This is a genomic window from Massilia timonae CCUG 45783, from assembly GCF_000315425.1.
In the GTDB taxonomy this organism is placed as follows: domain Bacteria; phylum Pseudomonadota; class Gammaproteobacteria; order Burkholderiales; family Burkholderiaceae_D; genus Telluria; species Telluria timonae.
This window is the reverse complement of the sequence record NZ_JH992924.1, coordinates 509423-551739: the sequence shown is the minus strand read 5'-3', so window position 1 is coordinate 551739 and position 42317 is coordinate 509423. Positions and strand designations below refer to the sequence as shown.

At 63.8% G+C, this 42317-nt stretch carries 25 protein-coding genes and 1 pseudogene (1 of these 26 cut by a window edge); 9 read left to right on the top strand and 17 right to left on the bottom strand.

Features of this window, described 5'->3' with window-relative positions:
* Window positions 1-138: 138 nt before the first annotated feature.
* Window positions 139-507, bottom strand: a pseudogene (locus tag HMPREF9710_RS17575) (Hcp family type VI secretion system effector); the annotation flags it as partial.
* 136 nt (window positions 508-643) lie between these two features.
* Here HMPREF9710_RS17575 and HMPREF9710_RS17570 point away from each other — a divergent pair.
* Window positions 644-1171, top strand: a complete 528-nt coding sequence (locus tag HMPREF9710_RS17570) for a lysozyme (protein WP_229409853.1) — start codon at window positions 644-646, stop codon at window positions 1169-1171.
* Window positions 1172-1222: 51 nt separating this feature from the next.
* Here HMPREF9710_RS17570 and HMPREF9710_RS17565 read toward each other — a convergent pair whose 3' ends face one another.
* Complete coding sequence (locus tag HMPREF9710_RS17565; protein ID WP_157225494.1) at window positions 1223-2473, bottom strand: IS256 family transposase; 1251 nt, start codon at window positions 2471-2473, stop codon at window positions 1223-1225.
* A gap of 77 nt (window positions 2474-2550) precedes the next feature.
* Between HMPREF9710_RS17565 and HMPREF9710_RS17560 the strand changes: the two genes are divergently transcribed.
* On the top strand, window positions 2551-3030 hold the full coding sequence (locus HMPREF9710_RS17560) for a hypothetical protein (protein WP_157225636.1): 480 nt from the start codon (window positions 2551-2553) through the stop codon (window positions 3028-3030).
* Between the two features lie 72 nt (window positions 3031-3102).
* On the opposite strand, the gene tldD is transcribed toward HMPREF9710_RS17560, so the two are convergent.
* The 6 genes from tldD to HMPREF9710_RS17530 all read right to left on the bottom strand — a co-directional run bounded on the left by tldD (window position 3103) and on the right by HMPREF9710_RS17530 (window position 12191).
* Window positions 3103-4563, bottom strand: coding sequence for a metalloprotease TldD (gene tldD / locus HMPREF9710_RS17555; protein ID WP_005668528.1), 1461 nt, complete (start codon window positions 4561-4563; stop codon window positions 3103-3105).
* 131 nt (window positions 4564-4694) lie between these two features.
* Entirely contained in the window at window positions 4695-5255 is a 561-nt protein-coding gene (locus HMPREF9710_RS17550) for a GNAT family N-acetyltransferase (RefSeq protein WP_005668527.1), read from the bottom strand.
* Window positions 5252-6253 carry a hypothetical protein gene (locus HMPREF9710_RS17545; RefSeq protein ID WP_005668525.1) on the bottom strand — a complete coding sequence of 334 codons (1002 nt, stop codon included), beginning with the start codon at window positions 6251-6253 and terminating at the stop codon, window positions 5252-5254. The genes HMPREF9710_RS17550 and HMPREF9710_RS17545 overlap by 4 nt, the downstream gene beginning before the upstream one ends.
* Window positions 6250-6933, bottom strand: a complete 684-nt coding sequence (locus HMPREF9710_RS17540) for a WbqC family protein (RefSeq protein WP_005668524.1) — start codon at window positions 6931-6933, stop codon at window positions 6250-6252. Before HMPREF9710_RS17540 ends, HMPREF9710_RS17545 begins: the two co-directional genes overlap by 4 nt.
* A gap of 259 nt (window positions 6934-7192) precedes the next feature.
* A complete protein-coding gene (locus HMPREF9710_RS17535) occupies window positions 7193-7990 on the bottom strand; it encodes a carbon-nitrogen hydrolase family protein (RefSeq protein WP_005668522.1) in 798 nt (265 codons plus the stop codon).
* 1 nt (window position 7991) lies between these two features.
* Complete coding sequence (locus HMPREF9710_RS17530) at window positions 7992-12191, bottom strand: YhdP family protein (protein WP_005668520.1); 4200 nt, start codon at window positions 12189-12191, stop codon at window positions 7992-7994.
* 212 nt (window positions 12192-12403) lie between these two features.
* On the opposite strand from HMPREF9710_RS17530, the gene glnE reads away from it, so the two are divergent.
* The 4 genes from glnE to map all read left to right on the top strand — a co-directional run bounded on the left by glnE (window position 12404) and on the right by map (window position 22493).
* Complete coding sequence (glnE, locus tag HMPREF9710_RS17525) at window positions 12404-15121, top strand: bifunctional [glutamate--ammonia ligase]-adenylyl-L-tyrosine phosphorylase/[glutamate--ammonia-ligase] adenylyltransferase (RefSeq protein WP_005668518.1); 2718 nt, start codon at window positions 12404-12406, stop codon at window positions 15119-15121.
* 346 nt (window positions 15122-15467) lie between these two features.
* Entirely contained in the window at window positions 15468-18341 is a 2874-nt protein-coding gene (locus HMPREF9710_RS17520; RefSeq protein ID WP_005668516.1) for a TonB-dependent receptor plug domain-containing protein, read from the top strand.
* Between the two features lie 330 nt (window positions 18342-18671).
* Window positions 18672-21569 carry a TonB-dependent receptor domain-containing protein gene (locus HMPREF9710_RS17515; RefSeq protein ID WP_005668515.1) on the top strand — a complete coding sequence of 966 codons (2898 nt, stop codon included), beginning with the start codon at window positions 18672-18674 and terminating at the stop codon, window positions 21567-21569.
* 156 nt (window positions 21570-21725) lie between these two features.
* Window positions 21726-22493, top strand: a complete 768-nt coding sequence (map, locus tag HMPREF9710_RS17510; protein ID WP_005668513.1) for a type I methionyl aminopeptidase — start codon at window positions 21726-21728, stop codon at window positions 22491-22493.
* A gap of 66 nt (window positions 22494-22559) precedes the next feature.
* Here map and HMPREF9710_RS17505 read toward each other — a convergent pair whose 3' ends face one another.
* From HMPREF9710_RS17505 to tkt, 4 genes are all read right to left on the bottom strand, one after another.
* Window positions 22560-22754: a hypothetical protein gene (locus HMPREF9710_RS17505; RefSeq protein ID WP_005668510.1), complete on the bottom strand. Its 195-nt coding sequence runs from the start codon at window positions 22752-22754 to the stop codon at window positions 22560-22562.
* Window positions 22755-22852: 98 nt separating this feature from the next.
* Window positions 22853-23251, bottom strand: a complete 399-nt coding sequence (locus HMPREF9710_RS17500) for a glutaredoxin family protein (protein WP_005668508.1) — start codon at window positions 23249-23251, stop codon at window positions 22853-22855.
* Between the two features lie 173 nt (window positions 23252-23424).
* The gene (gap, locus tag HMPREF9710_RS17495) at window positions 23425-24438 is read right to left on the bottom strand and encodes a type I glyceraldehyde-3-phosphate dehydrogenase (RefSeq protein WP_005668506.1); all 1014 of its coding nucleotides are present in this window, start codon (window positions 24436-24438) and stop codon (window positions 23425-23427) included.
* Window positions 24439-24526: 88 nt separating this feature from the next.
* Window positions 24527-26524, bottom strand: coding sequence for a transketolase (tkt, locus tag HMPREF9710_RS17490; protein WP_005668504.1), 1998 nt, complete (start codon window positions 26522-26524; stop codon window positions 24527-24529).
* A 133-nt stretch (window positions 26525-26657) separates the two neighbouring features.
* Between tkt and HMPREF9710_RS17485 the strand changes: the two genes are divergently transcribed.
* On the top strand, window positions 26658-27383 hold the full coding sequence (locus HMPREF9710_RS17485) for a 16S rRNA (uracil(1498)-N(3))-methyltransferase (protein ID WP_005668503.1): 726 nt from the start codon (window positions 26658-26660) through the stop codon (window positions 27381-27383).
* A gap of 148 nt (window positions 27384-27531) precedes the next feature.
* Here the strand turns inward: HMPREF9710_RS17485 and HMPREF9710_RS17480 are convergent, their stop codons facing one another.
* From HMPREF9710_RS17480 to HMPREF9710_RS17470, 3 genes are all read right to left on the bottom strand, one after another.
* Entirely contained in the window at window positions 27532-30426 is a 2895-nt protein-coding gene (locus HMPREF9710_RS17480) for a TonB-dependent receptor (protein ID WP_005668502.1), read from the bottom strand.
* Between the two features lie 671 nt (window positions 30427-31097).
* Window positions 31098-34136 (bottom strand): TonB-dependent receptor, encoded by a 3039-nt coding sequence (locus tag HMPREF9710_RS17475; protein ID WP_005668501.1) that lies wholly within the window; start codon window positions 34134-34136, stop codon window positions 31098-31100.
* Between the two features lie 737 nt (window positions 34137-34873).
* Window positions 34874-37936, bottom strand: coding sequence for a TonB-dependent receptor (locus HMPREF9710_RS17470; RefSeq protein WP_005668500.1), 3063 nt, complete (start codon window positions 37934-37936; stop codon window positions 34874-34876).
* A gap of 670 nt (window positions 37937-38606) precedes the next feature.
* On the opposite strand from HMPREF9710_RS17470, the gene HMPREF9710_RS17465 reads away from it, so the two are divergent.
* A complete protein-coding gene (locus HMPREF9710_RS17465) occupies window positions 38607-40226 on the top strand; it encodes an NAD(P)/FAD-dependent oxidoreductase (protein ID WP_005668499.1) in 1620 nt (539 codons plus the stop codon).
* Window positions 40223-41101 carry an EamA family transporter gene (locus HMPREF9710_RS17460; protein ID WP_005668498.1) on the top strand — a complete coding sequence of 293 codons (879 nt, stop codon included), beginning with the start codon at window positions 40223-40225 and terminating at the stop codon, window positions 41099-41101. The genes HMPREF9710_RS17465 and HMPREF9710_RS17460 overlap by 4 nt, the downstream gene beginning before the upstream one ends.
* On the opposite strand, the gene corA is transcribed toward HMPREF9710_RS17460, so the two are convergent.
* Complete coding sequence (gene corA / locus HMPREF9710_RS17455; protein ID WP_005668497.1) at window positions 41102-42070, bottom strand: magnesium/cobalt transporter CorA; 969 nt, start codon at window positions 42068-42070, stop codon at window positions 41102-41104.
* A gap of 102 nt (window positions 42071-42172) precedes the next feature.
* On the bottom strand, window positions 42173-42317 hold the 3' portion of the coding sequence (gene ntrC, locus HMPREF9710_RS17450; RefSeq protein WP_005668495.1) for a nitrogen regulation protein NR(I). It continues 1358 nt past the right edge of the window; only the last 145 of its 1503 coding nucleotides appear in the window; the start codon falls outside the window, past its right edge — the gene reads right to left on this strand; it ends in the stop codon at window positions 42173-42175.

Sequence of the window (42317 nt, the reverse complement as noted above, 5' to 3'; positions counted from 1 at the left end):
GACAGCAAAACACCAATTCTGGCGCTCAAAGAATGGCAGAAAAAGCGCCCCGAATTATTTGTCAAACGGGTTTATGAACAGGCGGGACTTGACACTTAGCCTCTACTTTTAGCGTGCTCTAAAAATGGGGGGATTACCCAGCAAAGTACCAGCGGCGATGCCAGGACTGATACTTCCGATCAGAACATTCTCCAATTCGATCTCGAAATATTTGATCGGGTTGCCCTGGCCGTCTGCACGCATGAATTCGAGCTTGGCCTTCGGAATCGTCTTACCCATCGCGCAGTGCTGCATAAGTATCGGGCTGGCCAGGTCGGCCGTTTTACTGAATAAAAGTTCCTCCAACTCCGCACGCTCCGCAGTGTGTCCACCGCCAGTCGAACTGGTGGCGCTCTTGGGCTGATGTATGCCCCAATGCACGGTCTCGCACTCGATCCAGTCCTTGTGCCTCTCGTCCTGCGACTCTCCTTTGATACCGTCCATTTGCAGATATACGTCGATTGCCATGTGGTTCCCCTGATTACGACCTGATGGTCGGCCTGTGGATTATGTGCATTCGTCGGTGGACTGGCTTAGCCGAGCGCAAAGTCGCGCCGTGTCATCGCGACTAGAGTGCGTATTCAAAGCAAGCAAGAGGACATTTATGCCAGCAACAGTTGAGAAAACACTGCCTCAGCGACCGACTGTCAATATGCGGATAAGCCCCGAGGCGCGCAAGCGGCTGCGCGATACGGAAACCGTTCAATACCGGTATTACAACGACATGGGCAAGAACCGTGGGCACTGCACATGGGGGATTAGCGTGCTCGCTCACCGTGGCGTTTGTACCGAAGAAGAGCTTGGGAGGGCTGTCAGCCCTGCTCAGGTCGAGGCTGAGTTCTCTCGTAAAGTCGCAGAGGCCGAAGGAGGGGTGCATCGCAACGTCCATGCAGAGTTAAACCAGGCCCAATTCGATGCCCTGGTTTCGTTCACGTATAACACGGGGATCGGTGGTGCCGGGAATACCTATAAGCTCATCAACGCCGGTGATTTCAGCGGAGCTGCTGCCAATATGCAGCAGTTTGTACGGGTGCGAATAAGAACTAAAAACGGCGTGAAAAAAGTCGTTGCAGGTGGTCTGGTAAAGCGCCGCGCAGAGGAAGCCGCACCGTTTCTGGAAACAGAAAGATAGGAGAACCATGGGACCTGTCAGAAATTCTGTGTGCGGGGCCAGAATTCGTAGTTAGATAATCGCGTTCGTGAAGCGCTCGCCGAACATGATGGCGAACTGGTTGGCAGCCTGCTTCCAGGTACGCTGTGGCATCTTCCAATCTTTCTCGATATTGCGCAAGGCCAGGAACAATAACTTGGTCGCGGCTTCGTCGCTGGGGAAGTGACCACGGTTCTTGACGATCTTCCGCAGACGCATATGCAGGCTTTCAATAGCGTTGGTCGTGTAGATGATCGTGCGCACTTCAGGTGGGTAGGCAAAGAACGGAATCACCTGCTGCCACTGGCGCCGCCACATCGCGGCCACGGTCGGAAACTTGGTGCCCCATGGGCCTTCTGCAAAGGCATCCAGCGCCGCTTCGGCCAGCTCGGCGTTGGCAGCGTGGTAGATCGGCTTGAGCGCCGCTGCCAGTTCCTTCCGGTCCTTCCAGGCCGCAAGCGTCGTCGAATTGCGGATCAGGTGCACGATGCACGTCTGGATCTGCGCTTGCGGATAAACGGCCTCGATGGCCTCCGGGAAGCCGCGCAGGCCATCGACGACGGCGATCAGGATATCGTCCAGTCCGCGGTTCTTGAGTTCGTTGAAAACCTTCAGCCAGAATTTGGCGCCTTCGGTCTGTTCGATCCACAGACCCAGCACTTCCTTGCGGCCGTCGGCACGAATGCCCAAGGCCAGATATACGGCCTTGTTCTTGACCGTGCCTTCGTCCCGGATCTTCAGGCGCAACGCGTCGAAATACACGATCGGATACATCGCCTCGAGCGGCCGCTGCTGCCACTGCGCGACCTCCTCGAGCACTTCGTCGGTGATGGTCGAAATCAGGTCTGGCGACACCTCGGTGCCGTACAACTCCAGCAAATGCGCCTGAATCTCGCGCACGCTCATACCACGAGCGTACATGCTGATAACGTGATCGTCGAAGCCCGACATCCGGCGCTGATGTTTGGCCACCAGTTTGGGCTCGAAGCTCGACAGACGATCGCGCGGAATGTCCAGGTGGAGCTCCCCGCCTGGCGTCAAGACCTTCTTCGGGCTGCTACCGTTGCGGTGGTTTCTGCTGCCGTCTTCCTCGTTGGCCAGGTGGTGGTTCAACTCGGCCGACAACATACGCTCGGCCAGCATTTTTTTGAGCTGCCCGGCGAGGCCCGATTCGCCAAGGATCGACTCGGCGTCCTTGTTCTCAACCTGGGCCAGCAACTGGTCGATCAGCTCAACGGGAAACGGGTACGCTGCTTTCTGTTTTTTGGGCTTCTTGGTGGTCATCACTTCGGTCATGGAACAGTCCTTTCGGGATTATTTCATGACCCCGTTCCACACAGAAATTCTGACAGGCTCGAACCATGTCACATCCATTCGCCAGAACCGTCACTCAGCGATGGGACATTCAAGCCTATATCGCAGTCGCGGTAGTCGCACTAGCGATGTGGGCATCAACACCTGCGAATGCCCAGAGCCAGGACAAATCGGTGATCGGACAATGGAGATTGACCGCTGTGCTGGACTCATCGCAGATCAGCGCGCTTGACGACGCCCAGGCCAATGGAATGATCGGTCAAGTACTCAGTATTGGAGCGAACCGCGTGCGACTGGGCAAACGCATCTGCGATGCACCCACGTTCGAGGCGACGCGCGCAGAGACCGAGGAATATCTGTATCGGCACGCAAATGCCAGCGCAGAGAACCTGGGGCTACCGAATCCGGTGACGGTGGTGAATCTGGATTGCATGGATGTATACCAGAAACCGCCAGACAAGCTGATTGTGCACTGGCAAGGTGTATTTTTTGACGCTGTGCGTGAAAGACCCCGACGCCAGAAATGACGCGGCCACAAACGCACCAAAAGCTACAATGCCCGGCAAAACCGGGCATTGAGAGTGAGGACAAGTGACGGATCAGGCCGTCCCGCCCACCGTCACCCCATCGATGCGCAGGGTCGGCTGGCCGACGCCCACCGGCACGCTCTGGCCTTCCTTGCCGCACACGCCGACGCCCGAATCCAGGCGCATGTCGTTGCCGATCATCGAGATGCGGTTCATCACGTCCGGGCCGTTGCCGATCAGGGTCGCGCCTTTCACCGGATAGGTGATCTTGCCGTCCTCGATCATATACGCCTCGCTGGCCGAGAACACGAACTTGCCGTTGGTGATGTCGACCTGGCCGCCGCCGAAATTCACTGCGTACAGGCCGTTCTTGACCGAGGCCAGGATCTCTTGCGGGTCCTTGTCGCCGGCGCGCATATAGGTGTTGGTCATGCGCGGCATCGGCAGGTGGGCGAACGATTCGCGGCGCGCATTGCCGGTGACCGGCATCTTCATCAGGCGCGCATTCATCGTGTCCTGGATATAGCCCTTCAGGATGCCGTCCTCGATCAGCGTGGTGCACTGGGTCGGGTTGCCTTCGTCGTCGATGTTCAGCGAACCGCGGCGGTCTTGCAGGGTGCCGTCGTCGACCACGGTCACGCCCTTGGCCGCCACCCGCTGTCCGATCATGCCGGCATACGAGGACGAGCCCTTGCGGTTGAAGTCGCCCTCCAGGCCGTGGCCGACCGCCTCATGCAAGAGCACGCCGGGCCAGCCCGGTCCCAGCACGATGGTCATCGGACCGGCCGGGGCCGGACGCGCCTCCAGGTTGACGCAGGCCGACTTGACGGCCTCGGTCGCATAGCGGTCGAGCACCTCGTCGTCGAAGTAGCCGTAGTCGAAACGGCCGCCGCCGCCGGAGGAGCCGACTTCACGCCGGCCGTTCTGCTCGGCGATCACGGTCACCGACACGCGCACCAGCGGACGGATGTCGGCCGCCAGCACGCCGTCGCTGCGCACCACCAGCACCACGTCGTATTCGCCGGCCAGGCCCGCCATCACCTGCACCACGCGCGGATCCTTGGCGCGCGCCATCTTTTCCACGCGCTCGAGCAGCTTCACTTTCGCGGTCGCATCGAGCGAAGCCAACGGATCGTTGGGCAAATACAGCGAACGGCCGCCGGTCGGCAGCGCGCTGCCGGCCACCTTGATGCGGCCGGCGCCGGCGCGCGCGATGGTGCGCGTGGCGGTGGCGGCGTCCAGCAGCGCGCGCTCGGAAATCTCGTCGGAATACGAAAACGCGGTCTTGTCGCCCGAGATGGCGCGCACGCCGACGCCCTGGTCGATCGAGAAGCTGCCGGTCTTGACGATGCCCTCTTCCAGGCTCCAGCCTTCGCTCTTGGTGAACTGGAAGTACAGGTCGGCGTAATCGACCTTGTGCGTGAACATCGTCCCCAGCGCGCGCAGCAGCTTGCCCTCGTCGAGGCCGAATGGCGTCAACAGCACGTCGCGCGCGACGGCGATGGAGGAAAGATTCGGTTCAAATGGAGTCATGTTGGCATCAAGCATTCGGTTGGAAAGGGCATTGTGCCATATCCATGCCGTTCGCACCGGAAGGTAGCCCAGGCAATGTGCTGTCGGTCATCGGGCATGCGTTTCGTGGCGCCAGGCGCCGCCTGACCCACTCAATCCCAGTAGCGGTTGGCGCGCACCAGTTCCAGGTAGTCGTCCCGCGTGACGCCGACAACGATTTTGTCGTGGTGTTGGCCGTCGCGAAAAAACCAGTTGCGGCGCACCCCTTCCTGCTTCCACCCACACTTGTCAAGATAAAAGCGGATCGAACGTTGATTGTAGGCAATCATGTCGCCGTCCAGGCGCTGTAAGCCCAGTTCCATGAAGGCATAGCGCATGATCGCCATCACCGTGTCGAGGGCGTAGCCGCGGCCGCGCAGGTTTTTTTCCCCGATCATCATGCCGTGGAAAGCGTTGCCGTTTTTCCAGTCGATGTCCACCAGGTTGGCGGTGCCGATCATGCCGTCGTCCGGCGTGTCGATGCAAAAGACATGGCTGGTCGGATTGCCGTCCTTGCGCGAACGGACCCAGTCTTCGGTCGAGCGGCTCGAGAACGGAAAATGCCAGCCGCCAAGCATATTCCATACTTCCGGATCGTTGCTCCAGCGATGCAGGCGCGGCACGTCATCGAGTTCCGGAGCCCTGAGGGTGACGGTCTTCCCTTGGATATTCATGGTGTATCTCCAGTATGGTGTATGTGTGCCGACAAGTAGGCCGCGCAGGCATCCGCCACCCTCGCCATATCGTCTTCGTCATAGCGCTGGTCGCAAGGCAAGGGCACGAGCTCGCGGACCAGGGCGGCTGCAGCGCTGGCGCCCGGCGCTCGCTGCAGGACGTCGGACCAGTAGGTTGCGACGTAGATTCGCTGTGCGATAAGCGCCTCGCGCAGGCCTTGCGCGCCCGTCAGCAAGGGATAGCACAGGGGACCATCGATGCTTCCGGGATCGAGGTCGCAGCCGTTGAAGCGCGCCAGCCGCCGGTGCAGATAGTCGAAGTTGCGCTTGCGCCGTTCCCGAGCCGCCTCGAGGTCGACGCTGCCCAGGATGCGCTCGGATAGCGCCGACATGTGGCGCGGCGCCAGTGCCGCCAGCGCCTGTTCGCTGCGCTGGTAGGCGGCGTACCCGATCTCCGGCGCGCCCGCCAACCGCATCAGGAGGTGGCCGGCATGTTCCAGCACCGGCGTATCGTCCTGTTGCGGGGCAGGCACCGGCAAGTCCGTGACCAGGAAGCCGCCATCGGCAACACCAAAGAACTTGCGCGGCGAATAGATGGACGCCAGGCAGGCCGGAGCCGGCACGTAGAACGCCTGGCAATGGTCGAGCACGACACGCGCGGGATCCACCCGCGCCAGCAAGGCATCGATTTCACGGGTACGGACACCGAAATAGTTGACGGCATAGAACCAGTCATCCGCCTGCAGATCGACCTGCCCCGACACCTCGAAACGGGCATCGACCTCGTATGGCATGACGGTCACGCCAGCCGCGTGCAGAGGCGCCAGCATGGAATCGCACAGGTAGTCGGGCATCCACACCCGGCCCGGCCGACCGGCTTGCAACAACGCGAAAAACGCCGCGCGCGCCGACTGGAAACGCAATGCGCCGGGAAACGCTGACGGCCGCTGCGGCGGCAGCTCGAGTTCGAAATAGCCACCGATCGCTGGCGCGCTCATGCCACCTCCCCCGCCGCGATCAGCTCACGCGTGGCGCGGGCGTCGTTGAACATCAGCACGTCCAGGATCGACAGTCCGGGCTGGAACGGCTGCGCCAGCTGGGGATAGGGTTCCAGGCGCGGTGCGATGAACTCCAGGGCGATGCCATGCCAGGCGAAGGTCGACTTGTCGTACAGGTCGGTGCCACCGGGCGCGTTGAGGTAGCGGCTGGCGCGCTCGCGCAGGCAAATGTCGATGATGCGCGTCTCCCCCGCCAGGTGCCCATTGTCGTAGGTGCGGGATGAATCGACGAGCCCCGTGTCCAGCCCGACGTGTTCGCACACCATGCGTACACTGGCGCGCGACAAGGCGCCGATCGACGCATGATTTCCGTGAATGACACTGGCGAGCATCTCGTACGCCAGCGCGAAGTATGGCGCCCTGGCGTAGGCGTGGCGGACACTCTCCAGCAGCTTCTTTTTCCAGTGCTCGCCCGGCTCCGGCCTCACCGTATCAATCTTCATGAAGGAACTCGCGCCGGCCAGCGGCACCGTCATGTAGCGTACCGCCCCCGCCAGGAACAGGCGGTTGCGGTTGACCCATCCATTCTTGATGTAATTGACGTCGTCATAGAACACGAATCGATCGACCGACGCAAGCAGCTGGAAGTACCCGATGTACGGAAACAGATAAGGCTGCATGATGGCAAGCTTCACCGTTGCGCCCCCGGCGCGACGACCGCGCAAGCCACGCTCGCCGACGACGCCTCGCGCAGCGCGCGTGCCTGTCGAGAGACCTGGATCGAGTGGTGTTTGCTCATGATTGCAGTGCCATTCACTATGCGCGGTATGGGCCGCCCTGCTGCCGGCTGAGGGAAAACCGCATGATGACAAAAATCTTTCCCCAAAACAAGCTTCGTGATACGCATGCACGGCGGGCCCCGAAACCCTCGAGGAACGCCTACATTTTGCGATGGCGCAATACCGGCAGGCTTTCGCGCACCCCGGCCAGGTAGGCCGCATCCAGTTCGCCCGCGACCACGCCCTCGCCTTCCGGCAGCACCGCCTTGACCTCGCCCCAGGGATCGACCAGCATGCTGTGTCCGTAGGTGCGGCGGCCGTTGACGTGCATCCCGCCCTGGGCCGCGGCCAGCACATAGCACTGGTTCTCGATGGCGCGGGCGCGCAGCAGCACTTCCCAGTGCGCGCGGCCGGTGGTGTGGGTGAAGGCGGCCGGCACGATGATGAGAGCGCATTCGCCCATCGCGCGGTACAGCTCGGGGAAACGCAGGTCGTAGCACACCGACAGGCCGACCCGGCCGAACGACGCGTCGAACACGCCCACCGTCTCGCCCGGCACGATGGTGCGCGCCTCGTCATACGATTCGGCGCCCTTGTTGAAGCCGAACAGGTGGATCTTGTCGTAGCGGCTCATCATTTGCCCCTGCGGGTCGTACACCAGGGTGGTGTTGAGCACCTTGCCCGCCTCGGGCGAGACCATCGGCAAGGTGCCGCCGACCAGCCAGATCCCGTGCTCGCGCGCCAGCGCGGCCATGCAATTCTGGATCGGGCCGCTGCCGGGCTGCTCCGCGTGCGCCACCTTGTCGGCGTCGCTCATGCCCATGATCGGCCAGTATTCCGGCAGGGCCACCAGGGTGGCGCCCCGGCCGGCGGCCTCGGCCACCAGGCGGCGCACGGTGGCCAGGTTCTCGCCGACCTCGGGGGTGGAAACCATCTGGATCGCGGCTACGGTCGTCATATCACTCCTTCTTGGCTGGCTCAGTGGCTGGTGCAGTGGCGGCGGCCGCCGCCGGGTTGTCGATTTTCGTGATGACCGGCGCCTTCCACGGCCCCGTCACCTGCATTTCATAGGTCAGCGCCTTCATCACCGGCGCGCGCAGGAACAGCTGGGCCAGGAAGCCCCCCAGGCCGATCACCGGGTTCACCGCCAGGCCATACACCAGCGGCCCGGTGCCCAGGTTGAATTCGGGGATCACCACCACGCGCAGGTTCGTCGATTCGTTGGCGATGTCGGCGCTGCCGTTCATCAGGACGGTGGCCGCCACCCCATGCATTCTAAGGTTGTCGGTGCGCAGCACCCCGCGCTGGATCATGGCGTTGGCGCTGATGCCGTCGAACGCCAGGCCTTCCGAGAACACGTCGTGGAAGTCGAGCTTGAGCAGGCGCGGCAGCGCTTGCAGGCTGAGCACGCCCAGCAGCTTGGCGGCGCCCGGATCCTGCTTCAGGAACTGGCCCGATTCGACGTTCATCTCGATCTGGCCCGACAGGCTCGGGATATCCATCGCATACGGCAGGCCGGCCCAGGAAATGTCGCCGCTCAGGGTGCCGTTGCCGCGCCCGATCGTGCCTGGGAAGCCCAGGCGGTCCAGCAGCTTGCCGGCGTCGTCCATGTGGAGCGCGAAATTCAGGCTGGTATTGCTCTTGCCATCCTTGGTCAGCCAGCGGCCGTTGGCCTTCAGCTGGCCGTCCGGATTGGCGAGCAGCACGCGGTCGATGCGCCATTCGCGGCCCGCCAGCGCGCGCACATTGCTGGCGCGCAGTTCCAGCCGGCCGAGGCGCTTGTCGAACAGTTCGAACTGCTCGGCCACGATGTCGAGCGAAGGGATGGTGGCGCTGGCGCCCCGGCTCGACTCCAGCAAGTCCTTGACCTCGGCCTCGGCCGATTCGGGAATCGTGAGCGAAGCCAGGCGCGCCGTGACCTTGCCCAGGCCGCTGGGGGTCTCGCTCCAGGTGAGATAGCCGCTGGCCTGGCGCGAATGCAGGTTCGCCTGCCAGGTGTCGCGGGTGTGGGTGGCGCCGAGCACCACGTCGGCCACGCGCCGTTCGCCGATGGTCAGTTCGCTGATGCGTCCGGCCAGCACGGTCGGCAGGATGTACTGCGTGAAGTCGGCGCCGCTGGCGGAGCTGGCCGCCGGTCCGGCCATCGCGCCCGGCGCCGGCAAGGCGGCGCCGGTATCCGCATCCGCGCCGGCGATGGCGCGCCCGGCCGCCAGCCAGTGATCGATATTGAGCACCTTCGAATCGACGTGGACCATCATGCCTTCGTCGGGCAGCGGCGCCGGCACGTTCACGCCGATGCCGCCCTGGGTCACCCGCCACGGGCCCTTGCCCTGCTTCTCGCGCAGGTAGCGCGCCGCCAGGTTGGGGCCGACGCCGACGCGGATCTCGTCGCGGCCCAGGCCGGCCATGGTCGGCGCGCCTTCCAGCACGAAGCTGAGCGGCAGGCTGGCGTCCGCCGCCTTGTTCAGCGGGTGCGGCAATTCGACGCCCAGGCCCGACAGGCTGGAGTCGATGGCGATCGTGCGCCGGCCTTCGCGCACCACGATCGAGCCGGTGTAGTGGGTGCTCCCCGACAGGCGTTCGGCCAGGCGTTGCATTGCCGGCGCCGGCGCCGTGCGGCGCATGCCCTCGGCCGACAGCACGCCGTCGAGCAGCACCCGGGTGCTGCCGTCGCGCTGGGTGCCGCCGGCCACCGTGACCGGCTCGCCCAGGAAGTCCGCGCGAATCGCCTCCAGGCCGAAGCCATGGTCATGGAAATCGATCCGGCCCTGGGCGCTTTGCAAGGTCGGCAGTTCGGGGAACAGGCTGACGTCGTTGTTCTGCAATTGCAGGCTGCCCTGCACCTTGGTGTCATGCATGTGCGACAGCGGCATGCGCAATTTCAGGCCCAGCTTCGCGTTGCCGCTGCCGCGCGTGTCCTCGGTGAAGTGGCCGATCCAGTCCAGCACCGGCGTCACCGACACATAGCGCAGGAATTCCTGCAGCGGCCCGGCGCCCTGGCCGTCGATTTCCAGCATCATGTTCTCGTGGGCGCCAAGGTCGGGGATCACCGCCTTGACGTTCGACAGCGCCACGCCCAGGGTGCGCAGGGTCTTGCCGTGGATTTCCATGCGCGCCCGGTCGAACTCGATGCTGCCGTCGATCGCCTCGGCCAGCGGCCACAGCGGCGTGCCGTCCGGATGCCGGTGGCCGGGCGCGTATTCGAGGCGCGCCCCTGCCAGCCGTCCGCTCACGTTGAATTCGCCGCGCGCGCGTTCGGCCGCGTTATTGGCGTGGAACGGGAAGTGGGCCAGGTCGCCGCGCAGGCGCAGGCTGGCGTCGTTCAGGCGTCCGCCCTGCAAGGCCCCGACCAGCCAGTCGTGCAGGCCGTGCGGGGTGGCGAGCGGCAGGTAGCGGCCGATCTGGTCGATCGGGAAGCCGTCCAGGCTGCCGCTGAAGTCGGCGCTGCCGGGCCCGTGGCCGGGCTCGAGCGGCAACACGTGGCGGCCCGACACCTCGCCCGTGAAATCGCCCTGGCGGAACGTCAGGTCGTCGACCTCCACCTGCAATTGCTGCCCCGGCTCGAGCTTCCAGTTCGCTTTCAGCGCCAGCTGGTCGAACGGCATGCGCGGCTCGGCGAACCAGGCCGGCATGAACAGCGCCAGGCCCTTCGAGTCCAGCGCCACGCTGCCGCCGCGCTCGTTCGCATCGATGCGGCCGCTCAGGCGCTCGAAACCGGGCGTGGCGGGCCGCGCCGGCAGCGCCGGAACGCCGCCCTGGGCGTTTCTCGCCGGACGGGCGGCGACGGCATTCAGGGCCAGGTCGGCGACCTCGCCGCGGATGCGCCAGCCGCTCACGTTCGGGTAGCGCCCATCCCATTCGGCGCTGACGTCCTGCAGCATGCCGCGCGGCGCATAGTCGGCCAGCAGCTGGCGCTGCACCGGCGTGACCGGCAGGTACTGGGCCAGCGCCGCCAGCGCGCCGATGTCGAGCCGGCGCGCGCGCAGGGCGCCGCGCTCTGGCTGGCCATCCTTCGCGGGACGCCAGGTTTGTTCCAGCGTGGCCGGCGGCAGCGCGCGGCCATCGCGCGCCACCACGGCAAAGTGTTCGAGGCGGATCGTGTGGCCGTGGGCGCCGAAGGTCGGCTTGCCGTCGGCCCCGTTCGGCAGCAATTCCTCGCGCGCCGACAGGCGGCCGCTGACGCGCGCCAGCTGCAGGGGCGCGATGTCCTTGCCGAGGCGCGCATTGACGCCGGCCAGGGCCAGGTCGGCGGTGAAGCCGGCCAGGCGCGCCTGGTCGAAGCCGAGCCAGGCGCGCAGCGAACCGCGGCCGCGCTCGAGCTGGATCGGATAGTCGACGAAGCGTTTCCAGGCGCCGAGGTCGACGTCGCGCAGGTCGGCGTACAGCTCGCCCTTCCAGCGCAGCACGTCCGACGGCCGTTCGCCGAAGCGGTGGCGGAACTGGGCGCGCACGTCGATCGGGCTGCCCAGCGCGCGCGGCGGCGTGGCCTGCAGCGCGAAGTGGTGGGCGCCCCAGCGATTGAGCAGCGCCAGGGTCACGCCTTCCAGCGCCAGCGGCGGCGTGCCGCGCAATTCGTCGGTCCAGTCGACCCGGCCGTCGCGGATCACGATCTCGCGCTGGCGCAGCAGCCAGTCGCCGCCGCCGCCGCCGGCCTTGTTGGGGTCGAGCCGCACACCGGCGACCTCGATCACGCCGTCCAGCCCGCGCCGCACCGCCAGGCGCGGCCCCTTGATCTCGAGCGAGGCGAAGCGCGGCTCGAAGGCGGCCACGCTCCACCAGCCCAGGGTCGCCTCGACCTGCGGCAGCGCCAGCACCTGGCGCCCGTCGCGGTCGTGCAGGCGCACTTCGCTAAGCGACAGGGCCGGCCGCAAGCCGTGCCAGGACGCGGCCAGGCGCGCGATCGTGACCCGGCTGCCGAGGGCATTGCCGGCCATGCGCTCGATGTCGCTTTTATACAGGTCGATGTTGGGGAGGATGGCGTAGCGCAGCACCAGGAACAGCACGGCAAGCGCGAAATACACCAGCAGCACGAGCTTGATGGTAAAGCCAAGCACGTGGTGCGAGGCCAGGTTGGCCATGCGGTAGGCCGAACGCAGCCGCCGCCAGCGCACGGCGAGCGGCGATGCCGCAGTGGGCGCCTGCGGATCCGGGTTGTGCATCAAGGTGCTAATAACAAAGGCTCGCCGTAAATTTAACTCTTTAATAAAACAGGTCGCTTGCAACAGTTGCGGCGTCTACCTTACCATCGGTGCTGACCCAGGCAGCGTATCGTGTCCGATGAGCAGGCCATTCTACCGCATCGCCTCTGAGCCAGACCTTAAAAACCCTCCCCGCCGGGCGGCACCGACCCGCGCATCTAACAGGATCGACGATGACCACAGCTTCCCCCGCCTGCGCCTCACGCTTCGTCCAGCGCTGGCTCGATGCCGCTCCCGAGCGCGCCGCCCAACTGGCCGCATTGTCATCATTATCGCTGGGCGGCGCCGATTTCCGCGCGCTGTTGGAACGCGAACTGGCCCAGGGCCTGCCGCTGGAACGGGCCATGCGCCGCGTGCGCAACCTGCTGGTCTCGACCATCGTGGCGCGCGACCTGGGCGGTCAGGCCGACCTCGACGAGGTGGTCACGGCCATGACGGCCTTCGCCGACTTCGCGATCCAGACCCACGTCTTCGCCCTCACCGACGAGCTGGTGGCCAGCCACGGCATGCCGATGGGCGAGGAATCCGGCCGCCCCCAGCACCTGATGGTGCTGGCCATGGGCAAGCAGGGCGGCGGCGAGCTCAATGTCTCGTCGGACATCGACCTGATCTTCGTCTATCCGGAAGACGGCGAGACCGCGGCCGGCCCCGGCCAGCGCCAGTTGTCGAACCACGAGTTCTTCGTGCGCCTCGGACGGCGCCTGAACGCGGCCCTGTCCGAGGTGATCGAGGACGGCTTCACGTTCCGGGTCGACATGGCGCTGCGCCCCAACGGCAAGTCCGGCCCGCTGGCGGCCAGCCTGGGCATGGTCGAGGAATACCTGATCGTCCAGGGCCGCGAATGGGAGCGCTATGCCTGGGTCAAGGCGCGCGCCGTCACCGGCGCGCCCGACGACATCGCGGCGCTCGACGCCATCGTGCGGCCCTTCGTGTTCCGGCGCTACCTCGACTTCGGCGTGATCGACGCGATCCGCAATATGCACGCCCAGATCCGCGCCGAGGTGAAGCGCCAGGAGCGCCTGCATCCCGAGCGCAGCCACAACGTCAAGCTGGGGCGCGGCGGCATCCGCGAGATCGAGTTCCTGGCCCAGGTGTTCCAGCTGATCCGCGGCGGACGCGATCCGGCCTTGCGCGAGCGCTCCACCCGCAAGACCCTGCTGCTGCTGGCCGAGCGCGAGCTGCTGCCGCAAGAGACGGTGGAGCGCCTGCTGCAGGCCTATACGTTCCTGCGCAACCTCGAACACCGGGTGCAATACCTGGAAGACGCCCAGACCCATACCCTGCCGGCCAATCCGGACGACCGGCTGGCGGTGGCGCACATGATGGGCGTCAAGGACGAAGCCACCCTGCTGGACGCGCTCGACGCGCAGCGCAGCTATGTGGCCCAGCAGTTCGACGCCATTTTCGCCGACAAGGAAAAACCCGACGACAAGCCGGATGCCCCGGCCCTGGCCGACGAACTGGATAATATGGACGCACTCGCCGCCCGCCTGGCCGCGCTCGGCTTCGACGACGCCCGCACCGCCGCCAGCCGCCTGGCCGCCACCCTGCAGGGTCCGCGCCTGTCGAACCTTCCCGACGCCAGCCGGGAGCGGCTGCTGGCGCTGGTGGACGCTTCCCTGCCGCTGGTGGCCACAGTGGTCGGTGAGGCCGGCATCGGCAGCCACGCCGCCACCCTGGGCCGCCTGCTCGACCTGTTCGAAGCGATCGCGCGCCGCTCGGCCTACCTGTCGCTGCTGACCGAATACCCGCACACGCTCGAGCGGGTGATCCGGATGATCAATGCCAGCGGCTGGGCCGCCACCTTCCTCACCCAGCACCCGATCCTGCTCGACGAACTGCTGGACGACCGCAATGCCGGCGCCGGCGACCTCGGGCAGCTGGCCGCGCTGCTCGACGAACATTTGAGCGAGGCGGCCGGCGACACCGAGCGCCAGCTCGACATCCTGCGCGAAGCCCACCATGCGCAGCTGTTCCGCCTGCTCGCCCTGGACCTGGCCGGCGAGCTGTCGGTCGAACGCCTGGCCGACCACCTGTCGGCGCTGGCGGATATGATCGTCGGCGCCGTGGTCAGGCATGCCTGGCGCACGGTCAATGGCCGCCACCGCGAGGAACCACGCTTCGCCGTCATCGCCTACGGCAAGCTGGGCGGCAAGGAGCTCGGCTATGTGTCGGACCTCGACGTGATCTTCCTGTACGACGACGAAGACCAGGACGCCCCGCCCCTGTATGCGCGCCTGGCCCAGCGCTTCATCACCTGGATGACGGCCCATACCGCGGCCGGCATCCTGTTCGACGTCGACATCGCCCTGCGGCCGGACGGCGCCAGCGGCATGCTGGTTTCGTCGGTAGCCGCCTTCGAGCGCTACCAGAACGATGCCGCCTGGCTATGGGAACACCAGGCATTGACGCGCGCCCGCTTCTGCGCGGGCGAGCCGGCCATCGGCGCGCGCTTCGAGGCGATCCGCGAGCAGGTATTGCGCAAGGACCGCTCCGGCCAGGAAGCGCAACTGAAAGAGGAGGTGGTGCGCATGCGCCAGCGCATGCGCGACGCCAACGTCAACCGCAGCGAGCTGTTCGACCTCAAGCACGACGCGGGCGGCATGATCGACATCGAGTTCATCGTGCAATACCTGGTGCTGCGCCATGCCGCGGCTTACCCGCAGCTGACCGCGAACGCCGGCAATATCGCCCTGCTGCGCGTCTGCGGCGAGCTGGGCCTGATCGACGCCGGCCTGGCGGGTCAGGTCGCCGACGCCTACCGCATCATGCGCAAGCTGCAGCACAGCGTGCGGCTGCAGGGCCAGGACAAGACCCGGGTCGAGCCCGGCCTGGTGGGCGCCCACCCCGATAGCGTACGAGCGCTGTGGCAAGCCTGCTTCGGCAACTGAACAGCAGCTTTTCCTTCCTCTCCCCATCCCATTTCGTGCACGCACCACTCCGGTGCGTGTGCGCTCTCCTCGCACTGAATTTACTCGTAAGTACACCTTTTTTGCACAATCGATAAGCCGTTGAATTTCCTGACTTTTTGGTCATTTAATTTCTTTCTGATAACTGTTGTTTTTGCCACAAATTCCAGCCTGCAACGCGTTGACACTGGTCAACACGGAATGGTTTTATATAGATGTGTATGCACGACGGAACCCCCGTTATCCACGGGCGTCCGCATGCGCACGGGTTGCACCTATTAATCATAAAAAGTCGTTCCACACCCGTGGGACGCAGGATGGAGAGCACATGCAACAACGAACGAAGATCGCATTGGCCGTGGCGCTCGCGCTGCCGGCAATGAGCGCCATCGCGCAGGAAGCACTGCAGCGCGTCGAAGTGACCGGTTCCCGCATTCGCCAAGTCGACCTCGAGACCGCACAGCCGGTCCAGGTGATGAGCCAGGAACAGATCCAGAAGAGCGGCCTGGTCACCGTCGGCGACATCATCAACAGCATGTCCTCGGCAGGCGTTCCAGCGTTCAGCAAGGGCACCGCGCTGGGCGCGGGCCGCGAACAGGGCGGCCAGTTCCTCGACATGCGCAACCTCGGCTCGCAGCGCCTGCTGGTGCTGGTCGACGGCAAGCGCTGGAGCCAGTCGGTCAACGGCTATACCGACATGTCGACCATCCCGTCGGCACTGATCGAACGCGTCGAGATCCTGAAGGACGGCGCCTCGTCGATCTACGGCTCGGACGCGATCTCGGGCGTGGTCAACATCATCCTGAAGAAAAACATGCAGGGCGGCCAGGCCAGCATCTATCACGGCCAGAACGAAAAGAACGACGGCAAGACCAAGGATTACTCGATCTCCTACGGTGCCGGCGACGACAAGGCTTCGCTGCTGTTCGGCCTGACCCACACCGACCAGGGTCCGGTCTGGGCCAAGACCCGCGATATCACCGCGACCACCAACGGTCCGGACCGCCCACTCGCCGGCCTTGGCACTGGCCCATGGGGACGTATCCGCCAGGTTAGCCCGACCGGCGGTCCGACCGGTTTCGACCGGGTACTGAACCACACCGGCAGCCAGTTGGGCGATGGCGTCGGCGCCGATTCGCGCGACCCGGCCAACTACCATACGTTCGCCAATGCACCTGCCGACCTGTTCAATTCGACGAGCCAGATGCACTTCCTGACGCCGAGCAAGCTGACCTCGATCTTCGTCAAGGGCGAAGTGGCGCTGCCGTGGAATATGAACTTCAAGACCACCGCGATGTATGCCGAACGCAAGTCGTCGCGCTCCGTTGCTGGTTATCCGCTGAGCTCGACGTCGCAGTCCGCCTACCCGGTCTATGTCGACAAGGACAGTTACTACAACCCATACGGCAACTCGGTGGCCGGCGCGGGCAACGGCCAGGACCTGTTCTTCTACCGCCGCACGATCGACGTGCCGCGCGTGACCGACAACAGCAACCGCACCCTGCACATCGACGCCACCCTGGAAGGCGAATTCGCGATCGCCAACAATCCATGGAACTGGAGCGTCGGCTACAACCACAGCAAGGTCGATGGCGGCGTGCGCGGCTACGGCGACCTGAACCTGCTGAACCTGAAGAAGGCCCTCGGTCCATCGTTCATGAACGCCTCGGGCGTGGTGCAGTGCGGCACCCCGGCCGCGCCGATCGGCCTGGCCGCCTGCGTCCCGTTCAACATCCTCGGCGGCCCATCGGCCTCGACCCAGGAAGCGCTGGACTACGTGATGTCGACCGCCCAGGCGACCTACGGCTCGACCGTCAACAGCGCCACCGCCGACCTCACCGGCGAACTGTTCCAGCTGCCGGCCGGCGGCGTGGGCGTTGCCGGCGGTGTCGAATACCGTGAAGTGCGCGGCCAGGACGTGCCGGGCCAGTTCGAGCAGTCGGGCTATTCGTCGAGCCTGGCCGGCAATGCGACCTACGGCCGCTACACCGTGCGCGAAGCCTATCTGGAAGCCAACGTGCCGCTGCTGAAAGGCGTGCCGTTCGCCGACCTGCTGAGCCTGAATGCGGCAACCCGCTATTCGGACTACTCGAACTTCGGCTCGACCACCAACAGCAAGTTCAGCTTCATGTGGAAACCGGTGCGCGACGTGCTGACCCGCGGTACCTACGCCGAAGGCTTCCGCTCGCCGACCCTGGGCGACACCTTCGGCGGCGGCTCGCAAACCTTCGCCAGCTACCTGGACGTGTGCGACAGCCTGCACGGCGAAGCGGCGCGCAACCCGACCGTCGCGTCCCGCTGCGCGGCCGCTGGCGTGCCGGCCGGATTCCGCCAGAAGAACCAGACCGGCGCCGACGTCGGCGCGACCGGCGCCCAGACGCCGTTCCCGTTCACCACCGGCGCCGGCAATGCCTTCCTGCAGCCGGAATCGGCCAAGACCCGCACCCTGGGCCTGGTCATCAGCCCATCGAGCGTGCCTGGCTTCTCGGTGTCGGTGGACTGGTTCAACATCCGGATCGAGAATCTGATCACCGGTGTCTCGGCGACCAACACCCTGGAAGAGTGCTACGTCAACAACGTGCAGAATTTCTGCTCGCTGATCAAGCGTGACACGACCGGCCAGGTGGTTGACCTGCAGATCGGCAACACGAACCGCGGCAAGGTCGAGACCGAAGGCGTCGACGTGGCGGTCAACTACCGCCTGCCACGCACCCGGTTCGGTCAGTTCAGCATCCGCAGCGAATCGACGTACACCGATTCGTATAAGCAGCAGTCGACCCTGGACACCGAATGGGTTGAATACGCCGGCGAATACGACATCTTCCGCGTGAAGTCGAACACCTCGCTGGACTGGAGCATGGGCAACTGGAGCGCCACCTTCACGGCCCGCTTCTACAGCAGCCAGAAGAACCGCTGCTACTCGGCGACCCAGGCCATCTACTGCTCGGATCCGACCAAGGAAGCCAGCTGGGGCACCGGCTACAACCGTCATGGCGAGATGTGGTACGGCGACATGTCGGTCGGCTATGCCCTGCCATGGAATGCGAAGATCCTGTTCGGCGCGAACAATGTCTTCGACAAGAAGCCTGAGATCAACTACAGCGCAAGCTCGAACACTGGCGGCAACTCGTCGTCGTCGTCGGTGTCGCCGGAACTGCCGATCGACCGCTTCTTCTACGTGCGCTACAACCAGTCGTTCTAAGCTTCAGGTTTCAAGCAATTTAATTGCGCAAAAAACCCGCCCGGCGCAAGCCGGGCGGGTTTTTTTTCGCATTGCCAAATTTAGATCAATTATTGACTGCATAGTCAATTACTTGCAACATTGCCAACACGTAATTACACATTTCTGCAACACATTTGTCATACACGCGTATATGCATTGACAGTGATGCACCGCGAATGTTTTTATTGCTGACTTGAAAACTCGTTAAACCAATAAGTTGGCGTTTTTCAGGTAGTCGCTTCGCGACATTTTCGGTGGCAGTGCCCTTCCCATGGTGCCGCCGCGTTTTCACCCCTAGGAGTTTGCAACATGATGGAAACACTCTTGTCCCGGTCGGTCCGCGCGATCTGCCTCGGCGGTATGACCCTCGGCATGACCGCAGCGGTCGCACAGGAAACATCGGCGCCGCTACAGCGCGTCGAAGTGACTGGTTCGCGTATCCGCCAAGTCGACCTGGAAACCGCTCAGCCGATCCAGATCATGAGCCAGGAACAGATTCAGAAAACGGGTCTGGTCACCGTCGGCGACATCCTGAACAACCTGTCGTCGGCTGGCGCCCCTGACTTCTCCCGCTCGGGCTCGCTGACCTCGAACAGCGAAATCGGCGGCCAGTACGTCAGCCTGCGTAACCTGGGCTCGAACCGCCTGCTGGTCCTTGTGGACGGCAAGCGCTGGACCCAGTCGGTCGACGGCTTTACCGACCTGTCGACCATTCCGTCGTCGATGATCGAGCGCATGGAAATCCTGAAGGATGGCGCTTCGTCGATCTACGGCTCCGACGCGATCGCAGGCGTGATCAACATTATCCTGAAGAAGAACATGCAGGGCGGCCAGCTGTCCCTGTACACCGGCCAGAACGAAAAGAACGACGGCAAGAACAAGGACTTCTCGCTGAGCTACGGCGCCGGCGATGAAAAAGCTTCGCTGATGTTCGGCCTGTCGCACACCGAACAGGGCCGTGTTGACACCCAGTCCCGCGCGATCACCGCCTTCGGCAATGGCCCAGACCACGCGTTCGACGGCCTGGGCGCAGGCCCATGGGGCCGCATTACCGCGGTCAATCCGTTGAACGGCGGCACGCTGGCCACCGGCCCCAACGGTTTCAACCGCGTCCTGAACCACACCGGAACCTATGACGGCGTCGGCGTCGGCGCGGATCCGCGCAACCCGAATAACTACCACAGCTTCTCGAACGCGATTCAGGACGACAAGTACAACTCGACCCAGGACATGGACCTGCTCATCCCGAGCAAGCTGGACACCCTGTTCGTCAAAGGCGAGATCGCGCTGCCGAAAGACATGCGCTTCAAGACGACTGCGATGTACTCGCAGCGTACGGCCAACCAGCAGATCGCCGGCTACCCGCTGACCTCGACCTCGCAGGCCACCTATCCGGTCTACATCGACAAGGACAACTACTGGAATCCGTACGGCAACCAGGTTGCCGGCGCTGGTAATGGCCAGGATTTGTGGTTTGCCCGCCGCACGATCGAGCTGACCCGCAAAACCGAAACCGAAAACCGTACCTTGCACATCGATGCCACCCTCGAGGGTGAATTCATGATCAAGGATCTGGCATGGAACTGGAGCGCTGGCTACAACCACAATAAAGTGTCTGGTTCGCAATTCGGCACCGGCAACATCAACCTGCTGAATCTGAAGCGCGCCCTGGGCCCATCGTTCATGAACGCCAGCGGCGTCGTGCAGTGCGGCACCCCTGACGCACCGATCGGCCTGTCGTCGTGCGTGCCGTTCAATATCCTTGGTGGTCCGTCGGCCTCGACCCCGGAAGCTCTGGCCTACGTCAATTCGACCGGCCAGTCTACCTACGGTTCGACCGTCAACAGCGCCACCGCCGACCTGGCTGGTGAGCTGTTCCAGCTGCCAGCGGGCGCGCTGGGCTTGGCAGTCGGTATCGAACACCGCGAAGTGAAGGGCCAGGAAGTACCAGGCCAATTCGAGCAATCGGGCTATTCGACCGACCTGGCAGGCAATGCCACCTACGGCCGCTACACCGTGCGTGAGGCGTACGCAGAGCTGAACGTCCCTGTCCTTAAGGACATGCCGTTCGCGGACCTGCTGAGCTTCAACTTCGCGCACCGCTATTCGGACTACAGCAACTTCGGCGTGGCCAACAACAGCAAGGCCAGCTTCATGTACAAGCCGCACAAGGACATTCTGGTCCGCGGTACCTGGGCTGAAGGCTTCCGTGCTCCGACCCTGGGCGACAGCTTCGGTGGCGGTTCGCAGTCGTTCGACACCTTCCTCGACCCATGCGACACCGTGTTCGGCGAAGCTGCACGTGACCCAGCTGTTCAGGCACGTTGCGCTGCTTCGGGCACCTTCGCGGGATACCGTCAGGTGAATCAGGCCGGTGCTGCGATCGGTGGCGCCAACGGCACTCAGTCGACCGTCGCTTTCAACTCCGGCGCCGGCAATGCATTCCTGCAACCAGAGACTGCGAAGACCAGGACTGTCGGCTTTGTGTACAGCCCGTCGTTCGTGCCTGGCCTGACCGTTGGCCTGGACTGGTACAACATCCAGATCGAGAACCGCATCACTGCGATCAGCGCGACCTACGTTGCCAACGAGTGCTTCATCAACAACAGCGCCAACTTCTGCTCGGCGATTCGTCGTGACCCGGTCAGCGGCCAGATCACCACGCTGGCACGCGGCAACGCCAATCTGGGCAATATGGAAACCGAAGGCCTGGACATGTCGATCTCGTATCGCCTGCCACGTACCGCCTACGGCCAGTTCGGCGTGCGTAACGAAACCTCGTACGTCGACAAGTTCCGCACCCGCAGCGGCGCCGATTCGGAATGGAACAACTACGCCGGCGAGTATTTCTACAACCGCGTGAAGTCGAACACCAACCTCGACTGGGCGCTGGGTAACTGGTCCGCAACCTGGGGCTTCCGTTACTACAGCCCGGTCAAGGACATCTGCTACGACGAGTTCGAGTGCAACCTGCCTGACTACGAAGCATCGTTCGGTACCGGTGCCAACAAGCTGGGTTCGGTCGTCATCCATGACCTGAGCGTTGGCTACAAGACTGGCTGGGATGCCCGCGTCCTGTTCGGTATCAACAACGTCTTCGACAAGTCGCCACGCATCGTGTACAGCACCCAAGCATCGGCTTCGTCGGTTGATGCCGACATGTCGCTGGACCGCTTCTTCTACGTCCGCTACACCCAGAACTTCTAATGGAACGGGGTCGCAAGCCCCCCTCCTGAAAAGTTCAGCGAATGCCCGTCCGGCCTTGCCGGTCGGGCATTTTTTACTTGGGCGCCTGCCCCTGCCGCCGCCGACGCGGTATCATGCCGGTTTGCCCGCGCCGCGCGCAGCCCCTACCTCACCGTAATGACCATCAAACTCAAGAACGACAAGGACATCGCCAAGATGCGCGTCGCCGGCCGCCTGGCCGCCGAAGTCCTGGAAATGATCAAGGAATACGTCGTGCCCGGCGTCTCCACCGAAGAACTCGACCGCCGCTGCCACGACTACATCCGCAAGGTGCAGAAGGCCACGCCGGCCAACGTCGGCTACCACGGCTTCCCTAAGACCCTGTGCACCTCGATCAACGGCGTGGTCTGCCACGGCATCCCGAGCGACAAGGACGTGCTGCAGGACGGCGACATCGTCAACATCGACGTCACCGTGATCAAGGACGGCTGGCACGGCGACACCAGCCGCATGTATTTCGCCGGCACGCCTCGCCCCGAAGCGAAGAAGCTGGTCGACACGACCTATGAAGCGATGATGGCCGGGATCCGCGCCGTGCGCCCGGGCGCGCGCCTGGGCGACGTCGCCCACGCGATCCAGAAGCTGGCCGAAGGCGCCGGCTACTCGGTGGTGCGCGACTACTGCGGCCACGGCATCGGCCGCGTCTACCACGAAGAGCCGCAGGTGCTGCACTACGGCCGCCCGAACACCGGCCTGCTGCTCAAGGAAGGCATGACCTTCACGGTCGAGCCGATGATTAATATTGGCGAGGAAGACGTGATCCAGCTCGATGACGGCTGGACCGTGATGACGCGCGACGGTTCGCTGTCGGCGCAGTGGGAACACATGATCGTGGTGACGAAGAACGGCTTCGAGATCCTGACGCCGTGGCCGGACGCGAAATAATCACCCGAAAACGCCGGGTTGGCACATGCCGCGCCGATCACGGTGCGGCATGCTGCTCGATTCAGCCTAGATGCCGCAACGGGCGTAGCAATCGGTACGGTCCATATTACACTGGCTTTCATCGTAGCCATTGGCTACGCATGCCTGATACCCCCTGAGGCATTGCCATGCGCACTGACCCATGTCTTGCTGGAAGGCCGATACCGAGGCTGCGCTACCGAGCCCGATTGCGAACAACAGCACTGCAAGCTTCTTGCTCATACATTTCTCCTAGATGATGAAGGCGGCGACATAGCTCTGGAGCCGCGCCGCAGGTCGCGCCGATCCCGACACGGGAAATCGGCAAAATGGGCCAGCGGTCAGGGCCGTGCGATGCGGCCTGCCGCGGCAAGAGCGGCTTCCAGGTGGCTCTGGTTGAATCCAGTGAGCATCCGTTCGCCGACCAGTATCACCGGGACACCCTTCCCGCCAAGCTGCGCGAGCTCGCGGTAACTTTGATCCGAATCGGAAATATTACGATCGATGAATGCGATATTGCGTTCCCGTAGATAAGCCCGCGCCTGAATGCAATAAGTGCATGAGCTCGTTCCATAGAGAACGACATTGCTTTGCTTGTCGGGATAGTAGGCGCTGTAGTCGCCCGTGGCATAGGCGGGCTTCAGCAGGTTGACGACGTAGGGGACGCTGGATCCTATGCCAAGGCCGGCAGCAAGGATGAGCACATACGACAGGATGGTCTTGACGCGTTTTGCAGGCATGGATCGTTCCGGTCAAAGAGACGAATCCACGATACATATCTGTATATTGTGCTGTCAATGAACTATGATTGTTGCATGGATTTATCCATGATTTAATGCTTTCGGGGTAGTGTACAGACGCAAAAAAGCCCCAGATGCGCGCGCACATCCGGGGCGATTGGATGCCCGAAGGCTTACTTCGCGTTCATCAGCGCGACGGTGGTGTCGAGCATGCGGTTCGAGAAGCCCCACTCGTTGTCGTACCACGAGGTCACCTTCACCAGGCGGCCCGAGACCTTGGTCAGCGTGGCGTCGAAGTTCGACGATGCCGGGTTGTGGTTGAAGTCGACCGAGACCAGCGGATCGGTGTTATAGGTCAGGATGTCCTTCAGCGGGCCTTCGGCTGCGGCCTTCTTCATGATCTCGTTGATCTCTTCGACCGTGGTGTCGCGCTTGGCGATGAACGACAGGTCGACGATCGACACGTTGATGGTCGGCACGCGAATCGCGAAGCCGTCCAGCTTGCCGTTCAGTTCCGGCAGCACCAGGCCGACCGCGGCGGCGGCGCCGGTCTTGGTCGGGATCATCGACTGGGTGGCCGAACGGGCGCGGCGCAGGTCTTCGTGCATCACGTCGGTCAGCACCTGGTCGTTGGTGTAGGCGTGCACGGTGGTCATCAGGCCGGTTTCCAGGCCGATGGCGTCATGCAGCGGCTTGACCAGCGGGGCCAGGCAGTTGGTGGTGCACGAGGCGTTCGAAATCACCGTGTCGCTGGCTTTCAGCACGTCCTGGTTCACGCCGAACACGACGGTCGCGTCGACGTCCTTGCCGCCCGGGGCCGAGATGATGACCTTCTTGGCGCCGCCCTTCAGGTGGGCCGATGCCTTCTCCTTGGTGGTGAAGAAGCCGGTGCACTCGAGAACGACGTCCACGCCCAGCTCGCCCCAAGGGATCTCGGCCGGATTGCGCTGCGCGAACACGCGGATCTTGTCGCCGTTGACGATCATATTGTCGCCCTCGACCGTGACGGTGCCCGGGAACTTGCCGTGGGCGGTGTCGTAACGGGTCAGGTGGGCGTTCGACTCGGCATTGCCGAGGTCGTTGATCGCCACGATCTGGATATCTTGCTTCTTGCCGCCTTCATAGAAGGCGCGCAGGACGTTGCGGCCGATGCGGCCATAACCATTGATTGCAACTTTGATCGTCATGCTGTGCTCCTGATTAGAAAAAAACTTTTTTCGTAACGAACATAGTAGAACGGGCTGCTCCTGGGAGCAGCCCGCGTCCGGCAAATGCTTATGCTGCGATAACTTCTTTCGCTTTCGCGACGACGTTCTCGACGGTGAAGCCGAAGTGCTTGAACAGCACCGGCGCCGGCGCCGATTCGCCGAAGGTGTCGATGCCGACCACGGCGCCTTCCAGGCCCACGTACTTGTACCAGAAGGCGGTCACGCCGGCTTCGATGGCGACACGAGGAATGCCCTTGGTGAGGACACTTGCTTTGTAGCTCGCCTCCTGGCGGTCGAACACGTCGGTCGACGGCATCGAGACCACGCGTGCGGCGATACCTTCGGCGGCCAGCGCGTCGAATGCCTTCACTGCCAGCTCGACTTCGGAACCGGTCGCGATCAGGATCACTTTAGCGTCGGCGCTGTCGCGCAGCACGTAGCCGCCCTTGGCGATGTCGGCGACCTGGTTCGCTTCACGCGCCATGAACGGCAGGTTCTGGCGCGAGAAGATCAGGGTCGATGGACCGTCCTTGCGCTGCACCGCCGCGCCCCATGCCACCGCCGACTCGACGGTGTCGCACGGACGCCAGTTGTCCAGGCCCGGGATCAGGCGCAGCGACGAGACGTGCTCGATCGACTGGTGGGTCGGGCCGTCTTCGCCCAGGCCGATCGAATCGTGGGTGAACACCGAGATCGAACGGATCTTCATCAGGGAAGCCATGCGCAGGGCATTGCGGCTGTAATCCGAGAAGGTCAGGAAGGTCGCGCCGAACGGGATGAAGCCGCCGTGCAGGGCCACGCCGTTCTGGATCGCCGACATGCCGAATTCGCGCACGCCGTAGTTGATGTGGTTGCCGGCGATGCCCGAACGCACAGGCACCGATTCCTTCCAGTTGGTCAGGTTCGAGCCGGTCAGGTCGGCCGAGCCGCCCAGGAATTCAGGCAGCACCGGGGCCAGCGCCTGGATCGCGTTTTGCGAGGCCTTGCGGGTGGCGATGGTCTCGGCCTTGTCGACGCAGGCGGCGATCGCCGCGTCCAGGGTCTTGCTGAAATCGGCAGGCAGGTCGCCCTTCATGCGGCGCTCGAATTCGGCGGCCAGCTCGGGGTGGGCGCCGCGGTAGGCCGCGAACAGCGTATTCCATTCACCTTCGGCCTGCGCGCCGCGCTCTTTCGCGTCCCAGGCTTCGTACAGGTCGGCCGGGATGTCGAACGGGATCGGATCCCAGATCAGGTGCTTGCGCACGGCAGCGATCTCGGCGTCGCCCAGCGGCGCGCCGTGGACCTTGTCGCCGCCCTCCAGGTTCGGGGCGCCCTTGCCGATGATGGTCTTGCAGCAGATCAGGGTCGGACGATCCGATTGTTTCGCCTTTTCGATGGCCGCATCGATGTCGGCGACGCTGTGGCCGTCGACCTTCGGGATCACGTTCCAGCCGTAGGCCTCGAAACGCTTCTGGGTGTCGTCGGTGAACCAGCCTTCCACACGGCCGTCGATCGAAATGCCGTTGTCGTCGTACAGCCAGATCAGCTTGTTCAGGCGCAGGGTGCCGGCCAGCGACGCCACTTCGTGCGAGATGCCTTCCATCAGGCAGCCGTCGCCCAGGAAGGCGTAGGTGTAGTGATCCACCACGTCGTAGCCTGGACGGTTGAATTCGTTACCCAGCAGCCACTCGGCCAGCGCCATGCCGACCGAGTTGGCGATGCCCTGGCCCAGCGGACCGGTGGTGGTCTCCACGCCCGGGGTGATGCCGACTTCCGGGTGGCCCGGGGTCTTCGAGTGCATCTGGCGGAAGTCGCGCAGATCGTCCATCGTCAGGTCGTAGCCGGCCAGGTGCAGCAGCGCATAGTGCAGCATCGAGCCGTGGCCGTTCGAGAGCAGGAAGCGGTCGCGGTTCGTCCAGCCCGGATTGGCCGGATTGTGGCGGTAGTGCTTGTCCCACAGCGCGACGGCAATCTCGGCCATGCCCATCGGCATGCCCGGGTGGCCCGAGTTGGCTTTCTGGACGGCGTCCATCGCCAGCGCGCGGATCGCGTTGGCCATCAGGGTGGTGGTTTGCGTAGATTTCATGGAGATCGTGGATCAGGGATTGGAAAGCGATGGCCCGCGAGGCCGTAGCCCGTTATTCTACCAGACCGGGGTGCTGCCGATTTAAAATGCAGGTTTATTCCTTTAACGCAAGCCCTCGCTGCGCTCCCACAGAATGCCCCGTTTTTATTGCCCCCAGCCACTCGCCGCCGGCCTGACCGTCGACCTGCCGGAAGCCGTCGCCCACCACCTGCACGTGGTGCGCCTGCAGCCGGGCGCGACGCTCACCCTGTTCAATGGCGAAGGCGGCCAGTACCGCGCCACCCTGAGCGAGAGCGGCAAGCGCCGCGCCACGGCGACGGTCGACGCCTTCGAGGATGTCGAGGCCGAGACGCCCTACTCCGTCACCCTGGCCCAGGGCTTGCCTGAAGGCTCGAAGATGGACTGGATCGTGGAAAAGGCGGTGGAACTGGGCGTGACGGCGATCCAGCCATTGGCGGCCCAGCGCAGCGTCGTGCGCCTGGCCGGCGAGCGGCTCGATAAGCGGCAAGCGCACTGGCAGGGCGTGATCGTCGCCGCCTCCGAGCAGTGCGGCCGTAACCGGCTGGCGCGGCTGCATCCGCTGCTTGAGGTGCAGCCATGGCTGACGGCGCCGGCCGACGGCGTGCGCATCCTGCTCAGCCCGCGCGCGACCGAATCGCTGGCCGGCTGGGCGCGCGCCAATACGCCGCAAGCGGTCACCTTCCTGATCGGCCCCGAAGGCGGCCTCACGCCGCAGGAAGAAGCCGCGGCCGTCGCCGCCGGCGCCCTGTCGCTGTCGATGGGTCCGCGCGTGCTGCGCACCGAAACCGCGGGGCTGGCGGCGCTGGCGGTGCTGGCCGGCGCCTGGGGCGGTATCTGAACGTTCTGCAAAGTACATTCTTTAGTTAACATAAAAACGTCGTTCCCGCGCAGGCGGGAACCCAAGGTAGCAAGCGTCTCGACAACGCAAGCAGTACTTGGGTTCCCGCCTGCGCGGGAACGACGTGCTGAGGCAGCTGGCCTAGGACTTAGAACGTGTAGTTCGCGCCCAGGCTGAAGAAGCGGCCCACCGCGCCAGGCTGGTGCAGCGAGGCGTTGTACGAGGTCTGGTTGCCCGCGTTGCCGTAGGTGGCGACGTCATACGGGGCTTCCTTGTCGAACAGGTTCAGGATCGCGCCCCGGATGGTCAGGTTCTCGGAGACCTTGTACGCCACGTTCAGGTTGGTCGAGGTGAACGACGACACGTCGCAATACCACGCCGGCTGGACCAGGCCCTGGAAGTAAGGACGGCCGCCGACGTTGGTGCCGGTCGACGCGCAATCGGTCTCGCCCAGCGCCGGGTCGAAGGTCGAGAAGCCGCTCGTGTAGTTCACGGTGGCGGTCACGTCCAGCGGGCCGCGGGCATAGCCGAGGGTGAACTGGGCGCGGTCCTTCGGGTTGCCGGTGGCGCCGCCGACCGACGATGGCCCCTGGGTGCCGGCCAGCTGGTAGCTCTCGCCAGCCACTTCGGTCTCGTAGCCGAACACGTGCGCCGCGCTCAGGTTGGCCGTGATGGTGCCCATGTCGCCCAGGCGCCAGCGGTAGCGCACATCCGCTTCGATGCCGTGGGTCTCGGTGCTGCCGGCATTGATATACGGCGACAGGCCGTACAGGATCGGACCGGCGACAGGCATGCCCGGGACCGTGTTGTTGCCGGCGCCGGTCGCGATGTCGATCGTCGCCGCCGGGCCGCGCACCCAGGTCGGGACGAAGCTCGGATCGTTGCCGGCCTGGGTCACGATCAGGTTCTTGATCTGAATCTTGTAGTAATCCAGGGTCATGTTCAGGCCACGCATCGGCTCGAGGATGATGCCGAAGGTATACGACTTCGATTTCTCCGGCTGCAGGTCGGGATTGGTGGTCTGGACGTATGGCGGGCTGAACGAGCAGGCCGACGGCACGTTGCCGGCGGTGGTCTGGCTGCCGTTGGCGCACAGGATCGGATCGCTGATCGCGTTGAAGGTGAAGAAGGAACCGGCGTTGCCCACCTCGGCCGGGGCCGGCGCTCGGAAACCGCGTGCGAAGGTGCCGCGCAGGCCGATCTGCTGGCTCGGCGTCCACTTGAAGTTGGCCGACGGCGTGAACGAACGGCCGTAGGTATCGTAGTGGTCGTAGCGGCCGGCGACGCCGATTTCGACGTTCTTGATCGGGGTCGCCTGCAGCTCGGCGAACGCCGCCTTGTTGGTCTCTTCGCCGATCGCGAAGGCCGCGGTGTTGGCCACCGCGCCATTGAGCGTCAGGCTCGATGGCGGCGCATCCTGCTCGCGCTTGTGCCAGTGCAGGCCGGCCGCGAAGTTCAGCGGACCGGCGCCGAAGTTCGACAGCAGTTCGCGCGATCCGATCAGGTCGGCGTAGTTCAGGGTCGACTCGATCTTGTTGCTGAAGTGCGGCGACACCTGGTTCATGACGGCCGGCGAGTTACCGCCCAGCACATTGAAGGTGCCGTTGCGCAATGCGGCGTAGAGCGCGCTGCGGTTGACGTAGCCACTATAGTCGAGGTCGTTCTTGACCTTGGTGGCGCCGACCGAGGCAGTCACGTCCCAGCCGTAGGCGCTGCCGATCAGGTCGGCCGAGAAGCGGGTGGCGGTCGACTCGTTCCTGGTGGTCAGGGCGGCGCCGACATCCGGAATGTAGCCATACAGGCGTGCGTTCTGGCCAAACGGGTTGGTGACGTTGGCGCCAACCTGGGCGCCCGGCGCGAAGGTCGTGTCCGGCACTGCGCCGACGCGCGGGGTCAGCACGCCGTTGACCAGGGTGGTGGTGCCGTTGAAGGCCGTCGGATTGAAGGCCAGCGGCGACGTGCCTGCGCCGTTGCGGTTGTTGGTGCTTTCGCGGCGGAACATCGAGCCCTTGAACTGCACCTCCCAGTCCTCGCTCAGCTTCTTGGTCATGCCGACGAGGACGTTGACGTTCTCGGTCGGCGGCTGGATGAACGATTCGGTATCGCGCACCGAGCAACCGCCGGCGCGGTACTTGGCGAAGTTGCAGTTCGGATCCAGGAACAGGTAGTTGGCCGGGTTGTTGGCGTTGGTGACGCCGGCCGGATTGTTCGGATTGGCCGGGTTGTACAGGAAGGGGCTGCTGGACGCGGTCAGGAAATTGTTGATATTGGTTGGCACGCCCAGGGTCAGGTCGTTGCCGCCGCGTGCGCGCCAGTCGCGGTTGGCGTAGCCGAACTGCTCGCGGTCGACCACATAGATCGGGTCCTGCTTGCGGTATTCGGCGGTGATGAAGGCGTTGTAGCCGTCGGCGCCGAGGTCGCCGATGCCGGTGCTGACCGAGGCGCGCTTGGTCTTGCCGCCGCCGTGCTGGGTGTCGCCGATCTCGGCCGACAGGCGGGTGCCGTTCAGGTTCTTCTTGAGCTTGATGTTGATCACGCCCGCGATCGCGTCGGAACCGTACAGCGACGAGGCGCCGCTTTTCAGGACCTCGATGCTCTCGATGGCGTCGAACGGAATCGCCGACACGTCGACGAAGGAGCGCTGGGCGTCGTCCGACAGTGGATACGGGGCCATGCGGTGGCCGTCGATCAGCACCAGGGTGGCGCCGACGGTCAGGCCGCGCAGCGAGATGCCCGAGGCGCCGTTGGCGAAGGCGCCGGCGAAGCCGGTGCCCAGGGTGCCGGCGCCGTTGGCGGCCAGGTCGGTCAGGAGCTCGGCGACCGAGGTCTTGCCGCTCTTCTGGATGTCGGCCGCGGTGAGCACCTGGATCGGGGTCGGGGTTTCGGTATTGGTGCGGCTGATCAGCGAACCGGTCACGACGACGCGCTGCGCCGCGGGAGCAGGCGCGGCCTGGTCCTGGGCGAGTGCCGGTACGGCGCCGGCCAGGGCGCCGCTGGCGATCACGCAGGCGATCGCGCACGGCATCGACTTCAGTTTCAACATTGTGTTTCTCCTTGCTGTTCTTTGAATAGTTTTATGCGGGCGCACGTACCGGTCCGTGCTCAAGTGTTTTGCCTAAAACAAATTATCTGCATCGTGGCTGTGCAGCGTGTCATATGCAGACATGTATCAGGGACGAACACCCTCAATCGACGTTGATTGTTGAATCCCACACCATATGAGTCATTCCATAAAACCATATCAAAACAAAAAGCGTCAACAAGCAGATGGGATATGCATATTGTTAAATCCCGGAATGGGCAGCAGACGATTGGTCGGTGACGCACTGCTGCCACGGCCTGTCGGCTGACTCCCTCATCCCTATGGAACCTGGGTCGCGGCAACGCTTACCAAGCTAAGCCATTGTATTTACGACAGTTTCAAGTGAGTATGGACGAACTAAATCATATGCATGCGGAGTCTTCGTTCAAAAAATTTCTATGTACATAGTATGCATTAGCAATAGATGTATAAAATTTGTAGTTGACTCACGAGATAGTTGCGTAGAAACGACGCTCAGTTCGATTATGTTCATTTATGACGTCGAAATGCGATGTGATAAACCATATGAGCGCCTTATTGTTACCTTCCAAAAATAAAAAATGCCCTGAAACAGCCAGGGCATTTTCTTGGAAAGCACACCAGGCGCGCGGCTGGCGAGCTTCCTGAAGCGCTTAGAACTTGTGATCGTAAGACACCGAGATCCGCGCATAACGCGGCGGCGTCAGCGACAGCGGCGTTCCATACAGGGGCGAAACCGCGTCGCCGCTGTTGTAGGCCTCGGTCACGTTCTGCGTGACCTGCTCGTTGGTCACATTGAACACGTCGAGGCGCAGCTGCAGGCCCTTCAGCAAACCCGGACGGTAAGCGACATTCAGGTCAAGGCGCTTGTCCCACGGCAGGTTGCCGACGGTGCCGCGCTGTACGATCTGGTTTTGCGGGACTTCGGCGCCGCCGCACCAGAAACTCTGGTTGGCGTAGTTGGGCGAGTCGCCAGGGTTGGCCGAGGTGCCGATGCAGCTGCGCGGGCGGCCGGCAGCCAGCAGCACGTTGCCGCCGACCGAGACTTCGGGCGTGACTTCATAGAAACCGAAGGCCTTGATCTGGTGCTTGCGGTCGTTCGGCAACAGGCCGTAGGCGCCTTCCATCAGCTCGGGATAATCCCAGGTCGAGGTCACGGCGACGTCGGCCTGGCCGTTATCGGAACGCACCTGGCCTTCGGTATTGCCCTTGTTGCGCGACCAGGTGTAGTTCACCTTGCCGTAGAAGCCGTTGCGATATGGGTGTTCCAGGAACAGGTCGACCGCGGCATAGGTGCGCTTCGGTTTCACGAAGCCCTGGTCGGCGGCGGTCAGCGAAACCTTGGTCAGGTTCGCCGGGTCGCCCGAGTAGTCGACCATGAAGGTGTTGTTACGGCCCGGGTTGAAGGTCTGGCAGGTATTACCCCAGTAGGGATTGGTGATCTCGATGCCGTTCGCTTCGGCATAGCGCTCGAACGGACGCACGTCGCAGAAGTCGTCGATGGTCTCTTTCAGCTCGCGGTAGGTCGCCTTGGCGCCGAAGGTCAGGCGCGGCGTGATGGCGCGCTCGAGCCCGATGGTGACCTCGTCCTGGTAGGCCGGCTTCATGTCGAGGGCCGCGAGGGTCGCGATGACTTTATCCTGGCCGAACTCGTTATTGCCCGACAGCGGCTCCGTCAGCTGCACCAGTCCGGTCGGGGCGCCGTTGGCGTCGACGCCGGTATAGGTGAAATACTGGTCGGTGTAGGTCGAGCGGCCGGCGCCGCGCACCGAGATATGGGTCGGGATCGGCACCGAGTAGCGGCCGAGCGTGGCGAACAGCTTGGTCTGACCATCGCCGTTGACGTCCCAGGCCGCCGCCAGGCGCGGCTGGATCTGGTTGTCCATATCGAGGAAGGTGACCTTCGATTCGTTCTGGTTCTTGAACGATTCGCTGCGCACGCCGATGGTCAGCAGCAGGTTCTTGGTGGCTTGCCAGCGGTCCTCGACATAGAAGGCGCTCTGTTCGGCGTACGAGTCGGTCACCGTCGAGAACAGGCGCTTGGACACGTAGTAACCCTGGGTGCCCAGTCCGCCGCCGCTGGCGGTCGCCGGGACCGTGCCGCCGCTCACGCCGATCGGCCGGTTCGGGTTGGCCGTCCTGAAGTAAGCCCAGGTGCCGCCGCCGGCCTTGAACACGCCGGCATTGAGCGATTCGACGTCGGTGCGGTCGTAACCCGCGCGCAGGTTATGGTCGCCGATACGGTACTCGAGGTCCAGGCGCCCCGAATCGACCTTGTCCTTCGCGTCCGGCGCCAGGATATTGCCGGTAATCGCCTGCGGGTTGGCGTAGGTGAAGCCCGGGGCGCGGTTTTCCGGCGACGAGGTGGTCGAGAAGATGTCAGCCTGGTAGTTGCTGAAGGCGTTCTCGTGCTTCAGCTCGCTGCGGCCGTAGAGCGCGGTCAGGGTCAGGTCATCGGTCAGGTTGCCGATGTAGCGCAGCATGGCTGTGCGGCCGCCGTTGTCGTCCACGTTGCGGCGGGTGGCGGTCGAGGTGACGACGCCGTTGCGGGTGCGGGTGGCGTAGTCGTAGCCGCTGTCCTCGTAGGTGCGCTTCGGGTTGTCGCCCAGCGCCGTCAGTTCGAGACGGTGGTTATCGGTGATGTTCCAGTCGATCTTGCCCATGTAGCGAGCGATTTCGCGCTCGTCGTCGCGCCAGCCGTTCTGGGCGTTCGAGGTGCCGGTGCGAAAACCGTTGACGTAGCCGCGGTCGTTTTCGATCATCTCACCGGCCAGGTACACGAACAGCTTGTCCTTGATGATCGGTCCGCCGACATAGGCTCCGTAGGTCTTCTGTTCGCGCGTGTTCTCGCGCTGGGCCAGGCGCAGCGTGTTGTCGGTGAGCGGGTTGTAGCCGGTGTTGGCGTAATAGATGTCGTTCTCGCTGGCGCGCCAGCTCTTCGGCTCGAACGTGACCTGGGCGCCCGCCTCCCAGGTATTGGTGCCGCTCTTGGTGATGACGTTGACGACGCCACCGATCGACCGGCCGAACTCGGCGCCGAAGCCGCCGACCAGCACCTGCGCTTCGGCGATCGCGCCGAACGGCAGCTGCGACGCGCCCAGGCCGGTCAGCGGGTTGGTGACCGGGAAACCGTTGATGTAGTACGAGTTTTCGGACGCCGCCCCGCCGCCGAACGAGGCGCCGCCGGCGAAGCGCGAGTCCACGCGGGTAGTGTTCGGCGCCAGCTGGATGATGCCCTGGATGTCGCGCGTCACCGGCAGCGCGGCCAGCTGGCGTGCGCTGAAGGTCGCGCCCGACGACGTCGAGGTGACATCGATGTTGCGGCGCTGGCCTGTCACTTCGACCGTCTGCACGCCCGCCTCGGCGAAGACTGCCTCGGCGTTCTGGCCGATGCTGGTTTCGACCCTGGTCGTGCCTACCACGGCATCACCCCGGTACTGGGTCACGGTATAGGAACCGGTGGGCAGCGCGGTGGCCTGGAAGCGGCCCTGCGCATCGGGCGTCACGGTGCGGCGCAGGCCGGTGGCCGGGTTTTCCAGCACGACGCGCACGTCGGCGCCAGGGGCGACGGTGCCGTACACGACCGACGTGGCGTTCGATTGCGCCATGGCCGGCGCCATCGTGCCGATGGCCAGCACGGCGCCGCCGAATGCCAGCGTCAGGGCGTGGACTAGAACGGTTTTCTTGAACATGTGTGATTTCCTGTTTTATTCCTCGCTGTTCTGGCGGAACGGGCTCGGATGGTTGTGTATGAATCACGATCTCAGCAGCGTTGGCTGCTTTCCTCTCTTGGGCCCACTGACGAAATATTCATTTAACTGATAATTCGACCAAAAGGCGCTTTTGGATAGAACCATGAGGAAACTTCTTGTGTCAATGACACAGTTTCCTTTGGTATGCATATAAACAACACTGTTTATGACAAACCATGACCGATTACGCAAACCGAATAAAAGTCGCCAAAACCGGGCATGGATGCACATATTTGGCTGGTTGTCGCACCAAATTGCACATCAAACGAAATCTTGTATCGCAATCGGCAAAATCGATACGTACACCATACAGACACGAGAAAATCGGGATGTCTGCCGCAGAACGTTCGGACGGATGTCACGCAAGGATAATTTTGTAAACTTTCAGTTACCAGAAAACAAGAAAGGATATTCGCTCTACTTATAGCGCCGTACGAAGAAGAGGACGACTCCTCGGCAGTACCGGAATCCGGTACGGTCGGCCATGGAATTTGCAAGAATGGTCGCTGGGTTTGTTGATCCAGCGCAAAGTGAGGTGCAACGATCCCGCATGCCAATGCGTGCGCGCTGATGGCCGTGCGGCGCAATACAGTGGGGACGGTGGCAGCGCCGAAAAAAAGGCCGCTCCGAAGAGCGGCCTGTCCGGCTGGCGACGGCCTTGCGGCCACCGCTCAGGATCAGAACTTGCGGTCGTACATCAGCGAGAAGCGTGCATAACGCGGCGAGGTCAGCGACAGCGGAGTCTGGTACAGGCCACTGACGTTGGCGCCGTTGTTGTAGGCCTCGGTCACGTTGCGCACGACCTGGCTGTTGAACACGTTGAACACGTCGACGCGGAACTGCAGGCCCTTGATGAAGTTGGGCTTGTACGCCACGTTCAGGTCGTAGCGGTGTTCCCACGGCAGGTTGCCCACCGTGCCGCGCGGGGTCAGCACGTTCTCCGAACGGGTCAGGCCGCCGCAGTAGAAGGTCTGGTTCGCGTAGTTCGGCGAATCGCCCGGATTGGCGGCGCTGCCAATGCAGCTGCGTGGACGGCCCGAGGCGATCAGCACGTTGGCGCCGACGACGACTTCCGGCGTCACTTCATAGAAGCCGAAGGCCTTGAGCTGGTGCTTGCGGTGGTTCGGCAGGTAGCCATAGGCGCCTTCCATCAGCTCCGGATAATCCCACGACGAGGTGACCGCAACGTCGGCCTGGCCGTTATCCGAACGCACCTGGCCTTCGGTATTGCCCTTGTTGCTCGACCAGGTATAGCTGGCCTTGGCGTACCAGCCGTTGCGGAACGGGTGCTCCAGGAAGGTCTCGATCGACTTGTAGGTACGCTTCGGCTTGTCGAAGCCCTGGTCGGCCGCGGTCAGGTTCACCTGGGTCAGGCGCGACGTATCGCCCGAGAAGTCGACCAGGAACTCGTTGTCTTCACCCGGGTTGAAGGTCTGGCAGGTGTTGCCCCACAGCGGATTGGTGATTTCGATGCCATTGGCTTCGGCGAAGCGTTCGAACGGACGCACGTCGCAGAAATCGTCGATGGTCGAGCGCATCTTGCGGTAGATCGCCTTGGCGCCGAAGTTCAGCGACGGCGAGAACGCCTTCTCGAAGCCGAAGGTCAGCTCGTCCTGGTATTGCGGATCCATGTCGCGCGCTGCCAGGGTCTCGACGACCTTATCCTGGCCATATTCGTTGTTGTTCGACAGCGGTTGGCTCAGCTGCACCAGGCCGGTCGGCGCGCCGTTGGCGTCGGTGCCGGTATACGTGTAGTACTGGGCGGTATAGGTCGAACGGCCGGCGCCGCGCACCGAGATGTGGGTCGGGATCGGGACCGAGTAGCGGCCCACGGTGCCGTATACCTTCAGGCTGGCGTCGCCGTTGACGTCCCATACCGCGGCCAGGCGCGGCTGGATCTGGTTCTTCATCTCCAGGAAGGTGGTCTTGGTGTCGTTCTGGTTCTTGAACGACTCGTTACGCACGCCCAGGGTCAGCAGCAGGTTCGGGGTTGCCTGGAAGCGGTCTTCCAGATACCAGGCGCTCTGTTCGCCGAACGAATTGGTGACGGTCGAGAACAGGTTGCGGGTCACGTAATAGCCCTGGCTGCCCAGCGGACTGCCGGTGCTGGCCGGCGACGGAATCATCACGCCGCTCGGACCTTCGATCTGCGCGTTCGGATTGGTGGCGCGGAAGTAATCCCAGCGTCCGCCGCCGGCAATGAATTCGCCCGCCGCGACCGACTCGACCTTGGTCTGGTCGAAGCCGCCGCGCAGGGTGTGGCGGCCCAGGCGCCATTCGACGTCGAAGCGGCCCGAGTCGACGATGTCTTCCGAGCCCGGGGCCAGGATGTTGCCGCTGATGTTTTGCGGGTTGGCGTAGGAGAGGCCCGGCGCGCGCGCGTCGACCGTCGACGAGATCTGGAACAGGTCCGGGTTATAGCCGGTGAAGTAGTTCTCGTGGGTCGACTTGGAGCGGCCGTACAGTGCGGTGACGGTCAGGTCGTCGGTCAGGTTGCCGACGTAACGCAGCGTGTTGAGCTTGGCGCCGTTGTTGTCGACGTTGACCAGGCGCTGGGTCGAGCTGACGACGCCGGTGCGGGTGCGGGTCGCGTAGTCGAAGCCGCTATCCGCGCGGGTCACTTCGGGCGTATCGCCCATCGTGGTGAATTCCACGCGGTGATTGTCGCTGATGTTCCAGTCGAGCTTGGCCATATAGCGTTCGACCTTGGTGTCGCGGTCGCGCCAGCCTACCGAGGCGTTGTTGGTGGCGACGCGGAAGCCGTTGACCAGGCCCTCTTCGGTATCGTGCTTTTCGGCTGCGGCGAAGAAGAACAGCTTGTCCTTGATGATCGGGCCGCCGACGTAGGCGCCGTACACCTTGCGGTCGACCGTGTTCTCGGCGCGCGCCAGGCGCAGGGTGCCGTCGGTGGCGGCGTTGTTCGGGGTGCCGGTGTTGCCATAGTAGATGTCGTACGGCGTAGCACGCAGCGATTTCGGTTCCCAGGTCACCAGGCCGCCGGCTTCCCAGGTATTGGTGCCGCTCTTGGTGACGATGTTGACCACGCCGCCGATCGAACGGCCGAATTCGGCGCCGAAGCCGCCGGTCAGCACCTGCGCCTCGGCGATTGCGCCGAAAGGCAGCTGGGCCGCGCCCAGGCCGGTCAGCGGATTGGTGACGGGGAAACCGTTGATGTAGTACGAGTTCTCGGAAGCCGCGCCGCCGCCGAACGAAGCGCCGCCGGCGAAGCGGGTATCGGCCGTGGTCGTGTTCGGGGCCAGCTGGATGATCGATTCGATGTTGCGGCCGATCGGCAGCGAGGCCAGTTCGCGGGCGTTGAAGGTGGCGCTGCTGCCGGCGCTGCTGGTGTCGATGGTGGCGCGGCGGGCGCTCACCTGCACGACCTGGGTGCCGTCGGCGGCCGGGGCGCCGGCAAAGATCGCCTCGCCGTTGCGGCCGATGCCGGTTTCGACTTCGACCGTCGCCACGTTGGCGCCGTCGCGCAGCTGCGTCACGCGGTACACGCCGCTCGGCAGCGAGCTGGCCACGAAACGGCCCTGCGCGTCCGGGGTCAAAGTGCGGCGGATGCCGATGTCCGGGTTCTCGATCAGGATCTGGACATTGCTGCCCGGGGCGACGGTACCGAACACGCTACCGGAAGCATTCGACTGCGCCATTGCCGGCGACATCACGGCCAGGCCCAGTGCGGCGCCGCCGAAGGCGATGCTCAGTGCGTGGACCAATACGGTTTTTTTCAACATGCGATTTCCTGTCCTCTTGTCGGCCACCCTCGTGAAGCGGCCGGTGTTGGTTTTTAGTTGTAATCCTAAAGTCACTGCGTTTGTAACTTTTCCTCTCTTGTGGCAACTGACGGCATATTCATTTACTTGATAACGCTGTAGAGTTGCTTGGATTCATAAGACCATGGCATAAGTTATTGTGTCAATGACACACTCTTGCGGTATGCATATATACAACACTCTCCTATGAGAAATCCAAACCTGCAAATTAAATTCAGCCAGATTGGTGCGGCGCCGCACAATTTTGGCAATGCGAAGCACCAAACTGGCGCTACCTCGCAATATTCTGTCAAAAGTGAGTCTAACCATACAAATAGCCGTATTTACGTTGCAAGGCGCCAATCCGGTGCAAATATCATTCGGCACCATGTCATATTTAACTAATTTTCGTTGTCTATAGACTATCTTCTGGCGCATAAGGATATTTGTTCTAGTAATAAAGCGTCGAAAAGAAAACCTGTCTTTACACTCCTCTATTACCAAATGTCGCATGCAGGGTAGCGCCGGGAACCAGGTGCGGGGCGACGTCCATGCATGGCCGCCGCTTTCGCCACACGGGCTGCATGACGCCAAGTAAAATGACGCTTTTGTTCGCCTTCTATTTGTTGCCTCACCAGCAACCACCCTTCCCATGCTGCGTATTAACGAACTCAAACTCCCCCTGAACCACCCCGAGCCGGCCCTGCGCGAGGCCATCCTGGCCCGCCTCGGCATCCAGGACGCCGACCTGGTCGACTTCAGCGTCTACAAGCGCAGCTACGATGCGCGCAAGAAGGCCGCCATCGTGCTGATCTATTCGATCGACGCCGAAGTGCGCGGCGAAGCGGCGGTGCTGGCGCGCCTCAAGCACGACCAGCACGTGATGCCCTCGCCCGACGTGGAATACAAGTTCGTCCAGGTGGGCAAGCCGGCCCCTGGCACCCCGCGTCCGGTCGTGGTCGGCACCGGCCCCTGCGGCCTGTTCGTGGCGCTGGTCCTGGCCCAGATGGGCCTGAATCCGATCATCCTCGAGCGCGGCAAGATCGTGCGCGAGCGCACCGTGGACACTTTCGGCTTCTGGCGCAAGCGCAAGCTCAATACCGAGTCGAACGTGCAGTTCGGCGAAGGCGGCGCCGGCACCTTCTCGGACGGCAAGCTGTACAGCCAGATCAAGGACAGCAACCATCACGGCCGCAAGGTGCTCACCGAGTTCGTGCGCTTCGGCGCACCGGAAGAGATCATGTACGTCAGCAAGCCGCACATCGGCACCTTCCGCCTGGTCAAGATGGTCGAACAGATGCGGGCCGAGATCATCCGGCTCGGCGGCGAGATCCGTTTCGAGACGCGCGTGGACGACGTGCTGGTCGAAGAGAGCGGCGGCGTGCGCCAGGTGGTCGGCGTGCGCCTGGCCAGCGGCGAAGAGATCGCGACCCGCCACCTGACGATGGCGATCGGCCACAGCGCGCGCGACACCTTCCAGATGCTGTACGACCGCGGCGTCTACATCGAAGCCAAGCCGTTCTCGATCGGCTTCCGGGTCGAGCACCCGCAGTCGCTGATCGACGTCTGCCGCTTCGGCCCGAACGCCGGCAACAAGCTGCTCGGCGCGGCCGACTACAAGATCGTGCACCACGCCTCCAACGGCCGCTCGGTCTACAGCTTCTGCATGTGCCCGGGCGGCACCGTGGTCGCCGCGTCGAGCGAGGAAGGCCGCGTCGTCACCAACGGCATGAGCCAGTACTCGCGCGCCGAGCGCAACGCCAACAGCGCGATCGTGGTCGGCATCACGCCCGACGACTATCCCGGCCACCCGCTGGCCGGGATCGATTTCCAGCGCGAGCTCGAATCGCGCGCCTTCGTGCTGGGCGGCGGCACCTACGACGCGCCGGGCCAGCTGATGGGCGACTTCGTCAAAGGCAGGCCCTCGACCGAATTCGGATCGGTGACGCCGTCGTTCCGCCCGGCCGTGCACCTGACCGACCTGGCGACCTCGCTGCCGGACTACGCGATCACGGCGCTGCGCGAAGCCTTCGTCGCCTTCGACAAGCAGATCAAGGGCTACTACAAGGAAGACGCGGTGCTCACCGGCGTCGAGACCCGCACCTCGTCGCCGATCCGCATCAAGCGCAATAACGACGACCTGCAAAGCCTGAACACGCGCGGCCTGTTCCCGGCCGGCGAAGGCGCCGGCTACGCGGGCGGCATCATGTCGGCCGCGGTGGACGGCATCCGCGTGGCCGAGGCGGTGGCCAGGGCGATGGCGGCCAAGTGAATGATCAGGTGAACGCGCACGCCGCCACCAGAGCCCAGGGCGTGGCCGCGCCCGCGCTGGCGATCCTGGGTTCGCTGGTGTCGATCAATGCCGGCGCCGCCTGGGCCAAGGGCCTGTTTCCGGCGGTCGGCAGCGCCGGCGTGGTGGCGCTGCGGGTCGGCCTGTCGGCCCTGATCCTGCTCGCCATCGTGCGGCCGTGGCGTTTCAAGCTGCGCCGCGCCGACGTGCCCAATCTCGTCATCTACGGCGTGATGCTGGGGGCAATGAACCTGTTCATCTACCGCTCGTTCGAACGCATCCCGCTCGGCATCGCGGTCGCGATCGAAGTCACCGGGCCGCTGGCGGTGGTGATCCTGTCCTCGCGCCATGCGCGCGACTTCCTGTGGGTGATCCTCGCCGGCGCGGGATTATGGCTGTTGCTGCCGACGGCGGCCGGCAGCGCCCCGCTGGACCCGATCGGCATCGCTTACGCGCTGGCCGCGGCGTTCTGCTGGGCGATGTACATCGTGTTCGGCAAGCGGGTATCAATGCTGGACGGCGGCCAGGCCGTGTCCTGGGGGCTGCTGGCGGCCTGCGTGTTCGTGGTGCCGTTCGGCGTCACCCACGCCGGCGGCGACCTGCTGGCGCCCGCGGTGCTGGGCGGCGGCCTGGCGGTGGCGCTGCTGTCGTCCGCCCTGCCCTATACGCTCGAGATGAAGGCGCTCAAGCGCCTGCCGCGGCGCGTGTTCGGGATCCTGGTCAGCGCCGGTCCCGCAGTGGCGGCGCTGGCGGGCTTCCTGCTGCTGGGCGAGCGGCTCACGACGCTGCAATGGCTGGCGATCGCGCTGGTGACGCTGGCCTGCGCCGGGGCGGCGGCGACCGCCGACCGGCGCTGATCACAACCAGCCGGCCTTCTTGAACCGCCGGTACAGGTAGGCGCACACGCCCACCATGGTGAGAAGCGCCAGCGGATAGCCCCACTTCCACTTCAGCTCCGGCATGAACTCGAAGTTCATCCCCCACACCCCGGCGAAGGCCGTGAACACGGCGAAGATCGCGGCGTACGAGGCCAGCTTCTTGCTGACTTCGTTCTCCTCGATCGCCACCATCGACAGGGTCACCTGGATCGCGGTGTTGATGGTGTCGCGCACCGCGTCCAGGCGGCCGGCGATGCGGTACAGGTGGTCGTGCACGTCGCGGAAGTAATCCTGGGTCTCGAGCACCACGCCCGGCACCCGGCCGCCGTACAGGCGGCCGACGGCGTCCATCAGCGGCACCACGGCGTGACGCAGGGTCTGCGCCTTGCGCTTGAGCTCATACAGGCGCTCGACGTTGGCGCGCTGCTTGCCCTGCATGCCGAAGATGTGGTCCTCGATCGATTCGAGCTCGGATTCGAGCATGTCGACCACCGGGAAGTAGCGGTCGACCACGGCGTCGACCAGCGCATACAGCACGAAGCCGGCGCCCTTCCTGAGTTGATGCGGCTCGCGCTCGGCGCGCGCGCGCACGCCCAGGAAGCCCTGGCTGGCGTCGCGCCGCACTGACAGCACGTAGTTCTCGCCCGCGAACACGGCCAGCTGGCCGACGTTCAGTTCATCGTCCGCCAGCTCCACGATCTGGACCACGACGAACAACGAGTCGCCGTATTCCTCGAGCTTGGGACGCTGGTGGCCGCGCAGGGCGTCTTCGACCGCCAGTTCGTGCAGCCCGAATTCTTCCTGCATCAGGGTGATGTCGGCGGGCGCCGGGTCGCGCAGGGCGACCCAGACGAAGGTGTCGTCCTGTTTCAGGTATTCGCTGATATCCTCGACCGGGATATCGCACAGTTTCTTGCCTTCCTGGTAGGCGACGCAGTTGATCAGCATGAGGTGAAAATGAGGTGAAAAGGTAGAGCGGGCGATGCAGGAGCTTACACCACCCGCCACACTTTTCACCATCAGGCTTTACTACGAGGCTTTACTACGAGCCTATTCCTCGCGCGCGCCGTCGATCCCCAGTTCCACGATCTTGCGCGTGATGGTGTTGCGCCCGATCCCGAGCCGCATTGCGGCGTCGTTCTTGCGTCCGTGCGTATGCTTGAGGGCTGTCCTGATCAGGGCCGATTCGAACTGG

Bases quoted from the DNA above. Each gene is read 5' to 3' on its own strand.
- gap (WP_005668506.1), bottom strand. From the start codon at position 24,438: ATGACGATCAAAGTTGCAATCAATGGTTATGGCCGCATCGGCCGCAAC.
- HMPREF9710_RS17465 (WP_005668499.1), top strand. From the start codon at position 38,607: ATGCTGCGTATTAACGAACTCAAACTCCCCCTGAACCACCCCGAGCCG.
- tldD (WP_005668528.1), bottom strand. From the start codon at position 4,563: ATGACTCCATTTGAACCGAATCTTTCCTCCATCGCCGTCGCGCGCGAC.
- HMPREF9710_RS17520 (WP_005668516.1), top strand. From the start codon at position 15,468: ATGCAACAACGAACGAAGATCGCATTGGCCGTGGCGCTCGCGCTGCCG.
- HMPREF9710_RS17505 (WP_005668510.1), bottom strand. From the start codon at position 22,754: ATGAGCAAGAAGCTTGCAGTGCTGTTGTTCGCAATCGGGCTCGGTAGC.
- tkt (WP_005668504.1), bottom strand. From the start codon at position 26,524: ATGAAATCTACGCAAACCACCACCCTGATGGCCAACGCGATCCGCGCG.
- map (WP_005668513.1), top strand. From the start codon at position 21,726: ATGACCATCAAACTCAAGAACGACAAGGACATCGCCAAGATGCGCGTC.
- HMPREF9710_RS17485 (WP_005668503.1), top strand. From the start codon at position 26,658: ATGCCCCGTTTTTATTGCCCCCAGCCACTCGCCGCCGGCCTGACCGTC.
- HMPREF9710_RS17550 (WP_005668527.1), bottom strand. From the start codon at position 5,255: ATGAATATCCAAGGGAAGACCGTCACCCTCAGGGCTCCGGAACTCGAT.
- HMPREF9710_RS17570 (WP_229409853.1), top strand. From the start codon at position 644: ATGCCAGCAACAGTTGAGAAAACACTGCCTCAGCGACCGACTGTCAAT.
- glnE (WP_005668518.1), top strand. From the start codon at position 12,404: ATGACCACAGCTTCCCCCGCCTGCGCCTCACGCTTCGTCCAGCGCTGG.
- corA (WP_005668497.1), bottom strand. From the start codon at position 42,070: ATGCTGATCAACTGCGTCGCCTACCAGGAAGGCAAGAAACTGTGCGAT.
- HMPREF9710_RS17540 (WP_005668524.1), bottom strand. From the start codon at position 6,933: ATGCAGCCTTATCTGTTTCCGTACATCGGGTACTTCCAGCTGCTTGCG.
- HMPREF9710_RS17530 (WP_005668520.1), bottom strand. From the start codon at position 12,191: ATGCACAACCCGGATCCGCAGGCGCCCACTGCGGCATCGCCGCTCGCC.
- HMPREF9710_RS17545 (WP_005668525.1), bottom strand. From the start codon at position 6,253: ATGAGCGCGCCAGCGATCGGTGGCTATTTCGAACTCGAGCTGCCGCCG.
- HMPREF9710_RS17500 (WP_005668508.1), bottom strand. From the start codon at position 23,251: ATGCCTGCAAAACGCGTCAAGACCATCCTGTCGTATGTGCTCATCCTT.
- HMPREF9710_RS17560 (WP_157225636.1), top strand. From the start codon at position 2,551: ATGTCACATCCATTCGCCAGAACCGTCACTCAGCGATGGGACATTCAA.
- HMPREF9710_RS17480 (WP_005668502.1), bottom strand. From the start codon at position 30,426: ATGTTGAAACTGAAGTCGATGCCGTGCGCGATCGCCTGCGTGATCGCC.
- HMPREF9710_RS17470 (WP_005668500.1), bottom strand. From the start codon at position 37,936: ATGTTGAAAAAAACCGTATTGGTCCACGCACTGAGCATCGCCTTCGGC.
- HMPREF9710_RS17475 (WP_005668501.1), bottom strand. From the start codon at position 34,136: ATGTTCAAGAAAACCGTTCTAGTCCACGCCCTGACGCTGGCATTCGGC.
- HMPREF9710_RS17565 (WP_157225494.1), bottom strand. From the start codon at position 2,473: ATGACCACCAAGAAGCCCAAAAAACAGAAAGCAGCGTACCCGTTTCCC.
- HMPREF9710_RS17515 (WP_005668515.1), top strand. From the start codon at position 18,672: ATGATGGAAACACTCTTGTCCCGGTCGGTCCGCGCGATCTGCCTCGGC.
- HMPREF9710_RS17535 (WP_005668522.1), bottom strand. From the start codon at position 7,990: ATGACGACCGTAGCCGCGATCCAGATGGTTTCCACCCCCGAGGTCGGC.